Raw genomic sequence first — 56399 nt, 5'->3', positions numbered from 1 at the left:
GCGATCTGGACATCGTGCGCGCCAACGGAGCGGCGTTCGATTTCGATCAGTTCGAGCGGCTTTTCGGCTGCATGGGCGCCGAAGGCTTTGACAGTCATGAGTGACCCTTTCCGGATATGAGCGCGCGAGGGCGTGCGCGGAGGTGTCCGCCCTTATTCATGGCGCGACTGGGAGATAGGATGCTGGCGGGCCGGATCAACCATTGCGCCTAATATCGCTCCCCTGCCGGCCACCCATTGCCATCGCAGCCGCCACCGCTATCTGTTGGCCATGTCCTCCCCACAGTCCCCGGATCGCTTCAACGAAGACAAGGCCAGCTATACCGTCCGTGGACAGGGGGTGCCGGATATCGACGCCGGGGTCGCCGCGATCCGGACTACGCTGAATACCCTGCCGACCCGACCGGGCGTCTACCGCATGCAGGATGCGCGGGGTGACGTGCTATATGTCGGCAAGGCCCGCGCGCTGCGCAACAGGGTCGCTAACTATACGCAAGTCGATCGCTTGCCGCGACGGTTGCAGCGCATGGTCGCGCAAACCCGGTCGATGACGATCGTCACTACCAACAGCGAGGCGGAGGCGTTGCTGCTGGAAGCGCAATTGATCAAGCGATACCGGCCGCCCTATAATGTCCTGCTGCGCGACGATAAGAGCTTTCCCTTTATCCTGCTGCGCGAGGATCATGATTTCCCCCGCGTCCAGAAGCATCGCGGCGCGCGCAAGGCGAAGGGGCGCTATTACGGCCCGTTCGCCAGCGCCGGCTCGGTGACGCGGACGATCAACGCGCTTCAAAAGCTGTTCCTGCTGCGCAGTTGCACCGACAGCTTTTTCGCCAACCGGTCGCGGCCTTGCCTGCTGTACCAGATCAAGCGCTGCTCCGCGCCATGCGTCGGCCGGATTGATGATGTGGGTTATCGCGAACTGGTGCAGGATGCGCAGGATTTTCTGGGCGGCAAATCCACCAAAGTTCAGCAAAAGCTGGGCGCGGCGATGCAGGCGGCGTCGGACGCGATGGATTTCGAGCAGGCCGCCGTGGTCCGCGACCGGCTGAAGGCGCTGACCTTCATTCAGGGCAGCCAGGCGATCAACGCCGAAGGGCTGGGGGATGCCGACATTTTCGCGCTGGCAACGAAGAACGGGGCGATGTGCATCCAGGCTTTCTTCATCCGCGGCGGCCAAAATTGGGGCCATCGCAGCTTTTTCCCGGTTCACACTGCCGAAGTGGCTGAGGATGAAGTGCTCGCCAGTTTCATGGCGCAATTTTATGAAGAAGTGCCGCCGCCCAAGCTCGTGCTGACCGACCGCCACCCGGCCGAATGCGAGCTGATGGCGCTGGCCCTGACCGAGCGTATCGGCAGCCGGGTGAAGATCGAAGTGCCCCAACGAGGGGATCGCATTCGCCTGATAAAGCAGGCGCAACGCAATGCGGTGGAAGCGCTCGACCGCAGGCTGGCGGAAACGACGACGCAGGCGAAGGTGCTGGATGAAATGGTGGAGATTTTCGGGCTGGAGGGCGTTCCGGACCGGATCGAAATCTATGACAACAGCCATATCCAGGGTGCTCACGCATTGGGTGCGATGGTGGTGGCTGGCCCCGAGGGCTTTCGCAAAAGCGCCTACCGCAAATATAATATGAAAAATCCCGAAATATCGAACGACGATTTCGCGATGATGCGCGAGATGTTCGAGCGGCGGTTCGGGCGCGCTGCGCGAGAAGACCCGGATCGCGACGGCGGCGAATGGCCCGACCTCGTGCTGATCGACGGCGGCAAGGGCCAGCTTTCCGCGGCGCGTTCCATGCTGGAGGATCTTGGGATCGAGGATGTCTGCATGATCGGCGTCGCCAAAGGGCCGCATCATGGCCGTGAGGGGCGAGAGGTCTTTCACCTGATGGACGGGCGGGAGATTATTCTGCCGCTGAATCATCCCGTGTTGTTCTATATGCAGCGATTGCGAGACGAGGCGCATCGCTTTGCGATTGGCGCGCACCGAGCCAAGCGCAGCAAAGCGATCACGGTCAGCTCGCTCGACGAAGTGCCCGGCATCGGCCCGTCGCGCAAGAAGGCGCTGCTGATGCATTTCGGCACGGCGAAGGCGGTCAAGAGCGCCGCACTGGAGGACCTGCTGCGGGCGCCCGGTGTGTCGAGGGCGGTGGCGCAGCAGGTGTTTGATTATTTCAATGGATGAGGGTCAGCGATGAAGCGGTGGATGGCAGGCATGATTACAGTGGCAGCCGGTCTCAACGCCACAGGTGGATCGACCCAGTCGGCCAACAGCGTGCCCGCTCTCTCTGGTAGCCCGTTCCGTTTTATCCATCGACCAAGCCTGAAGGCGGCAGAGGGACCTCCCTTCACCGTTATTATTGAGGAGGATTTCAGCTATGGCTGGACGGGCCGGGTCGAGAATGACGTCCACCAGACAGCGATGTTCGGAAAGGTGAAATTTAAAACGCCAATCTTTCTGGCGGGCCAAGCCGTCTACGGAATTCCGATGAGCGTTGGAGATGCCGCGGCAAACGGCGCAAAGTTATTCTGGTGCGCGCCGATTTTAGGCAGGAGGGGCTGGGCGGCAAGCTGTTCATCCCCCGGCCAGAAGGTCACCTATTCCGCGTTCACTAACGGACTGGCCGTACAGAGCTTTCTGTCCAGCACTGCCGCGGGAAGCGAGGGCCTGTCTGTGAAACCGGGACCGGTCACCGGACTGCCTGCACTGCTCCATGTCGAACATCGTGTCGGAAAATGGCACAAGACGTCCGTGGATCTGACTACGATTATATCGGCCAACAGTCAGCAAGACGGCAACGGCTTTTATACCACGATCAGGAGAGATGCTGACGGCAGCGCGCGTTTTGCTGTCGGAGGAGGAATAGTGCGCCTGTCAGAGCGCCCAGACGGCGGGTTTTCGGCCAACATTCTGAAGAACTTTACAGCAGAAGGCAGCGCCTTGATTGCGCCCTAGAAACCCCCGGCGGGCGACGCAGCGGGCGCGACGGTCCCTCGCATTTGCAAAATGAGCGAAGAGCAGCTATAAGAGCGATGCTGACGTCATTCATGACGATCTATGACGCTTCCTCGCGGCGAAACTACGCCGGCGGAAGCCTTCTGCGAAGCGCTAGCTTCCCGTCGATCATGGCTCTCTTCCAAGACTGACCAGCGTCGCGCCGTCATCGGATGGTGCGTCTTACCAAAAGTCGCGGCACTGGCCGCAAGGATTACATGCAAATTTCAAATTCTTCTATTTCTCGACCTACTCTTTCCGCCAGCTTTGGCCGCGCGTTACGCGCCGGCGCGTCGCGCTCCTCCGCGAACGGGGCATCCGATGGCACATTGTCAAACGCTGAGTTGAAGCAGATCATCGCCGACATGCTCGGCTAAACATGTCCACGCCGGGCAGGGCATCAGCTCTGCCCGGCGCTTTATTTTCAAGCCCGAAGGAAGATGCCCCGATGAGCCGTGAGATCCTGAAGCCCTTTCTGATCAGCAAGGATGAAGAAGGCGGCTATCGCCTGACCGTGCGTGATACCCGCTATAATTCGCAGGGCTATCCCATCGTCACCGCGACCCTGCAGGATGAAAAGTTCACGACGATGGCAGCGGCGAAGGCGTTCGCTCGCCAGCATTGGAATGCCGAATCCGGTCAATATTCGACGAAATAGGCTGGTGAGAAACGGCTTCGCATAGCGGCGGGCGCTGTCTGCGACTAAAGCGAAGCATGGCTGCACTCATCACCTGCGCGATCATGTGCGCCCTTCGCCATCATGGCGAACATGGCGGCGTCGCGCGGTTGCTGACGCCTGATAAAGGATTGATGGCCGGCTATGTGCGAGGCGCGCGATCGCGTGCGCTCAGGCCGGTGCTACTGCCTGGCAATCTGGTCAAGGCGGAATTTCGAGTGCGCTCGGACGAGCAACTGGCCAGCCTGACGGTCGAGCTCGGCCATAGCCGCGCGCCATTGCTGGCCGAACCTTTGCCGGCGGCGGCGATCGACTGGGCCTGTGCGCTTACGGCGGCGACCCTGCCCGAATCGGTGCCCTGTCCGGCCCTGTACGAGGCGCTGGGTGGGCTTCTATCTGCGGTGGAGGCAGCGCCGGCGGCGCGTGGGTGGGCGGTTGCGCTCGTCCGTTACGAATTGCTCCTGCTCGCGGAGCTCGGATTTGGGCTCGATCTGGCGCGTTGCGTTGCGACAGGGGCGACGACGGATCTTGCTTTCGTCAGCCCGCGTAGCGCCGCGGCCGTGAGCCTTGCCGCCGCCACGGGGTACGAAACTCGACTGCTTCGATTGCCACCTTTCATGCTGACGGGCGAGCCGGCCGACTGGGACGATATCATCGATGGCTTGAGGCTGACCGGCTTCTTTCTGGAGCGTTCCGTCCTGACGGAGGGGCGCGCGGACGTGCTCGCTGCGCGCGAGAGGCTGGTCGAACGGCTGAAAAGAGCGGTTGCGTGATGGCTGGCAGCTTCATAAGGCGCGGCGACTGGATATTAGGAGTGCTGGCATGTTGATCGCCCTGTTGCCCGGAGACGGTATCGGTCCCGAGATCGTCGCGCAGGCCAAGCGCGTACTCGACGCGCTGGCGATCGAAGACCTTACTTATGAGGACGGACTGGTCGGCGGTGCGGCCTACAAGGCCACCGGGCATCCGTTGCCGCCCGAAACGCTGGAACTGGCCAAGCGCGCGGACGCGATCCTGTTCGGCGCCGTCGGCGATCCGAGCTGCGACGCGCTGGAGCGGCACTTGCGGCCGGAACAGGCGATCCTGGGTCTGCGCAAAGAACTCGGCCTGTTTTCCAATTTGCGCCCGGCGAAGGTTTTCCCCGAACTGGCGGGCGAGTCCGCGCTGAAGCCTGAAGTGGCGGGCGCGATCGACCTGCTGATCGTGCGCGAGACCAATGGTGACGTGTATTTCGGCGAAAAGGGCTTTCGCACCACCGTCGATGGCTTGCGCGAAGGCTATGACGTCATGTCCTACAACGAGGCGGAAGTCCGCCGGATCGCACATAGCGGCTTTCAGGCGGCGCAGGCGCGGCGGGGAAAGCTATGTTCGGTCGACAAGGCCAATGTGCTCGAAACCAGCCAGCTTTGGCGGGATGTGGTGATCGAGGTGTCTGCGGAATATCCCGATGTCGCGCTCAGCCACATGTATGTCGACAATGCCGCGATGCAGATGGTTCGCAATCCCGGCCAGTTCGACGTGATCGTCACCGGTAATATGTTCGGCGACATATTGTCCGATCAGGCCAGCATGTGCGTCGGCTCGATCGGCATGCTGGCGTCAGCCACACTCAACGGCAGCGGTCAGGGGCTGTACGAACCCATTCACGGGTCCGCGCCCGACATTGCGGGCCAAGGCAAGGCCAATCCGCTGGCAACGGTTCTGTCGGCGGCGATGATGCTGCGCTACTCGCTGGGCCTTGGGGCGCAGGCGGACCGGATCGAAGCAGCTGTGGGCAAGGCGCTCGCAAACGGTGCGCGCAGCGCCGATCTGGGCGGCAGCATGACAACGGTCGAGATGGGCGACGCTGTGCTGGCGGTACTCTGATAGGTGAAGCCTGACCGGGCAAATGATTTGAGGGCAAGATGAAGCGCAAGAGCGGGCAGAACCCCGACATCACGAAGAACTGGAAGCCGGCGACGCTGGCGATCCGGGGCGGCACTGCACGGAGCGAGTGGGGGGAGACGTCGGAGGCGCTGTTCCTGACGAGTGGTTACAGCTATGATCGGGCCGAAGATGCCGCAGCGCGCTTTGCTGGCGAGCAGCAGGGCATGACCTATTCGCGCCTGCAAAATCCGACGGTCGAGATGCTGGAGCAACGCATCGCCCTGCTGGAAGGCGCGGAAGCCTGCCGCGCCACCGCCACGGGCATGGCGGCGATGACGGCGGCGTTACTGTGTCAGTTGTCGGCGGGCGACCATGTCGTCGCGGCGAAGGCGGCGTTCGGCTCATGCCGGTGGCTGACCGATTCGCTGCTACCCAAATTCGGCATCGAAACGACGACAGTCGACGGCCGCGATGTCGGTGCCTGGGAATCGGCGATCCGGCCGAATACGAAAGTCTTCTTCTTCGAAACGCCGGCGAACCCGACCATGGATATCGTCGACCTGGCGGCGGTGTGCGGTCTGGCCAGGGCCCATGGCATTACCAGTGTGGTAGACAATGCGTTCGCGACGCCTTCTCTCCAGCGCCCCATGAATTTCGGCGCGGATGTCGTTGCCTATAGCGCCACCAAGATGATGGACGGGCAGGGGCGCGTGCTGGCCGGGGCCGTCTGTGGGACGGAAGAGTGGATCACTGGCACGCTGTTGCCTTTCCATCGCAATACCGGGCCGACGCTCGCGCCGTTCAACGCCTGGGTGGTGCTCAAGGGGCTGGAGACGCTCGACCTGCGCATCCGGCGGCAGAGCGAGAATGCACTGAAGGTCGCCGCGTTTCTGGAAGGTCGCGTCGCCAAGGTGCTGTATCCCGGCCTTGAAAGCCACCCCCAGCATGGCCTCGCCATGACGCAGATGGCGATGGCCGGGCCGATATTCTCGCTCTATGTCGGCGGTGGCAGGGCGGAAGCGCATGGGCTTTTGAACGGGCTGGAACTGGTCGACATCAGCAATAATATCGGCGATTCGCGATCGTTGATGACGCATCCGGCATCGACCACCCATTATGGGATGGCGGAGGAGGCCCGGCTGGAGATCGGCGTGACCGAGGACATGCTGCGGCTCAATGTCGGCCTTGAAGACCCGGACGATGTGATCGCCGATCTCGACAAGGCGCTGGCGTCGATAGGGCGTTGACGGATCGGCTCTGCCGGGCGCATCTCTGTTGTCCATGAACGCCCTGTTTCCTTTCCATGCGACGACGCATGACATCACGGTGCATGTCGCCGTCACCTTCCTGCCCGAACAGTCGGAGCCGGACAGAGGACGCTGGTTCTGGGCCTATCATATCCGCATCGAGAATATCGGACGTCAGCCGGTACAGTTGCTGACCCGCCATTGGGTCATCACCGACGGGCGCGGGGCGCAGCATCGGGTGGATGGCGACGGCGTGGTTGGCGAGCAGCCGGTGGTGCAGCCCGGCAAAAGCTATGATTATGTGTCCGGTTGCCCGCTCAACACGCCGACCGGGTCGATGAAGGGCCGCTATCATATGCTGGGCGCGGACGGGGCGACGTTCGATATCGCCATTCCGGGATTCGCGCTGATCGCACCGGCGGTGGCGGAATGAAGCGGACGCATTTGCCGCTGAACGGCCTGCGCGTGCTGGACGCGGCGGCGCGGCATCTGTCCTTCACGCGAGCGGCGGACGAACTGGCTGTTACACCGGCGGCGGTGGGTCAGCAGATCCGCGCGCTGGAGGATATGCTGGGCGTCGTCCTGTTCCGCCGGACGCCCAAGGGGCTGGAACTGACGCCGGAAACAGAGGCGGGGCTGGACGCGCTGCGGGCCGGTTTTCTGGAGTTCGAGGAAGCCGTGCGCGCGATGCAGGCGGGGCAAGCGAGTTTGGCGCTGACCATCGCCGCGCCGCGTGACATCACGGCGAAATGGCTCCAGGCGCGGCTCGCCGCCTATGCTTCGGGACAGCCCGACCTGCGGTTCCAGCTGATCGCGGCCGATGAGGCGCTCGATTTTACCGAGGCCAATCTGGACCTTGCCTTGCGTCTGGCCGATTCGGCCGGCGAGCATGAGGGCGTGCGGATCGGCGAGGCGGCGTTCGTGACCCTGGAGGCGGCGGCCGGTGGCCCCGCGCACCGGATCGAATGGCCAGGCTGCCCTCATGGCGACGAGCCGGTGACCATCCGGGTCGCGGATGCGGGATTGGCGATCGAGGCGGCGGCGAACGGTTTTGGCCGGGCCAGCGTGCCATCGCTGCTGGCGCAGGCGGATATCGCCTCGGGCCGGGTGCGCGTTGTTGGCGAGGCGTCGCCCTCCCCCTTGTCCTACTGGCTGATCGCGCCGATGCCGCAATGGCGGCAGAAGAAGGTCAAAGCGCTGGTCGAGGCGCTGACGGCGTAATTCCCACGACGTCGCCTGTGGGCGGCGGCTTGCCGCGATGGCGCATCTGTATAGGATTTGGGTGACACAAGTGACACGCAGCGCGCGTGAGTGCGGGCGCGAGTCATTCGGACATTTTCAAGGAGCGTTGCTATGCTGGCATGACCGTGAGCCGATAGGGCAGCGGCGAATGCGGAAGTTGAGAGAAATAGGATATTTTTCGGCGCTGGCCTGATGATTTGGCCACTGTTGTATGAGGCGGGTTTCAACCAAAAGTTGTCATTTGATCGACTTTGTGCCGCGCTCCGAAGCGGACCTGACGGACAACACCTGATTTTCAGTAAGTTGGAAAAAACTGGCATCAGCTTACAGCGCCCGTGGTTGCGGGCCAAGCTGATACCACTGTTGCGGCAGATGAATATTAAGTAGCCAACCGTAAATCTGCTGACTTAGCGCGACTGATGCCAGTGCAACCGCTACACCCGCCAAGAGGTCAACCATATAGTGCCCCCCACATATCAATGCCGATACGATCATAAATATATTCAAGATTAAAACAGGAATGCGCGCATATTTGAACGACCAGCAGGCCCAAATATTGAGCAGCGCTGTCACACAGTGGTGGCTCGGGAAAGCTACAATGCCTGATGCTCCAAGGATTAGTCTTCCTCCGCCATCTCGCAAGACATTTAGATCGTGTATCCAACCGCTACTGGAAAGAGGTAATTCGTCGCTAACAAATCTGGCTAATCTTTCTTGATTAAGATATGTCCATGCCGTAGTAGCAGGAAATAATAAGAAAATTATGGATGTTAATAATGAACCGATCAGCATGGCTATCGCAAATCTTTGAAATTTATCCTGCCGTTCGAAAAAACATAGCGCAATCGCTATTATAGGGGCTTGAGATATGTTGGTGCTGTAAGAAGATTTAAGAATTTTAATTAACCAAGGCCTTGACGAGCAAAATTCCGAAAATGATTTCCAATCATAATTAATAAACTGATCTATTATTAATAGCTGCCTATCTACCAGCGGCATATTAAATACTGAGGCTGAATAGACCGTCATTATTCCTATAAGACCTATGATAGAAAGTTGCGCAACACCTTCCGCTGCTGTTGTCAAATTATGCTTATCGGAATATTGATTCAACAAAAATGCAATTGTGGACCAAGCAGAGGGAACGCTTAGGCTCCATATAAGTATAAAAGGGCTGAGTTTAAACCCTATTACACTAAATGGAACGAAGGCAATTAGGAGGACAGTCAGCAGGGAAATCCACAGGCATGGCCGGTCAATCGCAAGATTTTGATGCGCCATTATGCCATTCCCCTTTGGCGTTAGCTATGGCATATTATAAAAACGAGGATAAGAATTCCTTAATTTCCGTTCCACATCGCTATGAAAGTCGAAGCTAGATGGAATAAATGTTCTGTCGATGACCGACATCTTTGGCCTTGAGGGGAACTACATGATCGTGGCATACCCTCTATAAGGCCTGATTTTCGGTCCGATTGCCCTATTTTCGATGAGAAACACCGTCAGACTGGATATATGAGCGACGACCCAAGTTCAGGGTTTTCCGTCAGGCTGCTATTGAACCGTACTTCATCCAAAGCCGACAGTCCGCCACCCACCCAAGTTAGCCGCATACCCGCGTCACTCCGACAGCAAGTTGAGTGCCCGCGTCATCAGCGCGACGAACTTTGCGTCGTCGACCCGCGCCGCCGGATCGTTCCAGATGCCGCTGACCGCATAATATCCGCCGTCTTTCGCTCGGGCGAGGGCGTTCATGGCGATGACGCCGGGTTCGCTGCCGCCCTTGTAGCCAAGATACGCCCAGCGTTTCGCATCGGCGGGGGCGATGCCGGGGTTGATGGCGAGGATCGCGAGTGCCTCGCCGTCCTGTCGGCGCAGATGGTCGAGCAGGCGGATCTCGTCCATCGGCGAGGCGAACCATTCGATCTGATCGATCGCGGTGGGGGTTTCGGCGATGCTGCCGATGTCGATCGCGGAGGGGGCGAGGCGCGCTGCATTGTCGCCCAGCAGGGCGCGGCGGGCGGCGGGCGAGGCTTCGGCATAGCGGGCACGCAAGGGCGCATTGACGGGCATTTTGAGGGCGAAGGCTTCCGCTGTGGTGAGCAGCGGTAGCGCCTTGTCCGGGCTGGCGTGGTCTGTCTCGGCGAGCACCGCATCCACCTTGTCGCGATCGAGCGCCCACAGCAGCGAATCCGCAGCGCTGTTGTCGCTCTCCGCGATCATCGCGGCGGCGAGGCTGTGCAGCGTCATCGGCGCATTGTCGGGGTAGGTCATCAGGCGGCCGGAGAAACTCTTATGCGCGAGGGGGAGGACATCGGACCAGTGTCGGTCCCCTGCCGCGACGGCGCGGGCCGCTTCGGCGAGGATATAGAGTTTGAAGGATGAGCCGGTCGCCATCTGCGCGTCTGGCGCGCGCGCGTGGAGCAGTTGCGGGCCGGCGTCGGTGAGCTTCGCGGCGGCGAAGGCGGTGTGGCCGGGGAGGGCGGCGAGTTCCGCCATGACCTTGTCCATGCTGTCATTGGCGCGGGCGACGCCGACGATGCGAAGGCCGATCACGCGATTGGGCGCGGCGGGGGCTACGACCAGTATGAAGCCGATGGTTGCATGTTCATAGCGGATTTCGACCTGGCCGGCGGTGGCGCCATCCTGCCTGACCGCGCCCAGCGCGAGCGGCTTCCCATTCTGCTGGCGCAGATCGGCGGCGACGGCGCGCCATTGTTCGGTGGGTACGGCCTTGAGGAAGAGGTCGGAGAAGAAGTCTGCCTCTTGACCGGGCGCGGACAGGATGCGGACGAGTTGCTGCGCGCGGGAGTGATAGGCGGGGGTGGGTTGCGCGAAGGCGGGGAGGGAGAAGAGGGCGAGCCATATCGCGAGCAGTGCTCCTGCGAAAGCAGGTGGCCAGGGCCGGGTGGGTGATCTGGCACCCTGGACTCCTGCTTTCGCAGGAGAACAGGTCGGAGGGGTTATCTGGGAGGACATGGCGATCACGCGCTCCTCATGCGTCGATCGCTTCCTCGTCCACGGCGGCGGCGTTTTCCTGGATGAAGGCGAAGCGGTGGGCGGGGTTGGTGCCCATCAGCCGGTCGACCAGATCGCGCACCCCGGCGCGTTCCTCGACATCGGCGGGCAGGGTGATGCGGATCATGCTGCGGGTTTTGGGGTCCATGGTGGTTTCGCGCAACTGCATCGGGTTCATTTCGCCAAGCCCCTTGAAGCGGCTGACCTCGACTTTCTTGCCCTTAAACTCCTTTTTCATCAGCGCCTCGCGATGGGCGTCGTCCTTGGCGTAGACGCTCTTGCCGCCCGACACGATGCGGTAGAGCGGCGGCTGGGCGAGATAGAGATGGCCGCGCCGGACCAACTCGGGCATTTCCTGAAAGAAGAAGGTCATCAGCAGTGTCGCGATATGCGCGCCGTCGACATCGGCGTCGGTCATGATGACGATGCGTTCGTAGCGGAGCTGATCGGGGTTGCAATCCTTGCGCGTGCCGCAGCCGAGCGCGAGGATCATGTCGGCAATTTCCTGATTTGCCAATATCTTGGCGTTGTTTGCTGAGGCGACGTTGAGGATCTTGCCGCGCAGTGGCAGGATCGCCTGCGTCTTGCGGTCGCGTGCCTGCTTGGCCGAACCGCCGGCCGAATCGCCCTCGACCAGAAAGATTTCGGTGCCTTCGGGATCGTCGGTGGAGCAGTCGGTCAGCTTGCCGGGCAGGCGCAGCTTGCGCGCGCTGGTCGCGGTCTTGCGCTTGACCTCCTTTTCCGCCTTGCGCTTGAGGCGCTCGTCCATGCGGTCGACAACATAGGCGAGCAGCGCCTTGCCGCGATCCATATGGTCGGTCAGATAATGGTCGAAATGGTCGCGCACGGCATTTTCGACTAGCCGCGCGGCGTCGGGGGAGGTTAGACGGTCCTTCGTCTGGCTCTGGAATTGCGGATCGCGGACGAACACCGACAGCATGATTTCCGATGACGTCATGATGTCGTCGGCGGTAATGTCCTTGCCTTTTTTCTGGCCGACAAGCTCGGCGAAGGCGCGGATGCCTTTGACCAGCGCGGCGCGAAGGCCCGCTTCATGGGTGCCGCCATCAGGCGTCGGGATGGTGTTGCAATACCAGCTATAGCTGCCGTCGGACCAGAGCGGCCAAGCCACCGCCCATTCGACGCGGCCGGCGGTGCCGGGGAAATCCTGGTTCCCCGAGAAAAAGGCGCTGGTCGCGCATTCGCGGCCGCCAACCTGTTCCTTCAGATGATCGGCAAGGCCACCGGGAAACTGGAACGCCGCTTCGGGCGGGGTATCGTCAGACAGAAGTTCGGGCGCGCATTTCCAGCGGATTTCGACGCCCGCGAACAAATAGGCTTTCGAGCGGGCAAGGCGGTAGAGCCGCGCCGGCTTGAATTTCTGTTCGCCGAAAATTTCCGTGTCGGGGATGAAGGTGACGGACGTGCCGCGCCGGTTAGGCGCGGCGCCGACCTTTTCCAGACCGCTGGTGGGCAGGCCCTGCGAAAAGCTCTGGCGAAACAGTTCCTTGTTACGGGCGACCTCGACGACGGTGACGATCGACAGCGCGTTGACGACGCTGATGCCGACGCCATGCAGACCGCCGGACGTCGCATAGGCCTTGTCGGTGAATTTACCGCCCGAATGGAGCGTGGTCATGATAACCTCCAGCGCTGATTTGCCCGGAAATTTGGGATGCGGATCGACCGGGATGCCACGACCATTATCGGTGATGGTCAGGCGATTGCCCGGTTCCAGCGTGATTTCTATCCGCGTGGCGTGGCCCGCGACGGCCTCGTCCATGCTGTTGTCGAGCACTTCCGATGCGAGGTGATGCAAGGCGCGCTCGTCAGTGCCGCCGATATACATGCCGGGGCGGCGGCGGACGGGTTCCAGCCCTTCGAGCACCTCGATCGAGGAGGCGTCATAGCCGGGGGAGGAGGTGGGTTGTTTGGCAAACAGATCATCGGACATGCGACGAGGTATAAGGGCGGGCGTGGCGGGCGCAAGCGGAGCGCGTCCCGGGCACCCAGCAATAAAATGTTACAGGCGCCATGGAAACTAAGGAAGGGGCAGGTCGTTAGGGCGGGCAGGGCATATCAACCCCTTGGGCAGGAGACATTTTCATGAAGTTTACTCGGATCGCGCCGCTTGGCGCCACGCTTGCGCTCGTTCTGGCGGCGACGCCCGCCATGGCGCAGAGCGATAGCGGCGGCGTCGACTGGACCGGCCCTTATGTCGGTGGATCGTTCGGCTATACCTTCCAGAAGAAGGACAATGCCGAGCATCTTCGGTTCGATACCAACGCCGACGGTAATTATAACGATGTTGTGCGGCTGAGCGGGTCGGGCGCGGACGCCTTTTCACGCGGGACGTGCGGTGGCGCGGCGCGTGGCCGTAATCCTGGCGATGGCTGTAATGGCGACAAGGACGCGATCAGCTGGATGGGACATGTCGGCTATGACATGCAGTTCGGCAGCTTGGTCGCCGGTGTGGTGGCCGAAGGCGGCAAAGCCTATATCAGCGACAGCGTGACCGAGTTTTCCACCACGCCGCATAGCTATACGATGACGCGCCGGATCGACTGGAACGGCAATCTGCGCGCGCGCGTCGGCTACACCACGTCGGGCGGCGTCATGCCCTATATCACCGGCGGCCTCGCTTATGCCAAGGTCAAGAACAGCTTTTCGACCACCAATACGGCCGCCAATACGGGCAACGCCTTCACTGAATCCAACCGCAAGGAAGACGCCTGGGGCTGGACCATGGGTGGCGGTGTCGAAGCCAAGGTCGCACCCAATTTCTCGATCGGTGCGCGCTATCTTTGGACCCGCTACAAGACCAATGATTATAATGTGAATGTCTCGCGGGGTACGGCCACGGCGACCAATCCCTTCATCATCACGCCGTCGGGCACCACCGAGATCGGCCGTGGCGACAAGTTCGATACGCAGAGCGTGATGGCGACCGCCAGCTTCCGCTTCTGAGCCAACGCACAGAAAAAGGGCCGGCTTCCCATGGGAGGCCGGCCCTTTTCAATGGCGATCGTTTCGGCCCCTCAGCGAACCCGCGGGCCACCGAATGGCAATGGCGGGGGCGGACGGCGGGTGCCGCGCGGCAATTGCGCCTGATAGGCGCGGCCGCAATGTTCGACGCAATAAGGGAAGCCGGGATTGACCTGCTCCCCGCAGAAATGGAAGTCGGGTTCGCCCGGATGCCCGAGCGGCCATTTGCAAATCCGCTCCGTCAGGTCGAGCAGGCTGGTTTTGCCGGCGATCTCGGCGCTTGGCTTGGCGGGGACGAGCCGGCGCGGCGGGGCGGGCGGAATGGGTGCCTGCTGGTCACCGGGGCCCTGACGCAGGAAACCACCGGGGCCCACCGAAACGATTCGCGGCTGGGGCGCGGCTGGCACCGGGGGTGAATCGACGGCTGGTTCGGGCGCGTCGGGATCGACCGGCGCGGCCGCGCGGACGGGCGCAGGTTCCGGTGCCGAAACCGGCGTCGCGGCCGGCCGCGGCGCTTCGGGCTCGGGCGTGGCGACAGCGGCCGGCTTGCGCGGTGGCACCGCCTTTTTTGGTGCTTCGTTCGCCTTCACCGGCGAGGGACGCGATTGCAGGCCAAGGCGATGCGCCTTGCCGATCACCGCGTTACGGCTAACGCCGCCAAGCTCTTCCGCGATCTGGCTGGCGGTCAGGCCCTTTTCCCACATCGCCTTGAGCTGGTCGATTCGCTCGTCGGTCCAGGACAATGAAAAACTCCTCAAAATCTCTTGATCGCTTCCTATATGGGAAGCGAAGGCGCGCTTGCAAAGCCGCGCACAACGCCCTTGCGGCGCTTAACGCCAGCCGATAGTCGATCCCATCATGAACAACCAGTCCAAAATTGCAGAGTCCCTGGCGATCCCCGCGCCGTTTCACGAACCGGGCGTCAAGGTGATCCGCAACGTCAACTGGCCCGGCACTTATGCGTTGTACAAAAAGGAAGTGCGCCGGTTCATGAAGGTGCAGCTTCAGACGATCTGGGCGCCCGCGATCCAGACGCTGCTGTTCCTGGTGATTTTCTCCATCGCGCTGGGCGGCGCGGGCCGGACGGTGCTCGGCGTTCCCTTCGCCGATTTCATCGCACCGGGCCTGATCGTGGGCACAGGCATGTTGCAGGCCGCCTTCCAGAACAGCAGCTTTTCGCTGCTTGTCGGCAAGATGCAGGGGACCATCATCGACTATCTGATGCCGCCGATTTCCGCTGGCGAAATGTTGTTTGCGCTGGTCGCGTCATCGGTAACGCGGGCCTGCGCGGTGGGCATCGCGCTATGGATCGCGATGGCGCTGTGGCCGGGTGTTCATGTGACGCCGATCCACCTTTGGGCAATCGCCTGGTTCGGCATCGGCGGGTCAATGCTGATCGCATTCGTCGGCCTGCTCACCGCGATCTGGGCGGACAAGTTCGATCATGCTGCGGCGATTTCCAATTTCGTGATCGCGCCGCTTTCGCTGCTGTCGGGTACATTCTATGCGATCGACCGGCTATCGCCCTTGTTCAGGACGCTGAGCCACGCCAACCCGTTTTTCTACATCATTTCGGGGTTCCGCTATGGTTTCCTGTCGCGCGCGGACAGCAATGTGCCGACCGGAGCGGTGGTCATTCTCGCGCTGAATCTGTTACTCGGCGCGGCATGCTATGTAGCATTGCGCAGGGGGTGGAAGATCAAGGCCTGAGCGCGCCGCCGTTCAGGCGAACGCGGCGATGACCGGCACGATCAGCATCAGCAGCGTCAGCAGAGCGAAGGCCAGCGCCCAATGACGGACGCGAGGGAAGCGCCGCTGCGCCTCAATGGGCCTGATCCTCATCCGCCGATGCGGGTCAGGGCGAAGCCGGCGTCGGTGACGTCGGCGGCGGGATAGATGTTGCGCAGGTCGACGAGAACGGGCGAGCGGACGGCGGCGGCGAGGCGCGGGAGATCGAGCGCGCGGAAGATGTCCCATTCGGTGACGAGGACGACGGCGTCGGCGCCTTGCGCGGCGGCATAGGCATCGCGCGCCATGGTGACGTTCGGCATCATCGGCGCGGCAACGTCCATCCCTTCGGGATCATAGGCGACGATGCGTGCGCCGGCATCCTCGAGCGCCTGCACGATGGCGAGGCTGGGCGCATCGCGCATGTCGTCGGTGTTGGGCTTGAAGGTGAGGCCGAGCAGCGCGACCGTCTTGCCGCGCGCGTCGCCGCCCAATGCCTTGACGATCTTGCGGCCCATCGCCCGCTTGCGCAGGTCGTTGACCTGCACCACCGTCTCGACGATGCGGATCGGCGTGTCGTAATCCTGGCCGGTCTTGACCAGCGCCAGCGTATCCTTGGGGAAGCAGGAGCCGCCATAGCCGGGCCCTGCATGCAGGAATTTGCTGCCGATGCGATTGTCGAGGCCGATGCCGCGCGACACGTCCTGCACGTCCGCGCCGACCGCCTCGCACAGGTCCGCCATCTCGTTGATGAAGGTGATCTTGGTCGCGAGGAAGGCGTTGGCGGCATATTTGATGAGTTCGGCGGTGCGCCGGCCAGTGAACATCAGCGGCGCCTTGTTGAGGCTGAGCGGGCGGTAGATCTGGCTCATCACGCCGATCGCGCGCTCGTCGCCGGTGGTGCCCACGACGACGCGGTCGGGCCGCTTGAAGTCGCCGATCGCCGCGCCTTCGCGCAGGAATTCGGGGTTGGAGACGACCGCGATGGCGAGATCGGGGCGCAGGTCGCGCGCGATCCGCTCGACTTCGTCGCCGGTGCCGACGGGCACGGTCGATTTGGTGACGATGACCGCCGGGCCGTCCAGTGCCTCGACGATCTCGCGCGCGGCGGCATAGACATAGGAAAGGTCGGCATGGCCATCGCCCCGGCGCGACGGCGTGCCGACCGCGATGAAGATCGCATCCGCGCCCCTGACGCCTTGGGCGAGGTCGGTAGTGAAGGTCAGCCGCCCGGCTGCCGCGTTGGAGCCGACCAGCGTGTCGAGGCCGGGTTCGAAGATCGGCATGCGCCCCGCCTCGATCGCCGCGATCTTCCCCGCATCCTTGTCCACGCAAACGACATCATGACCGAAATCGGCGAAACAGGCCCCCGACACCAAGCCCACATAACCCGTGCCGATCATCGCAATTTTCATGAGGATTCCGGCTCCGCCACATCAGTTTCCGGCCCGGCTCTAACATAGCCCGTCAGGATATCAATTCGTTGCGTTGCAACATCGATATTTGATCGCTGTTCAGCGGCTGTATACCATTGCCTGTCAAGGCCGACGATCGCGTGCATGAAGGAGTGATTGATGAAGGTTGCGCTGGTGTTCGGAACCCGGCCTGAGGCGATCAAGCTGTTCCCGGTGATCCATGCCCTGCGCGCCCGCGCCGATATCGAGACGCGCGTGATCGTGACGGCGCAGCATCGCGGATTGCTGGATCAGGTGCTGGAGATTGCGGGGGTGACGCCCGACATTGATCTGGACGTGATGACGCCGAACCAGACGCTCGACGGGCTGACCGCGACGCTGATCGTCGAACTGGGCAAGGCGTTCGACGTGGAGCGTCCGGATCGCGTTGTCGTGCATGGCGATACGCTGACGACGATGGTGGCGAGCCTTGCGGCCTATTATCGCAAGATCCCGGTCGCCCATGTCGAGGCGGGCTTGCGCAGCGGCGATATCCATCATCCCTGGCCCGAAGAGGTGAACCGCCGCGTGGTGGCGTGCATCGCCGACATGAATTTCGCGCCGACCCAGGCGGCGGCCGACGCGCTGCTGAAAGAAAATCGCGACGCGGCCGGCATATATGTGACGGGGAACACGGTGATCGACGCGCTGCTGGCGACGCGCGAGCGGGTTGTGGCCAATCCGGCGCTGGCGACCGGGCTGGACGAACTGGCGGCGCGGTTCGCGGGCAAGCGGATCATTGCCGTCACCAGCCATCGGCGCGAAAATTTCGGCGGCGGAATGGAGGCGATTGCGCGGTCCATCGCCGATATCGCGGCGCGGCCTGATGTCGCGGTGATCTTTCCTGTGCATCCCAATCCCAATGTCCGTCCGGTCATGGATACGGTGCTCGGCGGGCTGACCAATGTGGCGATGATCGAGCCACTCGACTATCCGCATTTCGTGCGATTGCTCGACATGAGCCATTTGGTGCTGACCGACAGCGGCGGGGTGCAGGAGGAAGCGCCGTCGCTGGGCAAGCCGGTGCTGGTGATGCGCGAGACGACCGAGCGGCCCGAAGGCGTGGAAGCGGGGACGGCGAAACTTGTGGGCACTGACCGCAATGTCATCGTGCGCGAAGTGCTGACATTGCTGGACGACGAAGACGCCTATGGCGCGATGGCGCGAGCACATAACCCGTTCGGTGACGGCAAGGCGGCGGAGCGAATCGCGGCGGTGATTGCGGCGGGATAGCTCGATCCGGTGCTTCGAAATTCTCGTGCAGGCAGGAGCCTATCTTGCCATCAGAGACCAATTTAGGGGTCGGAGATGGATCCCCGCCTTCGCGGGGATGACGAATGGGGGTCAGGTAATGGCGCTACCATTACCGAAATATTCAGCCTTTCCGGGCAGGACTGCGGATAACCCATCGCCGTAAAGGACTGCCGCTTCATGCCCGTCGACACCCATCAGAAGGTTTCCGTCATCGGCCTTGGCTATATCGGGCTGCCGACTGCGGCGCTGATCGCGCGGGGCGGGGCGCAGGTGGTGGGCGTCGATGTCAGCGCGCATGTGGTCGAGACCGTCAATTCGGGCCGCGTGCATATCGAGGAAGTCGATCTCGACGGGCTAGTGCAGGGTGTGGTCGCGCGCGGCAAGCTGCGTGCCAGCCTGGAAGTCGAGGAAAGCGATGTCTTCATCATCGCCGTGCCGACCCCGGTGTCGGAGGATCGTGCGCCGGATATCAATTATGTGCTGAAGGCCGCGCGGACCATTGCGCCGGTGCTGAAGGCGGGCGACACGGTGATCCTGGAGTCGACCTCTCCGGTGGGCACGACCGAGGCGATGCGCGATGTGATCGGTGCGATGCGCGCCGACCTCAAAATGCCGGGCAAGGGCGTGCAGGGCGACATCGCCATTGCCTATTGCCCCGAGCGCGTGTTGCCGGGGCGCATATTGGTGGAGCTGATCGACAATGACCGCTGCATCGGCGGCATCACGCCGCGATGCGCGCGCAAGGCGCTGGGCTTTTATCGCCAGTTCGTGCGCGGGGCGTGCATCACCACAACGGCGCGTGCGGCGGAGATGGTGAAGCTGGTGGAGAACAGCTTTCGCGACGTCAATATCGCCTTTGCCAATGAATTGTCGGTGATCGCGGAGAATATGGATATCGACGTGTGGGAGGTGATCCGGCTCGCCAACCGCCATCCGCGCGTCAATATCCTGTCGCCCGGCCCCGGCGTCGGCGGCCATTGCATTGCGGTCGACCCCTGGTTCATCGTCCATGGCGACCCCGAAAACGCCCGGATCATCCGCACCGCGCGGGAGGTGAATGACGGCAAGACGGACTATGTCGTGGCCAAGGCGTCGGACATGATCGACAGTTTCGCGGGCGAGGATGTCGCCTGCCTCGGCCTCGCCTTCAAGGCCAATATCGACGACTTCCGCGAGAGCCCGGCGGTCAAGGTCGCGGCGCGGCTCGCGCGGCGCTATGGTCGCAGGATCAGGATCGTCGAACCCTATGCGCAGGCCCTGCCAATGGAGTTTGCCGGCACGGGCGCGGAACTGATCGATCTCGATACGGCACTGGAACAATGCGGCGTTTTCGTCATTCTTGTCGATCATGACATGTTCAAATCGGTTCCCGTCGACGAGCGCGCCGGCAAGGCGGTCTATGATACGCGGGGAATCTGGCCCGATCAGCCGCGCCGCCTCGTGGCGCCGGAACCGAGCCGGGCCGCTCTCTGACCGGCTGCGCACCCGCGCATCCTGCCCGTCATGCGGTTGCCAAGCTTTGGCGGCATCGCTAGGCCCCGCGACTGAAGATGGCCTTGTCGGCCGTCATCCGCTCCGCGCGGGGAAGGGCCGGACATGACGGGCAGCGTCGGACGACATGGAGCGGGCATTGCGCTGCTGGTCGCACTGGGTGCCTGCTCGACCGTGGGCGAGGCGCCCAAAGGCGATGCCGCCTATGCGGTGATTCCGCCGGCTCAGCCGGTGGCCGCCGACTATCGCATTGGCCCCGACGACATTTTGCGGATCCAGATATATCATGAGCCCGGCCTGTCGCTGGAAGATGCGCGGGTGAGCGCTGCGGGGACAGTTCGCCTGCCGCTGGTCGGCGACGTCCCTGTCGCCGGCTTGTCCGCCGGCGAGGCGGCCGATGTGATCGCCGGGCGGCTGGGACAGCGCTATCTCGTGTCGCCGCAAGTGACGATCTTCGTGAAGACGGCGGTCGCGCGCAGGATCACGGTTGACGGCGAAGTGCGCGAGCCGGGGCTGTTTCCGATCGAGGGCCGGATCGGGCTGTTGCAGGCGGTGGCGCTGGCGAAAGGGCCGACGCGGCTCGCTAGGCTTGGTCAGATCGTGGTGGTTCGCGAGGGCGAGGCGGGGCGGCAGGCCGCGATGTTCGACCTGGCGGCGATCCGCAAGGGCGCCGCGCCCGACCCCGAAATCCTGCCCGGCGATGTGGTGATCGTGGGATTATCCCGCGCCAAGGCCATTCTGGGCGGCGCGTTGCTGGCGGTGCCGGCGCTGGCGACCGGGTTCATCGCACTGGACGGAAAGCATTGATGGGCGAGCGGGCATCGATTCCCCGGTCCGACCGCGCGGTCAGCGTCGCTGGCGGGCGGCTGGCGCATCTGGTGCAGGTTTCGCGCAATGCGGGGATCGTGGTGCGGCGCAACCGCATCATCCTGTTCGTCACCATGGCGCTGTGCGTTTTGGCGGGTGTCATCTACATCCTGCTGTCGACGCCCGACTATCTGGCCACCGCCTCGGTAGAAGTCGACGAGGTGCCGGCGGGCGCTGCGGGCGTGGCGCCGCGGCCGGATGAGGCGGCCGACGGCCAAGTGATCATGCAGACGCAGATGGACGTGTTGCGCAGCCGCACTATCGCCGAAGATGTCGCGCGCGACTTGGCGCTGGTGGGAAGTCAGCGCTTCTTCGAAAGCATGGACAGCGAGCGCCCCGAACAGGGCGTAGGCACGCTGAACCAGCGGCAGGTGGAAGCAGAACAGGTCGTGAAGCTATTGCGCGACGGGCTGACCGTCGAGCTGCCCGGCCAATCGCGGGTGATGCGGATCGGCTTTACCAGCGCCGATCCGGTGCTGTCGGCCCGCGTGGCGAACAGCTATGCCGACAGCCTGATCCGGGCGGACTTGAAGCGGGGTTTCGAATCCGGGGTGCAGGCGCGGCGATTCCTGCTGGGCGAGCTGGATGGCGCGCGGCGCGACCTGGAGCGGGCTGAGCGCGATCTGGCGAGCTATGCCGCACGGGTCGGCGCGACCGGGATTGTCGGCGGGGCCGGGACGCCCGCAGGCGCGAAGGGCGGGTCGGTCGCTTCGCGGCTGGACCAGCTGAACGGCTTCCGCGCGCAGGCGGCGGCAGAACGGATCGCGGCGCAGAAACGCTGGGAAAGCGCGCGGGCTTCGAACACTGATACGCTGCCCGAAATATTGGGCAATGGCGCGATGCAGCAGCTGATGACGCAGCGGGCCCAGGCGCGCGCGGACGTGGCGGAGGAGCGCCAGTTCCGCAAGGATGCCCACCCCGAAATGCGCGAGGCGCGAGCGCGGCTGAACGCGCTCGACGAGCAGGCGGACGCGATGGCGAACAATATCCGCGCCTCGATCCGCCAGCAATATGAGGTCGCCGTCCATAGCGAAAAAACGATCGCAGGCGAGATCGCCGGGCTGGAACGCGACGCGCTGGTCGAGCGTGGCCGCGACATGCAGATCGGCATCATGGAGCGGCAGGTCGACACCTATCGGCTGCTGCACGACAGCCTTCTCCAGCGCTATCGCGACATGGCGTCGCAGGCGGGGTTTCAGGCCGGGCATATTCAGCCGCTGGATCGAGCGGCGGTGCCGACGCGGCCCTCATCGCCGCATATCGGCGTGACGATGCTGCTGGCGTCGCTCGGCGGGCTGGCGTTCGGATTGCTGCTGGTCGCGGCGCGGCATATTTTCGACGACGCGGTAACATCGGCGGACACGCTGGCCGAACGAGTCGACCTGCCGCTGCTGGGGTCGATTCCGGCTACAGGCGACGGCGCGCTGCCCGGCGACATCATCGCACCGATCGCCGCGTCGCTGTTGCTGGGATCGGTTGACGGATTGCCGCGCTCGATCCTGTTCACCAGTGCGCAGGAGGGGGAAGGCAAGTCCGCCACGCTGCATGCGCTGGCGCTCGCGCTGGCCGGGCTGGGCAAGCGGGTTCTGGTCGTCGATTGCGATATGCGCCGGCCAAAACAGCATAGCCTGTTTCGCCTGACGCCGGGCAAGGGCATCAGCGAGGTGATGACGGGGCAAGCGAGGGCCGACGAGGCGATCGCCGACAGCGGCGTGCCGGGTCTGTCCGTGATGCCATGCGGGGCGATGCCGCCCAATCCCGCCGAACTTCTTTCGGCCTCGGCACTCGATGCGTTGCTGGGGGAATTGCAGGGACGCTATGATTCGGTGCTGATCGATGCGCCGCCGATCCTTGGCCTGTCGGATGCGCCCTTGCTGGCAGCGAAGGCGCAGGCGACCGTGCTAATCGTCGAATGGGGGCGCAATCATCATGGCGGCTTGCGCGTTGCGGTCGACCGGATGCGGAGCGCAGGGGGTGCGATACTGGGCGCGATCCTGACCAAACAGCATGCGCGCGCGCATGACTATGATTATCATCGAGGGGGGTAACGGCGGCGATCTTGACGGCATTGCTTGCGAGCCGCTGTCGCAGCCTTCGCTGACCCCGCGAAGGGGCGGATATATGCAATGAAATATTTGGTCGGGGAAAGAGGATTCGAACCTCCGGCCCCTGCCTCCCGAAGACAGTGCTCTACCAGGCTGAGCTATTCCCCGACCGATGCCGGAATCGCTGGTGGGCGATCCCGTAAGGCAGGCGGCGGTCTATAGTTGCGGGTTTCCGGGCTGGCAAGCGCCGCCTGTCGCTTTTTTCCAGAGCATGATGCCATCGGCTGGACAGCTTGCAACTGGCCCAATGCGGAAAGCAAAAGACAATCAGAGGAGGCCGGCGGCGCGGAAACTGAAATCGCCGTCCGCCGCCCTGATGACATGGTCGGCAAGCGTCATATCCATCGGCCGGAGGCGGCGGGCGAGGCTGCGCGTGAGGACGATGTCCGTCGCATCGGGTAATGGAGACGGGCGGTCGGAGCGATCCTGATCCAGCACCAGCCAGCGGCTGTCACGGCCGAGCAGCGTCTGCATGAGCAAGCGCCAGTCCGCAGGGCCCACCAGCCGCTCGACCGGGTGCCAGTCGGCATCGAGTATCACCACAGCGAGGTTATGCGTATCCAACATGGATCAACATCGTGCCTCAGAGACGTGGCCGCATCAGCCGCCACTTGGTCCATTCCGGGGGCGATGGACGGAAGTCTGATCCATATCGAAGGGCAGATTGGCGCTGGCGGGGCGCTGGGCTACATGCGGGATCGCAGCCAGAGTCGCTTCACAGGAAAACTCCGCCTTGACCCAGCCCCTCGCCCCGTCGGCCGTTCATTACGAGCAGCAATATCTCGATCTGATGCGGCGGATATGGACGCACGGGGACGAGCGCATCGACCGGACGGGCGTCGGCACGCGATCGCTGCTGGGGGCGACCATGCGCTTTTCGCTCGCCGATGATGCGGTGCCGTTGCTGACGACGAAGCGGGTCTACTGGAAGGTCGCGGCGCGGGAGATGCTGTGGTTCCTGACCGGCGACACCAACATCCGCGAACTGGTGCGGCAGGGCGTGCATATCTGGACCGACTGGCCGCTCGACGCCTATCGCCGCGCGACCGGCGAGGCGATCGATCGCAACGCGTTCGAGGCGCGTATCGTTGCCGACGATGCGTTCGCAGCACGCTGGGGGGATCTCGGGCCGGTTTACGGCGCGCAATGGGTGGACTGGCCGCGCTATGAGCCGGCCGGCGACGGGCTGTTCCGCCGCGCGGAGAAGGGGCATAACCAGATCGCCGATCTGGTCGCGGCGATCCGCGCGATGCCGGGATCGCGCCGCCTGCTATTCACCGGATGGAACGTGGCGGAGGTCGCCCAGATGGCGCTGCCGCCATGCCACATGACTTATCAGTTTCAAGTGGCGGACGGGCGGCTGAACGGGCTGTTGTTCCAGCGCAGTTGCGATCTGGGGCTTGGCTTTGCCTTCAATATTTTCGGCCTGGCGATGATCACGCGGATGCTGGCGCAGCAATGCGATCTGGAGCCGGGCGAGATCGTCTGGCAGGGCGGCGACGTGCACCTGTATCTCAACCACGCGCCGCTGGTGGAGGCGCAAATCGGGCGAACGCCATCGGGTGCGCCGAAACTGCGGATCAATCGGCGGCCTTCGAGCATTTTCGACTACAGGATCGAGGATTTCGAGGTCGTCGATTATACGCCGCAGGCCGCGATTTCGGCCCCTGTCGCCGTCTGAAAAGGGCGTCGGGGAGGAGAAACACGGAGGGCTTGCCACTTGCAGCGTTGAAATATAATATGTGTACAGAGCAATATTATTACGACGCATAAGAGGAGCCAGGATGACCGGATCGCCGCGATCGGACGCCGAGCAGGGCAGCAGCGAAGGCCGCAACCTTCCGCCGCTGCGGCTGCATGTGCCCGAGCCGCCCGCCCGGCCCGGCGAGCATGCCGACTTCAGCCATTTCGATATTCCCGCCGTGGATGCGGCGCAGCGACCCGACGAAACGGCCGCGCCCGCCGACATGCGCGATCTTGCCTATGGGCTGGTGCGGGTGCTGGACGAGGACGGGCGGGCGGGCGGCCAGTGGAACCCCGGCCTGTCGCCCGAGACGATGCTCAAGATGCTGCGCGCTATGGCGCTGACCCGCGCGTTCGACGCCCGCATGTTTCGCGCGCAGCGGCAGGGCAAGACCAGCTTCTACATGAAGTCCACCGGCGAGGAGGCGGTGTCGATCGGCGCAGCGACGGCACTGGCGCGCGACGACATGTGCTTCCCGAGCTATCGTCAGCAGGGCATATTGATCGCGCGCGACTGGCCGATCGTCGACATGATGAACCAGATTTATTCGAACCGGGGCGACCGGCTGAAAGGGCGACAACTGCCGATCATGTATTCGGCGCGGGAGGCGGGCTTTTTCTCCATCTCCGGCAACCTCACCACTCAATATCCGCAGGCGGTCGGCTGGGCGATGGCGAGCGCGGCGCGGGGCGACACGCGGATCGCGGCGACCTGGTGCGGGGAGGGATCGACAGCGGAGGGGGATTTCCATTCCGCCTGCACCTTTGCCAGTGTCTATCGCGCGCCCGTGATCCTCAATGTCGTCAACAATCAGTGGGCGATCAGCAGCTTTTCGGGTTTCGCAGGCGCCGAAGCGACGACGTTCGCCGCGCGCGCGGTCGGCTATGGCATTGCCGGGTTGCGCGTCGACGGCAATGACGCGCTGGCGGTCTATGCCGCGACGAAATGGGCGGCGGACCGGGCGCGGGCGAATGCCGGGCCGACGCTGATCGAGCATTTCACCTATCGAGTCGAGGGACACAGCACGTCGGATGATCCGGGCGTCTATCGCTCCGCCGAGGAGAGCAGCCAGTGGCCGCTGGGCGATCCGATCGCGCGGCTCAAGCAGCACTGCATTCTCCTTGGCATATGGGACGAGGAGCAGCACGCGGCGATGGACATGGCGCTGTCGCAAGAGGTGCGCGACGCGGCACGGGCGGCGGAGAAGAACGGGATATTGGGCAACGGCCTGCACCATCCGATGGAATCGCTGTTCGAGGATGTGTTCGAGGAGATGCCCTGGCATCTGCGCGAGCAGCAGCAGCAGATGCTGGACGAATGGAAGGCGGCGGGGCTGTGATGTCTATCCCAAATTTTCCGTTCGGGCTGAGCCTGTCGAAGCCGTCGACCGAGCGGAGCGAAGTGGCTTCGCCTGCGGCTCTGCTCAGCCCTTCGACTTCGCTCAGGGCGAACGGTTTCCATAGGTGGCACCATGTCTGAGCAACCGGCCGAGCCCGTTCAGATGAACATGATCCAGGCGATCAACAGCGCGCTGGACGTGATGATGGATCGCGATCCCGATGTCATCGTGATGGGCGAGGATGTCGGCTTTTTCGGTGGCGTGTTCCGCGCGACGGCGGGCTTGCAGCAGAAATATGGCAAGAACCGGGTGTTCGATACGCCGATCACCGAATGCGGCATCATCGGCGTGGCCGTCGGCATGGGGGCCTATGGGTTGCGGCCGGTGCCGGAAATCCAGTTCGCCGACTATATCTATCCCGCGCTCGACCAGCTGGTGTCCGAGGCCGCGCGGCTGCGCTACCGGTCAGCGGGCGAGTTCATCGCGCCGATGACGGTCCGTTCCCCCTTTGGCGGCGGCATATTCGGCGGCCAGACGCATAGTCAGTCGCCCGAAGGCATCTTCACCCATGTGTCGGGGATCAAGACGGTGATCCCCTCTACGCCCTATGACGCAAAGGGGCTGTTGATCGCGGCGATCGAGGATAATGATCCGACGATCTTCTTCGAACCCAAGCGCATCTATAACGGGCCGTTCGACGGTCATTATGATTCGCCCGCGACAAGCTGGGGCGGGCATGCCGACGCGCAGGTGCCGACGGGTTATTACAAGGTCGCGCTTGGCGAGGCGCGTGTGCGGCGGGCCGGAGAGGCGCTGACGATCCTTTGCTATGGCACGATGGTCCATGTCGTCGCCGATGTGGTGGGGGCGATCGATATCGATGCGGAGATCATCGACCTGCGTACGCTGGTGCCTCTCGATATCGAGGCGATCGAGCGATCGGTGAAAAAGACTGGCCGCTGCCTGATCGTGCATGAGGCGACTCGCACCAGCGGCTTTGGCGCGGAGCTGCTCAGCCAGGTGCAGGAGCGTTGCTTCTACCATCTCGAAGCGCCCATCGAGCGGGTCACGGGGTTCGACACGCCTTATCCGCACAGTCTGGAATGGGCCTATTTCCCCGGCCCCGTGCGCATCCGCGAAGCCATCGCCAAGATCATGAGGGACTAAAGGGTTATGGCTCTTTTCACGTTCAAGCTGCCCGACATCGGAGAAGGCATCGCGGAAGCGGAGATCGTCGGCTGGCACGTCAAGGTCGGCGACCGGGTCGAGGAGGACCAGCCGATCGCCGATATGATGACCGACAAGGCGACCGTCGAGATGGAAAGCCCAGTCGCGGGTATCGTGGCGCGCCTCGCCGGTGAGCCGGGCGCGATGATCGCGATCGGGGCGATGCTGGTCGAGATCGAGGTGGAGAGGGAGAGCGAAGTTGCCGCGCCTTCGGAGGAAGAGTCGATCGAGGAGGCTGAAAAGACCAGTGTTCCTGCGAAAGCAGGAACCCAGGGTTCAGATGTAGGGCCTGGCCACCCTGGGCCCCTGCTTTCGCAGGGGCACAAGTTGACGGAACAGCATGTTCTGGCTTCCCCGGCGGTGCGTGCCCGGGCGAAGGAACTGGGCATCGATCTGGCGCAGGTGAAGGCGGCGGGGGACCATATCCGTCATGCCGATCTCGATGCTTTCCTCCTTTATGGTCAGGGTCAGGGCTATCGACCGGCTGCTCGCGCCGCCGCGCGGCCGGATGAGACCGTCAGGGTGATCGGCCTGCGCCGCCGCATCGCCGAGAATATGGCCGCATCCAAACGGCATATCCCGCATTTCTCCTATGTCGAGGAAATCGACGTCACCGCGCTGGAGGCGATGCGGGCGCAGTTGAACGATCATCGGGGAGACCGGCCCAAGCTGACCATGCTGCCGCTGCTGATCGTGGCCTTGTGCAAGGCGCTGCCCGACTTTCCGATGCTGAACGCGCGCTATGACGATGAAGCGGGGGTGGTGACGCGGTTCGGCGCGGTGCATCTGGGGATCGCGACGCAAACCGAGGCCGGCCTGATGGTCCCCGTGATCCGGGACGCTCAGGACCGCAATGTCTGGCAGCTTGCGGGCGAAATCCGTCGCCTTGCGGACGCGGCGCGCTCTGGCAAGGCGAAGTCGGAGGAACTGAGCGGCTCCACTTTGACGCTCACATCGCTCGGGGCGCTTGGCGGGATCGCGACGACGCCGGTCATCAATCGGCCCGAAGTCGCGATCATCGGGCCCAACCGCATCGTCGAGCGGCCCGTCTTCAGGGGCAAGGAGGTCGTGCCGGCCAAACTGATGAACCTGTCGATCAGCTGCGATCACCGGGTGGTGGATGGCTGGGATGCGGCGAGCTTCGTGCACGCGGTCAGGACGCTGCTGGAAACCCCCGTGCTGCTATTCGAAAGCTGAGCGGATTATTTGGTCAGGACGACGATCGACCCAAGCGCCATGTCGGGTTTGAAGAACATGCGCCACGCCCGCCGGATTCGCAGGTAGCGCGCCTTGCTGAACAATGGCGGGGGCGGGCCGCGATCCCGGTAGAACAGACTGAACAGGTGGACCGGCATGGGCAGGACGCGCGCATGGCGAAAGCCGGCATCCAGACCGCGCTGGACGATCAGGCGTGGCGGCATGTCGCGTTCAGTCACGCCATAGCGGGCCATGGCTTCGAGCGAGGCGGGTTCGATCGAATGGCCCTCGCCGGGTTCATGGGTGATGAGCAGGCCGCCGGGCCGGAGCGATCGCCATGCCGATGCGATGGCCAGGCCCTCATCTTCGGCATGATGCAGGGAATCGAAGAAGATCGCGGCATCGAACTGGCCGTCCATCATGAGTGATTCAAAATCGCTGCATAGAAAGCTGAGCCGGGGGGCCAGGCCGTTCAGCGCCGCATTTTCGCGCGCCAGGTCGATCATATCGGGGGCGATATCCTGCCCAACGACATCATAGCCGGCACGCGCCAGAAATGTGCTCGTCCAGCCGCCGCCGCATCCCAGATCGAGAACCCGCGCCGGAGGGCGTGGCAGAAGCGCCATGATGAAACCGATCGACGCAAGCTGCATGCCGGCATCCGTGTCGGAAAACGGCTTTTGCAGGGAATGGCTTCGCCCAAGGTCACCCAACTGCGCGAGATAGGTCAGTTCGCCCTCTTTGGGCATGCGCATGTCTCCGGCGGCCTTCAATCGCCTCTACGAACAAGCCGCCATCGATTCAAGTTCCGCCGGTCGTCAACGCATGGTTGCCCGCCAGGTCAGACGGCCCGCCTGACCCGGCGGCACCGCGTCGGGCACCGACCAGCGGACATGGGTGATGTCGGCCGGCACGGCGCGGCGGACGCCGCCAAGCGCGGTCGGCAGCCAGAGCTGATCGAGCCGTCCCCAGTGCGCGCCACCATCCACCGAAAGCTGCATGGCAGGGTCTGACAGATCGGGAGCGATGCCCCGCGAGACCATATTGGTGACGGCGAAACCCCGGACCGGGTGGCGGCCCCGGTTGCTCCAGTGGATGACGAAGATCAACTGGTCGCCCGGCGCGATCCTGTCGGGACTTGCAAGCACGCGGCGGGCGCGGCCGTTGATATCGGTGGTGATTCGTTCGACGAAAATCTGTTGTTCAAGCCTGATGCCCGGCTCTGCCAGTGCCGCCGGCGCGGCAGCAATGCCAGCGAGCATGCACAGGCCCGGCAGATAATATCGCTTCATTGACCGCCCCGTTTCGTCACCGGCAACAGGTCATAGGGGCGGCGCGCCAAAATTTGGTTAAAGTGGCGTGGACGGGCGGTTTGCGGCCTCGCGGATTGCAAATTGACGAGGTGACGGGGCGGGTGCAGAGCATGGTTGCGGGCAAGGGGATCGACGCGGACGTGTCATTGAACGAACAGCAGGAAACCAACCGCAGGCGTGACCGGCTGCTCGCGTCGATCGCGTTGACGAGCGGCATCGGGCTGCTTCTCGCCCTGCCTTTTGCCTTGCGCGCGGGGGCGGAATTTTTCCTGCCGCTCACCGCCGCACTGGTCATCGCTATCGCGCTGGTGCCTTTTCTCGAATGGATGGAGCGGCGTGGCGTTCCTTCCGGGCCGGCCGCGCTGGTGGCGGTCGTGGCGTTCCTGGTGGTCGCGAACACGGCGCTGGTGCTGATCGTGGTGCCGGCGACCGACTGGTTTCGCATCCTGCCGCAACGCCTGCCCCAGATTCAGACGAATTTGGCTCCGGTCATCGATTTCTACTCGCAGCTTCAGCGCTTCGTCGATGACATCGTGCAGAAGCTGGCCAGTGGTCCGGTCGCGGCGGCGCAGACCGCAGCGGTGGATGCACCGCGATCGCTGTTGCAGTTCGCGGCGACGTCCGCCCCGTCGGCGATCATCCAGATGGTGTTCGCGCTGCTCATCATCTATTTTTTCCTTGCCGGATGGACGAGGCTGCGACGGCGCACGATCAACAGTCGCGGCAGTTTCGACGGCGCCATGGCGGTTGCCCGCGTCATCCAGAATGTGGTCGATGCGACGTCCGCCTATGTCATCACTATTGCGACGATCAATCTGTGCCTGGGCGGCGCGGTCGCCTTTGCACTGTGGCTGATCGGCATGCCGTCGCCCCTGATGTGGGGCGGCATCGTCGCACTGCTGAACTTCATCCCCTATTTCGGTCCGCTGTTGGCTGCTGCGCTGCTGGGGCTGGGCGGGCTGATGGTGTTCGACGATGTGTGGAAGGCGTTGTTGCCCGCCGCGCTCCAGATCGGTTTCCATCTGGTCGAAGCGAATGTCGTGACGCCGACCGTGCTGGGCCGGCGACTGACGATGAACCCGCTGCTGATCCTGGTGTCGCTGACCTTTTGGGCGTGGGTGTGGGGCACGCCCGGCGCATTGCTGGGCGTACCGCTGCTGATCATCATCCAGACGGTCATCTCGGCGGCGGGAATGCCCGACATCGCCGGTTTCCTGTTCGAGCGGGGCACGTTGACCGTGCCCATGCGCGAGGAAAATGACGATAAAGATAAAAGTGCCGGTTCGGACGGTTGACAGGTCGGACGCGCCAGCATATCTGGCCGCTCCACACCGAACGCGGGTGTAGCTCAGTTGGTTAGAGTGCCGGCCTGTCACGCCGGAGGTCGCGGGTTCGAGCCCCGTCACTCGCGCCATTTTCTGCAAGGGAAATGGCCATTTTGCAAGCGTTCGGATGTGGCCCGCAGGAGCGGGGCAATCAGATGATTTGAGCCCGTTGGACGATCGTTCAGCGCCGCCAGCGTCCTGTTTCCATCCAGGCGAGCAGCCGCCGCAGCGGCAATATCCAGATCCACACCAGCCCCAGAAACAGATAGGCCGGGACCTGTGCCCACATGGGCAGGCCGCCGATAAACGCCGACAGGCTGCCGACCAGCACCGCCCAGCCGAGGATCAGTCCCAGGATGACGAACATGCCCACGGGCTTGCGCCAGCTCGGTTCGTAAATATGGCGGGGGTCAATGCTCATGCGTCCAGTCCTTCGATCAGTTCGCTCTCGGTCAAAATGATGTTCAGCGGCAGGTCCCACAGGTCGGCAGGAACCACATCCAGTTCCTGCACCGACCAGGCGAGGCCGATGCGGAGCGCCTGCGGGTAGCGCGCGAACGCGCGGTCATAATAGCCGCCGCCTTGCCCCAGACGGTTCATCGACCGGTCGAAGGCGAGCAGCGGGGCGATGATGACGTCCGGGACCACCGCTCCGCCTCCCGGTTCGGGATGGCTGGTGCCAAACAGGCCCGGCAGCAGCTTGTCTTCGGGGTGCCAGGCGAGAAATTCCATGCTGCCAAGCCGGTCGATCGTGCGGGGCAATGCGATCGTCTTGCCCATCGTCGTCAACTGGCCTGCCAGTCGTTGGGCCGGTGCTTCATCGTTCAGCCCCATATAAAGCGCAACCGAGCGGGCGGAGTCGATCCGGCGCGCGAGCGGCGAGGGCAGGGCCTTGAAGGCGAGCCTGTGCGCAAGCGGATCGAGCGTGGCGACGAAATCGCGGCGGCGCTGTCGCGCGATGGCGCGAAGCCGGGTCTTGTCGGCGTCTGTGCTGTCGTTGGTCATGGTCGTCTCCTGCCCGGCGGGGCGGGTGACTGCAAGGTGGAGGAGGTGACGGGACCGCCTTGGCCGTGTGCTGGAAAATCCTCTGACGCCTCAACGTCAGGTGGGGACCATATAGATCGGGCCGGAGCCCGCCCAGGGACAGCCCCCTAGGATGTGATTATCGCCTCAGGGATGTTCGCTAAAGCTCGTACCAGGCAGTGCCCGTCGCCATCAATCTAGGCTGTCGGGGGCTCCGCGACAAGCCTTTGGTTCAGCTTTTCTATGCGCGCCGCAAGGGCCTCGATCGCCTGGGCGGCCGGGCCGTCATCGCTTTCGATCGGCGGCGGCGCCTGCACATGCTCGGCCACCTGACGCTTGAGGTCGGCGATCTCGTCAGCGAGGAACAGGGCCGCGAACAACAGGGTTCGGGTTTCGGTGAGGCCCTGGGCGGTCTGCTGCGCTGCCCGCGCCTTTTCCTCGATCAGGCTGGCAAGATGCGCAAGATGGGCTTCTTCGCCATCGCGGCAGCGCACGACATATTGGCGGCCGATTATGTGTAGAGTCGTTTCAGCCACGATTCGCATCCCCCGGTTCGGCGCTTCTGAGTTCGGCGATGAGATCGTCGAGTGATCGAAGCGCGGCGCGCGCCGCCTCGCGATCCATGAGCGGCGGCGGCGGGGCCGTCGCGGCGGCCGTGACCGCCTCCTCAAGAGTCGCCATATTGCGTTCGAGCTTGCTGATCGCGCGTTCGAGAGCGCCGATTGCCTGCATCATGCGGTCGCTTGCCATCCGACCTGCATAGCGAAACTTCGCAGCGCGCAACAGCAATCTGTCGCCTGTTCTCGCGAACGCGTGGGCCCGGCGTGGTTGACGCCTTGCACGCGAGGCGACAAAGGAGGCCCGATCGCGATTCGCAAGACCCTGGGGTCTTGCGACGCCTCTTGTTGCAGGAAAGACGCCCGACCTGATGACTGTTTCCGAAAAGTCGCTTGCGAACGCCATCCGCGCCCTTTCCATGGACGCCGTGCAGGCAGCCAATAGCGGCCATCCGGGAATGCCCATGGGCATGGCCGATGTCGCGACGGTGCTGTTCAAGGATTATCTGAAGTTCGATCCGTCGCAGCCCAAATGGGCCGATCGCGACCGCTTCGTCCTGTCGGCGGGGCATGGTTCGATGCTGATCTACAGCCTGTTGCACCTGACCGGCTATGCACGGCCGACGATGGACGACATTCGCAACTTCCGCCAGTTGCACAGCCCCTGCGCCGGGCACCCCGAGAATTTCGAGCTGGCTGGCGTCGAAGCGACAACCGGGCCGTTGGGGTCGGGCCTGGCCACTGCGGTCGGCATGGCGATCGCCGAGCGGCATCTGAATGCACAGTTCGGCGACGGTCTGGTGGATCACCGTACCTGGGTGATCGCCGGCGACGGCTGCCTGATGGAAGGCATTAATCACGAGGCGATCGGGCTTGCAGGGCATCTGAACCTTGGTCGCCTGATCGTGCTGTGGGACGACAACAAGATCACTATCGACGGCGCGGTCGACCTGTCGAGCAGCGAAGATGTTCGCGCGCGCTATGTCGCGACCGGGTGGCATGTCGTGTCGTGCGACGGTCATGACGTCGCCGATGTGCGCCGCGCGATCGATGAGGCGCTGGCCGATCCGCGCCCGTCGCTGATCGCCTGCGCGACCAAGATCGGTTATGGGTCGCCGAACAAGGCGGGCACGTCGGGCGTCCATGGCTCCGCGCTCGGTACGGATGAAGTTGCCGCCGCGCGCGAATTTCTGGGCTGGAGCGCCGAGCCGTTTGTCATTCCCGAGGATGTCGCGTCCGCCTGGAAGACGATCGGCGGCAAGGGCGCGTCGGTTCGTGCCGATTGGGAAGGACGTAGCGCAAGCGACAGTAATAGCGCGGAATTTGCCCGCCGCATGGCCGGTGAGCTGCCCGCTGACTTCTCGCTCGACGCCTATATCGACTCGCTGATCGCCAGCCCGCAGAAGGTCGCGACGCGCAAGGCGAGCGAACTGACGCTGGGCGCTATCAACGCGTTGTTGCCCGAAACGCTGGGCGGATCGGCGGACCTGACGGGTTCCAACAATACCAAGACGAAGCAGACCGGGCCGCTGACCCGCGACGATTATGCCGGTCGCTACGTCTATTATGGCATTCGCGAATTCGGCATGGCGTGCGCGATGAATGGCATGGCGCTGCATGGCGGGGTGATCCCCTACGGCGGCACGTTCCTCGTCTTTTCCGATTATATGCGGGGCGGCATCAGGCTGGCGGCGTTGCAGCAGCAGCGCGTCATCCATGTGCTGACGCATGACAGCATCGGGCTTGGCGAAGATGGCCCGACCCATCAGCCGATCGAGCATGTCATGTCGTTGCGCATGATCCCCAATCTTGACGTCTATCGTCCGGCGGACATCGTCGAGACGGCGGAATGCTGGGAACTGGCGCTCAGGGATGCGACCGGCCCATCGGTGCTGGCGCTGACCCGCCAGAATTTGCCGCAGCTTCGCACGGAAAAGAGCGAAAATCTGTCCGCCAGGGGGGGCTATCGCCTGCGTGCCGCTGCGGCCGAGCGCAAGGTCGTGCTGGTCGCCACTGGATCGGAAGTCGAAATCGCGGTGGATACCGCCAAGTTGCTCGAGGCGCAGGGCATCGGCGCGGATGTCGTGTCCATGCCGAGCTGGGCGCATTTCGAAGCGCAGCCGCAATCCTACAAGGACGATCTGCTGCCCCATCATGTGCTGCGCGCGTCGATCGAGGCGGGCACGACCTTCGGCTGGGAACGCTATACCGGCATTGCCGGCCTGCGTTTTGGCATCGACAGCTTCGGCGCGTCTGCCCCCGCCGAAGCGCTTTACGACCATTTCGGCCTGACGGCCGCCAAGATCGCGCCGCGCATCATCGCGGCGCTCAACGCCTGATCGATATCAACGGCTTACAGGGAGGCTTACGCAGTGGCAACGAAGGTAGCAATTAACGGATTCGGACGCATTGGCCGCCTGGTGGCGCGCGCGATCCTGTCGCGCACGGACCATGACCTCGAGCTGGTCAGCATCAACGATCTGGGCGATGCGCAGGCCAACGCCCTGCTGTTCAAGCGCGATTCGGTTCACGGCAACTGGAAGGGCGACGTCAGCGTCGATGGAAGCTTTCTCGTCATCGACGGCAAGCGCATCGCCGTGACCGCCGAGCGTGATCCCGCCAAGCTGCCGCATGCGGCGCAGGGCGTAGCAATCGCGCTGGAATGCACCGGTATCTTCACGACCAAGGACAAGGCGAGCGCGCATCTGACCGCGGGCGCCAAGCGCGTCATCATCTCCGCGCCCGGTACCAATGTCGATCGCACCGTCGTGTTCGGCGTCAACCATGACGCGCTGACCGCCGACGACATCGTCATTTCCAACGCCAGCTGCACCACCAACTGCCTGGCCCCGCTCGCCAAGGTGCTGAACGACGCCATCGGCATCGAAAGCGGCTTCATGACGACGATCCACAGCTACACCAACGACCAGAATACGCTGGACCAGCTGCACAGCGACATGCGCCGCGCCCGCGCCGCTGCGCTTTCCCAGATCCCGACCTCCACCGGGGCTGCCCGTGCGGTGGGCGAAGTTCTGCCTGAGCTGAAAGGCAAGCTCGACGGTTCGTCGATCCGCGTGCCCACGCCCAACGTCTCGGTTGTGGATCTCAAGTTCATTCCGGGCCGCCCCACCACGAAGGACGAGGTCAACGCCCTGCTGAAGGCCGCGTCGGAATCCGGACCGCTCAAGGGCGTGCTTGGCTATTCGGACGAGCCGCTGGTGTCGATCGACTATAATGGCGATCCGCGCAGCTCGACCGTCGATAGCCTGGAAACAGCGGTCGTCGACGGCAAGCTGGTGCGTGTGCTGAGCTGGTACGACAATGAATGGGGCTTCTCCAACCGCATGATCGACACGAGCGGCGTGGTGGCGAAGTTTCTGTAAGCATCCGCCGGAGGCAGTTACAAATACCCGTTCGTCCTGAGTAGCCACTGAGCTTGTCGAAGTGGCGTATCGAAGGATCGAGGTTGCGCATGATCCTTCGATATGGGTCTTCGACTTCGCTCAGCCCCTACTCAGGACGAACGGATACATATTCAACCGGGGTATCCACATGACCAAGCCGTTCAAGACGCTCGACGACATGGGTGACATCAGCGGCAAGGCCGTGCTGGTGCGCGAAGACCTGAACGTGCCGATGCAGGATGGTTCGGTCAGCGACGACACGAGGTTGCGGGCGGCGATGCCCACGGTGCTGGAACTGGCGGATCGAGGCGCGAAAGTGCTGATCCTCGCGCATTTCGGTCGCCCCAAGGGTCAGAAGAACCCCGAATATTCACTGAGCAAGATTACGCGTCCGCTTTCGGCCGTTCTTGGCCGCGAAGTGCAGTTCATTCCCGATTGTCAGGGACAGGCGGCGATCGACGGCATCGCCGTGATGCGGCCCGGCGATATCGCGATCCTCGAAAACACGCGTTTCCACGCTGGCGAGGAAGCCAATGATCCGGCGCTGGCGGATGCCATCGCCGCGATCGGCGACCTTTATGTAAACGACGCTTTTTCAGCCGCGCACCGCGCGCACGCTTCGACCGAAGGGCTGGCGCGCAAGCTGCCAGCCTTTGCCGGGCGCTCGATGGAAAAGGAGCTGGATGCGCTGACGGCGGCGCTCGGGCAGCCGGTGCATCCGGTCGCGGCGGTCGTTGGGGGTGCCAAGGTTTCGACCAAGCTCGATGTGCTCAACAACCTCGTCACCAAGGTCGATCATCTGATCATCGGCGGCGGCATGGCGAATACCTTCCTGCATGCGCGCGGCGTGGATGTTGGCAAGTCGCTGTGCGAGAAGGACCTGAGCGACACGGCCGACGCGATCTTCGACGCGGCGGAAGCGGCCGGCTGCATCATCCATCTGCCCTATGATGTGGTCGTGGCGAAGGAATTCGCCGCCAATCCGCCATCGGTGCGGACGTGTAATGTGCACGAGGTCGGCGCGGACGAGATGATCCTCGATGTCGGCCCGGCCGCCGTGGAAGCGTTGGGCGATGCGCTCAAAAATTGCCGGACGCTGGTGTGGAACGGGCCGCTCGGCGCGTTCGAAATGGCGCCCTTCGATGCGGCGACCGTGGCGTTGGCCAGGACGGCAGCCGCGCTGACGAAGGATGGCAGCCTCGTGTCGGTGGCCGGCGGCGGCGATACGGTCGCGGCCCTCAACCATGCGGGCGTGGCGGATGATTTCACCTTCGTGTCGACCGCAGGCGGCGCCTTCCTCGAATGGATGGAAGGCAAGGATCTGCCGGGCGTCAAGGCGCTGATGGGTTGATCCGGGCGCCGGTCACCCCGGCGCCTTTGCCTGCAGGAGCGGCACCAGCACCGCATTGAGACCATCCAGATCGAACGCGCCGGACTGTGCGTACCGCAGCACCCCGGCGCGATCGATGACGAAATTGGTGGGGACGCCGGTCAGCGGTCCATAGGGTCCCTTGATCCGGCGCGCGGACGGAATCGCCATGGCCGCGAATAGTTTCCTGAGCTGAAAGAGCGGAACCGACCCTTCGGTCGTGATCGCAAAGACCCTGAGGCCATGCGGCTTCTGAAGCGCATAATAGCCGTCCAGCGTCGGCAATTCCTTGCGGCACGGTACGCACCATGTCGCCCAAAAATTCAGTAGCACGACCTGCCCTTTGAGCGAGGCGAGCGAAACCTTGCTTCCGTCCATCAGCGTCAGTTCAAAATCGGGTGCTGCACTGCCGATCCGGGGCGGGGTCGCTGCTGTCGCCATATCGGCCAGCAGAAAGGCTGCCGCAGTAATGGCCCATCGTGCGAATAGTCCCCCTCCCACAAAACCCCCTTTATTATGCCCCGACCTGCTTGCGCCCGCGCCGTCCCCGGGCATTACTTATCACGGTTGAGAAACCTGCCCAAATCCGTTACTGGCCCCCGCAATCTTTCGCGGTGCAGCAACAGGGACCTCATCTCATGCAATTTCAGGATATGTCGAAGAAAATCGAGCAGGGCGACGGCTTTATCGCAGCGCTGGACCAGAGCGGCGGTTCTACGCCCAAGGCGCTGGCCGGCTACGGCATAGAAGAGGGCGCATGGGATAGCGAAGAGGCGATGTTCGGCCTGATCCACGACATGCGCAGCCGCATCATCTCGTCGCCGGTCTTTACCGGCCAGAAAGTGCTGGGCGCGATCCTGTTCGAACGGACGATGGACGGCCAGGTTGGCGGGGTATCGACCGTCAAGGCGCTGCTCGATCGCGGCGTCGTGCCTTTCATCAAGATCGACAAGGGGCTTGAGGATGAGGCCAACGGCGTTCAGCTGATGAAGCCCAATCCCACGCTCGATACGCTGTTGCACCGCGCCAAGGCGCTGGGCGTGTTCGGCACCAAGGAGCGCTCGGTCATCCACCTCGCCAATCGCGAAGGCATAGCCGCCGTGGTAAGGCAGCAGTTCGAAGTCGGTCAGCAGATCCTTGCCGCCGGTCTCGTGCCCATCATCGAGCCGGAAGTGAACATCAAATCGGCCGAGCGCGCGCAGGCCGACCAGATCCTGCTCGAAGAACTGCTCAAGGCGCTCGACGCGATGCCGGGCGATGACAAGGTGATGCTGAAGCTGTCCCTGCCGGTGCAGCCGGGCCTGTTCGACCCGCTGGTCGATCATCCCCGCGTGCTGCGCGTCGTGGCGCTTTCGGGCGGATTCGCGCGGCCCGAGGCCTGCGTCGAACTGGCCAAGAATCGCGGCATTATCGCCAGCTTCAGCCGGGCGCTGCTCAACGACCTGCGCTTTCAGATGAGCGATGACGAGTTCAACGCCTCGCTGGGCGGCGCGATCGACGAGATCCACGCCGCGTCGACCGCCAAGTCGCCGGTGGCTGCCTGATCGATCGATGAAGGGCCGGGCGCATGACCGCTCCGGCCCTTCACGGCCTTTCGCCCGGCGCCCGACTGCGGTAGGGCGCTTCGCATGACCGATTTCACCGATGATGAGCTGGCGCTCGATCCGCACTTCGCCGACCAGTTCGACCGAGGCTTTCGCCCCGCCTGCCAGCTCTATCTGATTTCGCCCCCCACGATCGACGATCTTTTCGTCGACCGGGTGGCCCGCGCGTTCGACGGTGGCAAGGTCGCCGCATTTCAGCTGCGGCTCAAGGGGCTCGACGATCATGCGATCGCGAAGGCCGCCGAACCGCTGCAACGGCTGTGTGCGGACCGGGAAGTGGCGTTCATCATCAATGACAGCATCGGCCTCGCCAAGCGGCTGGGCGCGGACGGCTTGCATCTGGGGCAGGAGGATGGCGATCCGCGCGAGGCGCGCAAAGCGCTAGGTCCCAAGGTGCAGATAGGCGTGACCTGTCACGACAGCCGGCATCTGGCGATGGAAGCGGGCGAAGCAGGCGCGGACTATGTCGCGTTCGGCGCTTTCTATCCGACGACGACGAAGGAAACGCATCATCGGCCCGAGCCGTCGATCCTCGGCTGGTGGACGACGCTGTTCGAGCTGCCCTGCGTGGCGATCGGCGGCATCACGCCGGCCAATGCCGCACCTTTGGTGGCGGCAGGCGCGGATTTCCTGGCGGTTAGCAGTGCAGTATGGGGCCATGAGGCCGGACCGCAAGCGGGGGTGGCGGCCTTTGCAGCGATAACGGGGTAGGGGGTGCGCCCCCTTGCCCTCGTGCGCGTCGGCATGTAGAGGCCCCGGCAGCCCGAAAAGGCCGGCTCTTTTCAACCACAGACATATAGGCAGGCTCTTCCCATGAAGATCAGCGGCGTAGACATTCGTCCCGGCAACAATATCGAATATGAGGGCGGCCTGTGGCGCGCCGTCAAGATCCAGCACACCCAGCCCGGCAAGGGCGGCGCCTATATGCAGGTTGAGCTGAAGAACCTGATCGACGGCCGCAAGAACAACGTCCGCTTCCGTTCCGCTGAAAGCGTCGAGCGCATCCGGCTCGACACCAAGGATTTCCAATATCTCTATGCCGAAGGCGACATGCTCGTCTTCATGGACCAGGAAACCTACGAGCAGATCAATCTGCCGCAGGAATTGCTGGGCGACGCCGCCGACTTCCTTCAGGACGGCATGGAAGTGACGCTGGAAATGTATGAGGAGCGGCCGATTTCGGTGCAACTGCCCGACACGATCGAGGCGACGGTGGTCGAAGCCGACGCGGTGGTCAAGGGGCAGACGGCCTCGGCCAGCTACAAGCCCGCGATCCTCGACAATGGCGTGCGCGTCATGGTGCCGCCGCACATCGTCAGCGGCACGCGCATCGTCGTCGACGTCTATGCCCGCGAATATGTGAAGCGCGCGGAGGGATGAAGGTGCGGCGGGCACTTGTGGCTGGCGGTCTGGCGCTCCTGCTTGCGCCGACAGCGCAACCTGTAACCGCGCCAGCTTCGGCCGCGCCAGTGCTCGCCACGCCGACCAAAGCCGATCTGGATGCCGCCGCCTTCAAGCTGCGCGTCATTATCAGCGCGCTACAGTCGCCATCGGTCGAAACGCCGTTGAAAAATATCCTGTTCGCCTGTCTGTATGAAAATGCGATGGGCCAGATCAACGCCGAGGCGGACAAGGTGATCGTGGCGAACAAGCTCGACCGCACAAGCACGAGCGATGTCCTGACCGTCGTCGCTGGTGTCTGTGGCTACCGCCCGCCAGCCGCCGCGGCAACCAAGCCCAGATAACTGTCCCGACAGACTCTTCCCCCCGGAAGATGGAGAATTACATGGTATCGCATTCCGGCCTCCTCACCGTCATGGAGCGCGCCGTTCGCAAGGCGGGCAGCAAGCTGCGCCGCGATTTCGGCGAGGTCGAACAACTTCAGGTGTCCCGGAAGGGGCCGGCCGACTTCGTGTCGATGGCCGACAAGAAGTGCGAGGAAACGCTGGTCGAAGAACTGCAGAGGGCGCGGCCCGACTGGGGATTTCTGCTGGAAGAAGGCGGCGTGATCGAAGGCGATCCGAACAAGCCGCGCTGGATCATCGATCCGCTCGACGGCACCACCAACTTCCTCCACGGCATCCCGCATTTCGCGATCTCGATCGCGGTGGAAGAGCCGATGTATGGCGGCAAGAAGGAGATCACCACCGGCCTCGTCTATCAGCCCGTCACCGACGAAAGCTATTGGGCGGAAAAGAACCGGGGCGCGTGGCGGCACGATCAACGGCTGCGCGTGTCGGCGCGGCGGGATATGGCCGATTGCGTGATCGCAACCGGCATCCCGTTCATGGGGCATGGCGATTTTGCGCAGTGGACGCGCATCTTCGGCGCGGTTGCTCCTTCGGTCGCCGGTCTTCGCCGTTTCGGCGCGGCGTCGCTCGATCTCGCCCATGTCGCGTCGGGCCGCTATGACGGCTATTGGGAAAGCGGCATCCAGCCGTGGGACATTGCGGCCGGCATCCTGCTGGTGCGCGAGGCCGGGGGGTTCGTCACCGATTTCCGCGGTGGCGACCAGTCGATCGAGCGTAAGGAAGTGATCGCGGGCAATGATGCGATCCACAGTAAATTGCACAAGCTGGTCGCCGGCGCGCTACGCTGAGAAACCATGGAGCAAAGCCTTTGCGCGGCTTGGATTTTTGCGAATCATTCTCAGTCCTGCCACCCCTTGCTTCGCATATGCAGCGGGCCTAAAGCGCCCGCATAGTCCTTTTCGCCCAGGGGATACCATTGGTCGATCTCGCTCAATATCTGCCGATTCTGCTCTTTCTGGGCGTTGCCCTGCTCCTGTCGGGGACGTTCGTTTTCCTGCCGATGCTCGTCGGCAGGCTGACGGGCGCACACAAGCCCGATCCGGCAAAACTCAGCGAATATGAATGCGGCTTTCCCGCGTTCGAGGAGCCGCGCAGCCAGTTCGACGTGCGCTTCTATCTCGTCGCTATCCTGTTCATCATCTTCGACCTGGAAGCCGCGTTCCTGTTCCCGTGGGCCGTGAGCCTGGACCAGATCGGCTGGGCCGGCTGGTCGACCATGATGATCTTCATAGCGGAGCTGGTGCTCGGCCTCGTCTATGCATGGAAGAAGGGAGCACTCGATTGGGAGTAGAACTCACGAGCCCCGCGCCCGGCACTTTGCCGCCGCAGGGGACGCAACCCGACCAGAGTTTCTTTGAATCGCTGAACGGCGAGGTCAATGACAAAGGCTTCCTTGTCACTTCGACCGAAGACCTGTTTCAATGGGCGCGCACCGGATCGCTGTGGTGGATGACGTTCGGCCTCGCCTGCTGCGCGGTCGAGATGATCCATGTCAACATGCCGCGATACGATATGGAGCGCTTCGGGGCCGCACCGCGCGCCAGTCCACGCCAGAGCGACGTGATGATCGTCGCGGGCACGCTGTGCAACAAGATGGCCCCGGCGCTGCGCAAGGTTTACGACCAGATGTCGGAACCCAAATATGTGATCTCCATGGGGTCCTGCGCCAATGGTGGCGGCTATTATCATTACAGCTACAGCGTCGTGCGCGGGTGCGACCGGATCGTGCCGGTCGACATCTATGTGCCCGGTTGCCCGCCGACTGCCGAAGCGCTGCTATATGGCGTGATGCAGTTGCAGCGGAAGATCCGCCGCATCGGCACGATCGAGCGCTAAGATGGGCCATTCCGCACCCCGGATCGCGACCATCGACGGTATCGCGCAGGAGCTTTCGGGCCTGCTCGGCTCGATGCTGATCGAGACGATCGAGCATGCCGACGAACTGAGCTTCGTCGTCGCGCGCGAGCGCATCGCGGACGCGCTGCGGCTGCTGCGCGACGAGGCGCAGTATCAGCAGCTGATGGAGATCGCTGGGGTCGACTATCCCGAGCGGCCCGAGCGGTTCGAGGTCGCCTATCATCTGCTGTCGGTCACGCGGAATCACCGCGTGCGCGTCAAAGTGTCGACCGACGAGAATATCCCGGTGCCGACCGTCACCCATATCTGGCCGGTCGCCGGCTGGCTCGAACGCGAAGTGTTCGACATGTATGGCGTGATCTTCGAGGGGAATACCGACCTTCGCCGCATCCTGACCGACTATGGGTTCAAGGGGCATCCGTTCCGCAAGGACTTCCCGCTGACCGGCTATGTCGAGATGTGGTATAGCGAGGAGGACAAACGCGTCGTCTATCGGCCGGTCAAGCTGGCCCAGGATTTCCGCAGCTTCGATTTCATGAGTCCCTGGGAAGGCGCGCAATATGTGCTGCCCGGCGACGAAAAGGCAGGGCAGGCGCCCGGCGCACCGACGCCTGCGCCCGCTGCTTCGTCACCGCCCGCCGCGCCGAAGGGTGCCGAGGCCGGGGCGACGCCCAAGGTGACGGAAAAGACCGAAGATACCGGCGCGGGCGAGCCCGCCAACAAGGAAGCCGCCAAGGCGACCGGGGAAAAGCCGGTGCAGGAAGGTGCGGCCACATCGTCCGGCGACGTCAAGGCAGAGCCTGGCCATAATGAAGGCGCGATCCAGGCCGGCAGGGATTATGGCGCGGGCAAGACGGAGGATAAGGCATGAGCTTGATGCTCGCCCGGTCCCCGTTCGCCCTGAGCATGTCGAAGGGCTTTGCGGAGCGAAGCGAGGTGCCTTCGCCGCGCTCAGGCGAGGGCTTCGACTTCGCTCAGCCCGAACGGACATTGGTATCTGGTCCGGAGGCCGATCATGGCTGATTATCTCGAAAAGCTCGATCACAGGATCGACGCGGACGACCCGTCGTTCGGCGATACGCAGATTCAGAATTACACGATCAATTTCGGTCCGCAGCACCCGGCCGCGCATGGAGTGCTGCGGCTCGTCATGGAGCTGGACGGCGAACTGGTCGAGCGGTGCGACCCGCATGTCGGTCTGCTCCATCGCGGCACCGAAAAGCTGATCGAGCACAAGACCTATTTGCAGGCGCTGCCCTATTTCGACCGGCTCGATTATTGCTCGCCCATGGGGATGGAGCATAGCTATGTGCTGGCGATCGAGAAGCTGCTAAACCTGGAAGTGCCGATCCGCGCGCAATATCTGCGCGTGTTCTTCGCCGAACTGACCCGCATCAAGAACCATATGCTCAACCTTGGTTCGCATGTGATGGATGTGGGTGCGATGACGCCGAACCTTTGGCTGTTCGAGCTGCGCGAAGATCTGATGAACTTTTATGAGCGGGCGGCTGGCGCGCGCATGCATGCGGCCTATTTCCGGCCAGGCGGGGTGCATCAGGATGTGCCGCTCAAACTGCTGGCCGACATCGCCGACTGGCTAGACACGCGATTGCCGCGCCTGTTCGAAGATGCGATTTCGTTGGTGGCGGACAACCGAATCTTCAAACAGCGCAATGTCGATATCGCCATCGTCAGCAAGGAAGACGCGCTGAAATGGGGCTTTTCCGGGCCGATGCTGCGCGGGTCGGGCATCGCCTGGGACTTGCGCAAGAGCCAGCCTTATGACGTCTATGAGCGGATGGAATTCGATATTCCGGTCGGCACCAATTATGACTGCTACGATCGCTTCATGGTGCGAGTCGAGGAGGTCCGCCAGTCGGCGCGGATCATGAAACAGTGCCTCAACGACATGCCGGAAGGGCCGGTGTCGAGCTTCGACCGCAAGGTCTCGCCCCCCAAGCGCGGCGAGATGAAACGGTCGATGGAGGCGCTGATCCATCACTTCAAGCTCTATACCGAGGGCTTCCACGTTCCGGCGGGCGAGGTCTATGTCGCGACCGAAAGCCCCAAGGGCGAATTCGGCGTGTTCCTCGTCGCGGACGGCAGCAACAAGCCCTATCGCTGCAAGATCCGGCCGACCGCGTTCAGCCATTTGCAGGCGATGGACTTCATGCTGAAAGGCCACATGCTCGCCGACACGACCGCCGTCCTGGGCGCGATGGATATCGTGTTCGGGGAGTGTGACCGGTGAAGGAAACCTCGATCTTCTTTGATGTCGTCATCCCAGCGAAGGCTGGGATCTCAGGCGGCTGCGCTCAACTTAATGAGACCCCAGCCTTCGCTGGGGTGACGGTGTTATAAATGGCTGACGCACCCCATATCCCCGACGAAGCCGAGACCCGCGCGCGCTGGGGCGCTTTTGTGTGGACGGCGGAAAATGCCGAGCAGGTCAAGACGATCATCGCCCGCTATCCCGCCGGCCGCCAGCAGTCCGCCGTGATGCCGCTGCTCGACCTCGCCCAGCGGCAGGTTGGGGCAGAGACGCAGACCCAAGGGTGGCTGCCCGTGCCGGTGATGGAATATATCGGCGACCAGCTCGATATGCCCTATATGCGCGTCTATGAGGTCGCGACCTTCTATACGATGTATAATCTCGCCCCGGTCGGCCGCTATCATGTGCAGGTGTGCGGCACGACGCCCTGCATGCTGCGCGGCTCCGACGATGTGTTCGCGGCCTGCAAGAACAAGGGGCTGGTGAAGGGTGCGACCACGCCCGACGGCCTGTTTACGCTCACCGAAGTCGAGTGTTTAGGCGCGTGCGCCAACGCGCCGATGGTGCAGGTGAACGACGATAATTATGAAGACCTGACCTATGACAGCATGAGCGCCGTGCTGGAGACTCTGGCCGCCGGTGGGCAACCCAGGATCGGGCCGCAGATCGAACGCCAGACCAGCGCGCCGGAGGGCGGGCCGACGACGCTCAAAGAGATGGTTACAGAGAATCATGATTATCGGGGGGCGTGGTCATGTTTTTGACCTCCACCCAAGCCCCGTTCGCCCTGAGCTTGTCGAAGGGTGGGTCTGAGCTTGTTGAAGGCACTTCGCCTTTGGCTCAGTGGAAGGCTTCGACTTCGCTCAGCCCGAACGGGTTTGGCCTGGCGAGGGCCGCCGCATGAGCGCCCTCGTTGCCATCATTCTTGGCCTCATCATCTTCGTGGTCGCGCTGAAGATCATCGGCGCGGTGCTGGGGCTCGTCATTGGCCTCGGCCTTGCGCTGGTGGCTTATTTCGTCGCAGAAAAACTGATCGGAAAGGGCCGCTGATGGCCGACGAGACCGCTCCTCCCGCGCCGCCGCCCTTCGTCGGGCCGCTGGCGGACAAGGACCGCATCTTCACCAACGTCCATGGCTATCAGGACTGGGGCATCGACGCGGCGATGAAGCGCGGCGACTGGGACAATACCAAGGCGCTGCTGGAGATCGGGCAGGACGCGATCGTCGAGCGGATGAAGGCGAGCGGCCTGCGCGGACGCGGCGGCGCGGGGTTCCCGACCGGCCTCAAATGGAGCTTCATGCCCAAGGAAAGCAAGGACGGCCGTCCAAGCTTCCTCGTCATCAACGCCGATGAATCCGAGCCGGGGTCTTGCAAGGACCGCGAGATCATCCGCCATGATCCGCACAAGCTGATCGAAGGCGCGCTGGTCGCGGGCTTCGCGATGCGGGCGCGCGCGGCGTACATCTATATTCGCGGCGAGTTCATCTATGAGGCGAAGGTCCTTTTCGCCGCCGTTGAGCAAGCTTATGCCAAGGGTTTCATCGGCAAGAATGCCTGCGGGTCTGGCTATGATTTCGACGTGTTCGTCCATCGTGGCGCGGGCGCTTATATCTGCGGCGAGGAAACCGCGCAGATCGAAAGCATCGAGGGCAAAAAGGGCCAGCCGCGCCTGAAACCCCCGTTCCCGGCGGGCGCGGGCCTCTATGGCTGTCCGACCACGGTCAACAATGTCGAGAGCATCGCGGTATCGCCGACGATCCTGCGGCGTGGGCCGGAATGGTTTTCGGCCATCGGCCGCCCCGGTAATGTCGGCACCAAGCTGTTCCAGATTTCGGGCCATGTGAACAAGCCCTGCGTCGTCGAAGAGGCGATGGGCATTCCGTTCCGCGAACTGATCGACCGGCATTGCGGCGGCATCCGTGGCGGCTGGGACAATCTGCTCGCGGTGATCCCCGGCGGATCTTCGGTGCCGCTGGTGCCCGCGCGCGAGATCATGGATGCGCCGATGGATTTCGACGGGCTGAAGGCGCTGGGATCGGGCCTCGGCACGGCGGCGGTCATCGTCATGGACAAGTCGACCGATATCGTCCGCGCGATCAGCCGCCTGTCCTATTTCTACAAGCATGAAAGCTGCGGCCAGTGCACGCCGTGCCGCGAAGGCACCGGCTGGATGTGGCGCGTGATGGAGCGGCTGCGCACCGGCGAGGCTGACATTGGCGAAATCGACATGTTGCAGGAAGTCACCAAGCAGGTCGAAGGCCACACGATCTGCGCGCTGGGCGATGCGGCAGCCTGGCCGATCCAGGGCCTGATCAAGCATTTCCGGCCGGAGATCGAACGGCGCATCAACGAGCGCGGCGCGCCGATGATGGAGGCAGCGGAGTAATCATGCTTAAAGTCACCGTAGACGGCATCGAACTCGAAGTTCCTGCGGGCGCGACCGTGCTCCAGGCGTGCGAGCTTGCCGGCAAGGAAATTCCGCGCTTCTGCTATCATGAGCGGCTGAGCATCGCCGGCAATTGTCGGATGTGCCTGGTCGAGGTTGCGCCGGGTCCGCCCAAGCCGCAGGCGAGTTGCGCGCTGCCCGCCGCTGACGGGCAGATGATCCGCACCGACAGCGCGATGGTGAAGAAGGCGCGTGAGGGGGTGATGGAGTTTCTGCTCATCAACCATCCGCTCGATTGCCCGATCTGCGATCAGGGCGGCGAATGCGATTTGCAGGACCAGTCGGTCGCCTATGGCCGGGGTCGCAGCCGCTTTGACGAGAACAAGCGCGCCGTCACCGAAAAATATATGGGTCCGATCGTCAAGACCGTGATGACCCGCTGCATTCAGTGCACCCGCTGCGTGCGCTTCGCCGAGGAAGTCGCGGGCGTGCCGGAGATCGGCGCGATCGGGCGTGGCGAGAATATGCAGATCACGACCTATCTCGAGCATGCCGCCAAGAGCGAGCTGTCGGGCAATGTGGTCGATTTGTGCCCAGTTGGTGCGCTGACGAGCAAGCCCTATGCGTTCGAGGCGCGACCATGGGAACTGAAGAAGATTTCGGCGATCGACGTGATGGACGCGATCGGCACCAACATTCGCATCGATGCGCGGGGCCGTCAGGTGCTGCGCGTGCTGCCGCGCATCAACGACGATGTGAACGAGGAATGGGCGTCGGACAAGACGCGGCATCATGTCGACGGGCTGGTGCGCAAGCGGCTGGACCGTCCCTATGTGCGGCGCGACGGCAAGCTGGTGTCCGCGACGTGGGACGAGGCATTCGCGGTGATCGCGGCGGTCCAGCATGGTGGGTCGGTCGCTGCGATCGCGGGCGACCTGCTCGATTGCGAGACGATGTTTGCGGGCAAGCTGCTGGTAGAAAAGCTGGGCGGGACGATGCTCGAAGGGCGTCAGACCGGGCTGCAATATGATGTGTCGAGCCTGTCGGCGGTGAATTTCAATTCGACGCTGAACGGCATCGAGACGGCGGACGTGATCCTGCTGGTGGGGACCAATTTGCGTTGGGAAGCGCCGCTGGTGAACACGCGCATCCGCAAGGCGGTGAAGAAGGGCGCTAAAGTCTTTGGCGTGGGGCCGGAGTTCGACCTGACCTATAAGGTCGAGTGGCTCGGCAACGATGCGTCGCTGCTGGGCAAGCTGCCTGACGCGGTGGTCGAGGCGTTTAGCAAGGCCGCGCGGCCCGCGATGATTGTGGGTGGTGGCGTGCTGGCCAAGGACGGGGCGCATGGCGATTCGCTGGCGCTGGTCGAGACGCTCGGGCTGATCAAGGATCAGTGGAACGGCTATAATGTGCTGCATTTCGCGGCGGCGCGTATGGGCGGGCTGATGCTTGGCTTTGCGACCGATGGCGGGATCAAGGCGATCGCGGCGGCTGCTCCGAAACTGCTGTTTGCGCTGGGCGCGGACGAGATGGATTATTCTGCGTTCGAGAGCAGCTTCAAGGTCTATATCGGCCATCATGGCGACAAGGGCGCGCATGGCGCGGACGTGATCCTGCCGGGCGCGAGTTATGCCGAAAAGGCGGGCACCTATGTCAATCTGGAAGGCCGGGTGCAGCGCGGCGAGAAGGCCGTGTTCGCGCCGGGGGATGCGCGCGAGGACTGGTCGATCCTGCGGGCGCTGTCCGATGTGATGGGCGCGACTTTGCCGTTCGACAGTTTTGACGCGTTGCGCGCGCAGATGGCGCAGGCGGTGCCGGCACTGGGTGTCGAGGGCCTGGCGACATATGGCTGGTCGGTCCCTTCGCTCGCAACCGGTGCGAGCGGTGAACTGGGTTCGCCGATCAAGGATTTCTACCTCACCAACGCCATCTGTCGCGCCAGCCCGACGATGCAGCAATGTTCGGCGGAACTGATCCACGGCGAGACTTTCGCGGAGGCGGCGGAGTGATGTGCAATGTTGGATTGGATATTCGATGCGCTTTTCTCAAGCCTGCCTTGGAGGGTCTGGCTGGGTATCATCATTCTGGCTGGGTTGCTTATAGCGCTGCTTGTAACAGCTGGCTGAACGGGGCAGCGAAATGACCGCTTTCTTCCAGGCGCATCTTGGCGCGTCCTACGACCTCGCATGGTTCCTTTCGACCATCATCGGCATCCTCGTGATCGCGCTGCCGGTCATGCTGGCGGTGGCGATGATCATCTATGCGGACCGCAAGATCTGGGCGGCGATGGCGCTACGCCGGGGGCCGAACGTGGTCGGGCCGTTCGGCTTGCTCCAGTCGTTCGCGGATGGCCTCAAGGTTTTCCTGCAGGAAACGATTATCCCGTCGGCGGCGAACCGCGCGCTGTTCTTGATCGCGCCGATCATCACCTTCACGGTGGCGCTGATCGCCTGGGCGGTGGTGCCGTTCCAGGCAGGCGTGGTGCTCGCCAACATCAATGTCGGCCTGCTCTATATCCTCGCCGTGTCGTCACTCGGTGTGTATGGGATCGTGCTGGCGGGCTGGGCGTCCAACTCCAAATATCCCTTCTATTCGGCGATTCGCGCCAGCGCGCAGATGATCAGCTATGAAGTCTCGATCGGCTTTATACTGATCTGCGTTGTTTTGTGGGCGGGCAGTTTCAACCTGACCGCGATCGTCGAGAGTCAGCGCGGCTATTACGGCTTCGTCAACGGTAACGGCTTCAATCCGCTGCTCTTTCCGATGTCGATCATGTTCCTGATCTCGTCCATGGCCGAAACCGCGCGCGCGCCCTTCGATTTGACCGAAGCGGAAAGCGAGCTGGTCGCGGGTTACCAGACCGAATATTCGTCGATGGCGTTCGCGCTCTACTGGCTGGGCGAATATGCCAACGTCATCCTGATGTGCGCGCTCAACGCCATTTTGTTCTGGGGTGGCTATCTGCCCCCCTTCGACTGGGCGCCGCTTTATTTGGTGCCGGGCATCCTCTGGCTGTTCGCCAAGATCCTGTTCTTCTTCTTCGTCTTCTCCTGGGTGAAGGCGACGGTGCCCCGCTACCGTTACGACCAGCTGATGCGGCTGGGCTGGAAGATCTTCCTGCCGACCTCGCTGTTCTTCGTCTTCCTGGTCTCGGGCTTCCTCATGCTGACGCGCTATGGAGGCGCACAATGAGCCTTGCTTATTATATCAAGAGCTTCACCCTCTGGGAGTTCGTGAAGGCGCACGCGCTGACCTTGAAATATTTCTTCAAGGCCAAGGCGACGATCAACTATCCCTATGAGAAGAACCCGATTTCGCCGCGGTTCCGGGGTGAACATGCGCTGCGTCGCTATCCCAATGGCGAGGAACGCTGCATCGCGTGCAAGCTGTGCGAGGCGGTGTGCCCGGCGCAGGCGATCACCATCGAGGCGCAGCCGCGTGACGATGGCAGCCGCCGCACCACCCGCTACGATATCGACATGACCAAGTGCATCTATTGCGGTTTCTGTCAGGAAGCCTGCCCGGTCGATGCGATCGTCGAAGGCCCGAATTTCGAGTTCGCGACCGAAACGCGCGAGGAGCTGGTGTACGATAAGGCCAAGCTTCTTGAAAATGGCGACAAATGGGAACGCGCGCTCGCCGCGAACCTTGCCGCCGATGCGCCCTATCGGTAATGGGCGCGATGTCTGATTCAAACCCGTTCGGGCCGAGCCTGTCGAAGCCCTTTACTGAGCGTAGCGAAGTGCTTCGCCTCCGCTCAGCAGTGCCCCTCGACTTCGCTCGGGGCGAACGGATGATGGGGGGGCTTCAGGGCCAATGATCCACGTCCTAGCCTTTTACCTGTTCGCCATCCTCGTGGTGAGCAGCGGCGCGCTCACTATCTTGTCGCGCAACCCGGTGCATTCGGTGCTGTGGCTGATCCTCGCCTTCTTCAACGCGGCGGGGCTGATGATCCTGCTCGGCGCGGAATTCATCGCGATGCTGCTGGTCATCGTCTATGTCGGCGCGGTCGCGGTGCTGTTCCTGTTCGTGGTCATGATGCTCGACATCGATTTCGCCGAGCTGCGCGCGGGCTTCGTGGACTATCTGCCGTTCGGCATATTGCTGTCGCTGGTGCTGCTGGCGGAGATTATCCTGGGTATCGGCATCTGGAGCGTCGGGCCGATCGAACTGGGCCAGCGCGTCGCGCCGACAGCGCCGGACGTGTCGAACATCCAGGCGATCGGGGTGTTGCTCTACACCCGCTACATCTTCCTGTTCGAAGCGGCGGGTATCGTCCTGCTGGTCGCGATGATCGGCGCGATCGTGCTGACGCACCGCGCTCGGGGCGGGGTGAAGGGCCAGAATATCGCCAAGCAGAACCGCCGTCGTCCGCAGGATGCCGTGCGCAACGTCAATCAGCCCTCAGGGCAGGGGGTGGAGCTGTGACGCAGTCCACAAACCCAACCCCGTTCGGGCTGAGCCTGTCAAAGCCTTCCACTGAGCGGAGTGAAGTGCCTTCACTTCGTTCAGGCGAACCCTTCGACTTCGCTCATGGCGAACAGATGATTTTTACGGGGGCAAGCGCATGATCGGCCTGCAACATTATCTGGTCGTCAGCGCGATCCTGTTCGTGATGGGGGTGCTCGGCATCTTCATCAACCGCAAGAATGTCATCATCATCCTGATGGCGATCGAGCTGATCCTGCTGAGCGTCAACATCAACCTGGTCGCGTTCAGCGCGTTTCTAGGCGATCTTGTCGGGCAGGTGTTCAGCATGTTCGTGCTGACCGTCGCGGCGGGGGAGGCGGCGATCGGCCTTGCCATCCTCGTCATCTATTTCCGTGGTCGGGGCACCATCGCCGTTGACGATGTCAACCGGATGAAGGGCTGATGCGAGCCAATAATATCCGTCATGCCAGCGCAGGCTGGCATCTCCCTTCTTTTGCCGTGGCAGAAGAAAAGTGGGATCCCAGCGTTCGCTGCGATGACGAAGGGGGTGTGACTCTGTGATCCAGCTTATCGTCCTTCTTCCGCTGCTTGCGGCGATCATTGCCGGGCTTGGCAATAAAGCGCTTGGGCGTTTGCCCGCCAAGATCGTGACTACCGGCGCCCTGTTCGTCAGTTGCGCGCTCAGTTGGCCGATTTTCATCGGTTTTCTCACCGGTCATAATGAAGCGACCGTCGCCCCCCTGTTCACCTGGATCCAGTCGGGCAGCTTCGACGCGCAATGGGCGCTTCGGGTCGACGCGATGACGGCGGTCATGCTGGTCGTCGTCACCAGCGTGTCGAGCCTCGTTCACCTGTATAGCTGGGGCTATATGGACGAGGATCCGGACCAGCCGCGTTTCTTCGCCTATCTCTCGCTCTTCACCTTCGCGATGCTGATGCTGGTGACAGCGAACAATCTGCTCCAGATGTTCTTCGGCTGGGAAGGGGTGGGTCTCGCCTCCTATCTGCTCATCGGCTTCTGGTTCAGAAAGCCGTCCGCCAATGCGGCCGCGATCAAGGCGTTCGTCGTCAACCGCGTCGGCGATCTCGGCTTCATGCTTGGTATTTTCGGCACCTATCTGGTGTTCAACACCATCTCGATCCCCGAAATTCTGGCCGCCGCGCCGTCCATGGCCGGATCGACCATCGGTTTCCTGGGCGCGCGCTTCGATACGATGACGGTGCTGTGCCTGCTGCTGTTTATCGGCGCATGCGGCAAGTCGGCGCAGCTTGGCCTGCACACCTGGCTGCCGGACGCGATGGAGGGCCCGACGCCTGTGTCGGCGCTGATCCACGCGGCGACGATGGTCACTGCCGGTGTTTTCATGGTGTGCCGCCTGTCGCCGATGTTCGAAACCTCGCCGACCGCGTTGCATGTCGTGACCTTCGTCGGCGCGGCGACCTGTCTGTTCGCGGCGACCGTCGGCACGGTACAGACCGACATCAAGCGTGTCATCGCCTATTCGACCTGTTCACAGCTTGGCTATATGTTCTTCGCGGCGGGCGTCGGCGCTTATGGGGCGGCGATGTTCCACCTGTTCACGCATGCCTTCTTCAAGGCGCTGCTGTTCCTGGGCGCAGGCTCGGTCATCCACGCGATGCACCATGAGCAGGACATGCGCTATTATGGCGCGCTGCGTAAGGAAATCCCGATCACCTTCTGGACGATGACGCTGGGCACGCTGGCTATCACCGGCGTCGGGTTGCCGCTCGTCGGCTATGGCTTTGCCGGCTTCTATTCGAAGGACGCGATTCTGGAGAGCGCCTTCGCCGCTGGCGGGGCCGGCACGGGCGCGTTCATCGTCGGCGTGCTGGCGGCGCTGCTCACCAGCTTCTACAGCTGGCGGCTCGTATTCCTGACTTTCTTCGGCAAGCCGCGCTGGGCGGCATCGGAGCATATCCAGCATGCGCTGCACGACGCGCACGGCCATGGGCATGACGATCATGCGACCCACGGCCATGGCGCGGAGGGGGATAATGCCCCGGCGCAGGAAAATGCGGGGCACGATCCACACGCGCATGGCGCCGATCCGCACCATCTGCCCACCGGCACCGGCGGCTATCATCCACATGAAAGCCCCTGGGCCATGCTGGTGCCGCTGATCGTTCTCAGCCTGGGGGCGGTATTTGCCGGCTTCCTGTTTCACGACCAGTTTATCGGTCCCGAAGGCGGCGAGGCCTTCTGGAAGGGTGCGCTCGCGTTCGACAGCCATCTGATGCATGCGAGCCATGAGGTCCCGACCTGGGTCAAGTTCGCGCCGTTCACGGTGATGCTGACCGGCTTCGCGATCGCGTGGGCCAGCTACATCAGGCATACCGACTGGCCGCAACGCTTCGTCGGGCAGTTCGGTGTCCTTTACGACTTCCTGCTGCACAAATGGTATTTCGACGAATTGTATAATGTGATTTTCGTCAAGCCCGCCTTCGCGATCGGTCGCTTCTTCTGGAAGTTCGGTGACATTGGCTTCATCGACCGCTTCGGCCCCAATGGCCTCGCCGCGCTGGTGGTGCAGGGGGGCAAGGTCACGCGCCGGCTGCAATCCGGCTATCTTTACACTTACGCGCTGGTGATGCTGATCGGGCTCGCGGCGGCCGCAACCTGGGCGATGACACGATAATGGACGGCTTCCCCATCCTTTCGCTGATGATGGCAGTGCCGATGGCGGGGGCCATCGCCTGTCTGTTCGTCGATCCGCCCAAGGCGCGCTGGATAGCCCTGCTGGCGACGCTGGCCGATCTGGTGCTGGGCGCGTTGCTCTGGGCCAGCTTCGATCAGGGGCCGGGCGCGGCGCAGTGGCAGTTCCACGAATTTGCGCCGCTGTTCGGGCGGTTCGCCTGGTCGGTCGGGATCGACGGCATCGCGCTGATGCTGATCGTGCTGACCGTATTCCTGATGCCGATCTGTATCGGCGCGAGCTGGAATGCGATTCAAAAGCGCGTCGGCGAATATATGGCGGCGTTCCTGTTCATGGAGGTGCTGATGATCGGCGTCTTTACGGCGCAGGATCTCTACCTCTTCTATGTGATGTTCGAAGCCGGGCTGATCCCGATGTACCTCATCATCGGCATCTGGGGCGGGGCGGACCGCATCTACGCCTCTTACAAATTCTTTCTCTACACGTTGCTTGGATCGGTGCTGATGCTGATCGCGATGATGTGGATGGTGCATGAGGCGGGCACGACCGATATTCCGACGCTGATGGCGTATAATTTCGATCCGAAGGCGCAGACGCTGCTGTTCCTTGCCTTCTTCGCCAGCTTTGCCGTCAAGATGCCGATGTGGCCGGTCCATACCTGGCTGCCGGATGCGCACGTCCAGGCGCCGACCGCTGGTTCCGTGATCCTGGCGGGCGTGCTGCTCAAGATGGGCGGCTATGGCTTCATCCGCTTCTCGCTGCCGATGTTCCCGGAAGCCTCGGCGCAGCTCGCCTGGCTGGTCTGGGGCCTGTCGATGGTGGCGGTCGTTTATACCAGCCTCGTCGCGCTGGTGCAGTCGGACATGAAAAAGCTGATCGCCTATTCATCGGTCGCGCATATGGCGATCGTGACGGTGGGTCTGTTCGCTTTCAATCAGGCGGGTATCGAAGGCGCGATGATGGTCATGCTGGGCCATGGCCTTGTCTCGGGCGCGCTGTTCCTGTGCGTCGGTGTCATCTATGACCGGCTGCATACGCGTGAGATAAGCCGCTATGGCGGCCTTGCCATCAACATGCCGCGTTATGCGACATTGTTCCTGCTGTTCACCATGGCGTCGGTCGGCCTGCCGGGCACGTCGAACTTCGTCGGCGAATTTCTGGCGCTGATGGGCATTTATCAGGCGTCGAGCTGGGTGGCGCTGGTCGCGACGACCGGCATCATCTTGGGCGCAGCCTATATGCTCTATCTCTATCGCCGTATTTGCTATGGCGAGCAGAAGAATGCCGACGCCGCCGCCATGCCGGATCTGGACGCGCGCGAAATTTGGCTGTTGGCGCCGATCGCCGCCGCCGTGCTGTGGATGGGCGTCTATCCCGAAAGCTTCCTTGCGCCGATGCGACCCGATATCCGGGCGCTCGAAGCGCGGCTCGCATCCGCTGCTCCGGCAGGGGATTCGCATATCAGGATGGGCGCGCCCCGTCTCGCCAGTGAGCCCGCCAGTGAGGCGCATCACGAAGCTTCTGCGCACGGGGAGGGGCATTGATGCTGATTTCTGTCCATCATCATCCCGACGGATGCCGAGATTTCCGTTCCTATCATGCGACCGACTCAAGAAAGCGGGATTCCAGCTTTCGCTGGAATGACGGGGTATAATTCCGATGATCGATTCCGCTTCCCTCCTTGCGGTACTGCCCGAACTTATATTGACCGCAGGCGGGCTGATCCTGATGCTGGTCGCCGCCTATGCCGGGGACACGAGCGCTCGCCTTGTCACCTGGCTGTCGGTGCTGACGCTGGTCGCCGCCGGACTCGCCTTGTCCTGCTCGCTCGCCCATGGGCCGGACGCGTTCGATGGGCTGGTGCGGGCTGACGCCTTTTCCGTCTATGCCAAGGCGCTGATATACGGCGCGGCGGCGGCGGCGATCCTGCTGGC

57 protein-coding genes, 2 tRNA genes and 1 other RNA gene (2 of these 60 running past the window's edge) are annotated in these 56399 nt (G+C 63.1%); 44 read left to right on the top strand and 16 right to left on the bottom strand.

The features are described 5' to 3' along the window. On the bottom strand, window positions 1–98 hold the 5' end (the start) of the coding sequence (locus WG907_RS13440; RefSeq protein ID WP_340233486.1) for an NAD(P)-dependent alcohol dehydrogenase. 958 nt of this gene lie to the left of the window's left edge; 98 of the gene's 1056 nt are visible here — the first part of the coding sequence; its start codon is at window positions 96–98; the stop codon falls past the left edge of the window. Between the two features lie 172 nt (window positions 99–270). On the opposite strand from WG907_RS13440, the gene uvrC reads away from it, so the two are divergent. From uvrC to WG907_RS13400, 8 genes are all read left to right on the top strand, one after another. After that, entirely contained in the window at window positions 271–2187 is a 1917-nt protein-coding gene (gene uvrC, locus WG907_RS13435) for an excinuclease ABC subunit UvrC (protein ID WP_340233485.1), read from the top strand. A 21-nt stretch (window positions 2188–2208) separates the two neighbouring features. After that, entirely contained in the window at window positions 2209–2958 is a 750-nt protein-coding gene (locus WG907_RS13430; protein WP_340233483.1) for a hypothetical protein, read from the top strand. A 487-nt stretch (window positions 2959–3445) separates the two neighbouring features. Beyond that, window positions 3446–3655, top strand: a complete 210-nt coding sequence (locus tag WG907_RS13425) for a hypothetical protein (protein WP_340233481.1) — start codon at window positions 3446–3448, stop codon at window positions 3653–3655. 56 nt (window positions 3656–3711) lie between these two features. Continuing rightward, on the top strand, window positions 3712–4446 hold the full coding sequence (gene recO, locus WG907_RS13420) for a DNA repair protein RecO (RefSeq protein WP_340233479.1): 735 nt from the start codon (window positions 3712–3714) through the stop codon (window positions 4444–4446). Window positions 4447–4495: 49 nt separating this feature from the next. Next, entirely contained in the window at window positions 4496–5539 is a 1044-nt protein-coding gene (leuB, locus tag WG907_RS13415; RefSeq protein WP_340233477.1) for a 3-isopropylmalate dehydrogenase, read from the top strand. A gap of 38 nt (window positions 5540–5577) precedes the next feature. Then, the gene (locus WG907_RS13410; protein WP_340233475.1) at window positions 5578–6786 is read left to right on the top strand and encodes a trans-sulfuration enzyme family protein; all 1209 of its coding nucleotides are present in this window, start codon (window positions 5578–5580) and stop codon (window positions 6784–6786) included. A 34-nt stretch (window positions 6787–6820) separates the two neighbouring features. Beyond that, window positions 6821–7219, top strand: coding sequence for a Co2+/Mg2+ efflux facilitator ApaG/CorD (apaG, locus tag WG907_RS13405; RefSeq protein ID WP_340233546.1), 399 nt, complete (start codon window positions 6821–6823; stop codon window positions 7217–7219). Continuing rightward, window positions 7216–8007: a LysR family transcriptional regulator gene (locus tag WG907_RS13400; protein WP_340233473.1), complete on the top strand. Its 792-nt coding sequence runs from the start codon at window positions 7216–7218 to the stop codon at window positions 8005–8007. Before apaG ends, WG907_RS13400 begins: the two co-directional genes overlap by 4 nt. A 345-nt stretch (window positions 8008–8352) precedes the next feature. Here WG907_RS13400 and WG907_RS13395 read toward each other — a convergent pair whose 3' ends face one another. The 3 genes from WG907_RS13395 to parE all read right to left on the bottom strand — a co-directional run bounded on the left by WG907_RS13395 (window position 8353) and on the right by parE (window position 13000). Further along, window positions 8353–9309, bottom strand: coding sequence for a phosphatase PAP2 family protein (locus WG907_RS13395; RefSeq protein WP_340233471.1), 957 nt, complete (start codon window positions 9307–9309; stop codon window positions 8353–8355). 339 nt (window positions 9310–9648) lie between these two features. Continuing rightward, window positions 9649–11007, bottom strand: coding sequence for a serine hydrolase (locus WG907_RS13390; protein ID WP_340233470.1), 1359 nt, complete (start codon window positions 11005–11007; stop codon window positions 9649–9651). A gap of 16 nt (window positions 11008–11023) precedes the next feature. Then, on the bottom strand, window positions 11024–13000 hold the full coding sequence (parE, locus tag WG907_RS13385) for a DNA topoisomerase IV subunit B (protein ID WP_340233469.1): 1977 nt from the start codon (window positions 12998–13000) through the stop codon (window positions 11024–11026). A 152-nt stretch (window positions 13001–13152) separates the two neighbouring features. Between parE and WG907_RS13380 the strand changes: the two genes are divergently transcribed. Further along, a complete protein-coding gene (locus WG907_RS13380; protein ID WP_340233468.1) occupies window positions 13153–14013 on the top strand; it encodes an outer membrane protein in 861 nt (286 codons plus the stop codon). Between the two features lie 71 nt (window positions 14014–14084). Here WG907_RS13380 and WG907_RS13375 read toward each other — a convergent pair whose 3' ends face one another. Then, window positions 14085–14774 (bottom strand): GcrA family cell cycle regulator, encoded by a 690-nt coding sequence (locus tag WG907_RS13375; protein ID WP_340233466.1) that lies wholly within the window; start codon window positions 14772–14774, stop codon window positions 14085–14087. Window positions 14775–14889: 115 nt separating this feature from the next. Between WG907_RS13375 and WG907_RS13370 the strand changes: the two genes are divergently transcribed. Continuing rightward, window positions 14890–15741, top strand: a complete 852-nt coding sequence (locus WG907_RS13370) for an ABC transporter permease (protein ID WP_340233465.1) — start codon at window positions 14890–14892, stop codon at window positions 15739–15741. A gap of 128 nt (window positions 15742–15869) precedes the next feature. Here the strand turns inward: WG907_RS13370 and WG907_RS13365 are convergent, their stop codons facing one another. After that, complete coding sequence (locus WG907_RS13365; protein WP_340233464.1) at window positions 15870–17174, bottom strand: UDP-glucose dehydrogenase family protein; 1305 nt, start codon at window positions 17172–17174, stop codon at window positions 15870–15872. 159 nt (window positions 17175–17333) lie between these two features. Between WG907_RS13365 and wecB the strand changes: the two genes are divergently transcribed. From wecB to WG907_RS13345, 4 genes are all read left to right on the top strand, one after another. Beyond that, on the top strand, window positions 17334–18446 hold the full coding sequence (gene wecB, locus WG907_RS13360; RefSeq protein WP_340233462.1) for a non-hydrolyzing UDP-N-acetylglucosamine 2-epimerase: 1113 nt from the start codon (window positions 17334–17336) through the stop codon (window positions 18444–18446). Between the two features lie 198 nt (window positions 18447–18644). Then, a complete protein-coding gene (gene wecC, locus WG907_RS13355) occupies window positions 18645–19940 on the top strand; it encodes a UDP-N-acetyl-D-mannosamine dehydrogenase (protein WP_340233460.1) in 1296 nt (431 codons plus the stop codon). A 123-nt stretch (window positions 19941–20063) separates the two neighbouring features. After that, the gene (locus tag WG907_RS13350; RefSeq protein ID WP_340233458.1) at window positions 20064–20765 is read left to right on the top strand and encodes a polysaccharide biosynthesis/export family protein; all 702 of its coding nucleotides are present in this window, start codon (window positions 20064–20066) and stop codon (window positions 20763–20765) included. Continuing rightward, on the top strand, window positions 20765–22873 hold the full coding sequence (locus WG907_RS13345; RefSeq protein WP_340233456.1) for a GumC family protein: 2109 nt from the start codon (window positions 20765–20767) through the stop codon (window positions 22871–22873). The genes WG907_RS13350 and WG907_RS13345 overlap by 1 nt, the downstream gene beginning before the upstream one ends. A gap of 88 nt (window positions 22874–22961) precedes the next feature. Here WG907_RS13345 and WG907_RS13340 read toward each other — a convergent pair. Together WG907_RS13340 and WG907_RS13335 are read right to left on the bottom strand one after the other, a co-directional pair. Further along, window positions 22962–23038 (bottom strand) — tRNA-Pro (locus WG907_RS13340). Window positions 23039–23197: 159 nt separating this feature from the next. Beyond that, window positions 23198–23497: a JAB domain-containing protein gene (locus WG907_RS13335; protein WP_340233454.1), complete on the bottom strand. Its 300-nt coding sequence runs from the start codon at window positions 23495–23497 to the stop codon at window positions 23198–23200. 166 nt (window positions 23498–23663) lie between these two features. Here WG907_RS13335 and thyA point away from each other — a divergent pair, with 166 nt between their 5' ends. The 4 genes from thyA to WG907_RS13315 all read left to right on the top strand — a co-directional run bounded on the left by thyA (window position 23664) and on the right by WG907_RS13315 (window position 28437). Next, entirely contained in the window at window positions 23664–24611 is a 948-nt protein-coding gene (gene thyA, locus WG907_RS13330; RefSeq protein ID WP_340233453.1) for a thymidylate synthase, read from the top strand. Window positions 24612–24714: 103 nt separating this feature from the next. Next, on the top strand, window positions 24715–26013 hold the full coding sequence (locus tag WG907_RS13325) for a 3-methyl-2-oxobutanoate dehydrogenase (2-methylpropanoyl-transferring) subunit alpha (RefSeq protein ID WP_340233451.1): 1299 nt from the start codon (window positions 24715–24717) through the stop codon (window positions 26011–26013). Between the two features lie 162 nt (window positions 26014–26175). Beyond that, window positions 26176–27180, top strand: coding sequence for an alpha-ketoacid dehydrogenase subunit beta (locus WG907_RS13320; protein WP_340233544.1), 1005 nt, complete (start codon window positions 26176–26178; stop codon window positions 27178–27180). Window positions 27181–27186: 6 nt separating this feature from the next. Continuing rightward, a complete protein-coding gene (locus tag WG907_RS13315) occupies window positions 27187–28437 on the top strand; it encodes a dihydrolipoamide acetyltransferase family protein (protein ID WP_340233449.1) in 1251 nt (416 codons plus the stop codon). Between the two features lie 5 nt (window positions 28438–28442). Here the strand turns inward: WG907_RS13315 and WG907_RS13310 are convergent, their stop codons facing one another. Then, a complete protein-coding gene (locus WG907_RS13310; protein WP_340233447.1) occupies window positions 28443–29192 on the bottom strand; it encodes a class I SAM-dependent methyltransferase in 750 nt (249 codons plus the stop codon). Window positions 29193–29255: 63 nt separating this feature from the next. After that, window positions 29256–29729: a hypothetical protein gene (locus WG907_RS13305; protein ID WP_340233445.1), complete on the bottom strand. Its 474-nt coding sequence runs from the start codon at window positions 29727–29729 to the stop codon at window positions 29256–29258. Between the two features lie 161 nt (window positions 29730–29890). Between WG907_RS13305 and WG907_RS13300 the strand changes: the two genes are divergently transcribed. Next, a complete protein-coding gene (locus tag WG907_RS13300) occupies window positions 29891–31045 on the top strand; it encodes an AI-2E family transporter (protein WP_340233543.1) in 1155 nt (384 codons plus the stop codon). A 42-nt stretch (window positions 31046–31087) separates the two neighbouring features. Continuing rightward, window positions 31088–31164, top strand: a tRNA-Asp gene (locus WG907_RS13295). 92 nt (window positions 31165–31256) lie between these two features. Here the strand turns inward: WG907_RS13295 and WG907_RS13290 are convergent. The 5 genes from WG907_RS13290 to WG907_RS13275 form a co-directional block, all read right to left on the bottom strand. After that, a complete protein-coding gene (locus WG907_RS13290; protein WP_340233443.1) occupies window positions 31257–31496 on the bottom strand; it encodes a DUF2842 domain-containing protein in 240 nt (79 codons plus the stop codon). Further along, window positions 31493–32080, bottom strand: a complete 588-nt coding sequence (locus WG907_RS13285) for a 5-formyltetrahydrofolate cyclo-ligase (protein ID WP_340233442.1) — start codon at window positions 32078–32080, stop codon at window positions 31493–31495. The genes WG907_RS13290 and WG907_RS13285 overlap by 4 nt, the downstream gene beginning before the upstream one ends. 47 nt (window positions 32081–32127) lie before the next feature. Then, a non-coding RNA gene (gene ssrS / locus WG907_RS18230) (6S RNA) lies at window positions 32128–32284 on the bottom strand. Between the two features lie 11 nt (window positions 32285–32295). After that, complete coding sequence (locus WG907_RS13280; RefSeq protein WP_340233440.1) at window positions 32296–32634, bottom strand: cell division protein ZapA; 339 nt, start codon at window positions 32632–32634, stop codon at window positions 32296–32298. After that, window positions 32627–32833: a hypothetical protein gene (locus WG907_RS13275; RefSeq protein ID WP_340233439.1), complete on the bottom strand. Its 207-nt coding sequence runs from the start codon at window positions 32831–32833 to the stop codon at window positions 32627–32629. Before WG907_RS13275 ends, WG907_RS13280 begins: the two co-directional genes overlap by 8 nt. 193 nt (window positions 32834–33026) lie before the next feature. On the opposite strand from WG907_RS13275, the gene tkt reads away from it, so the two are divergent. From tkt to WG907_RS13260, 3 genes are all read left to right on the top strand, one after another. Further along, a complete protein-coding gene (gene tkt / locus WG907_RS13270) occupies window positions 33027–34994 on the top strand; it encodes a transketolase (protein WP_340233438.1) in 1968 nt (655 codons plus the stop codon). A 33-nt stretch (window positions 34995–35027) separates the two neighbouring features. Continuing rightward, window positions 35028–36038, top strand: coding sequence for a type I glyceraldehyde-3-phosphate dehydrogenase (gene gap / locus WG907_RS13265; protein WP_340233436.1), 1011 nt, complete (start codon window positions 35028–35030; stop codon window positions 36036–36038). A gap of 169 nt (window positions 36039–36207) precedes the next feature. After that, window positions 36208–37410 (top strand): phosphoglycerate kinase, encoded by a 1203-nt coding sequence (locus tag WG907_RS13260; protein WP_340233434.1) that lies wholly within the window; start codon window positions 36208–36210, stop codon window positions 37408–37410. Window positions 37411–37422: 12 nt separating this feature from the next. Here WG907_RS13260 and WG907_RS13255 read toward each other — a convergent pair whose 3' ends face one another. Next, entirely contained in the window at window positions 37423–37869 is a 447-nt protein-coding gene (locus tag WG907_RS13255) for a TlpA family protein disulfide reductase (protein ID WP_340233541.1), read from the bottom strand. Between the two features lie 197 nt (window positions 37870–38066). On the opposite strand from WG907_RS13255, the gene WG907_RS13250 reads away from it, so the two are divergent. The 21 genes from WG907_RS13250 to nuoN form a co-directional block, all read left to right on the top strand. Continuing rightward, window positions 38067–38972 carry a fructose bisphosphate aldolase gene (locus WG907_RS13250; protein WP_340233433.1) on the top strand — a complete coding sequence of 302 codons (906 nt, stop codon included), beginning with the start codon at window positions 38067–38069 and terminating at the stop codon, window positions 38970–38972. An 84-nt stretch (window positions 38973–39056) separates the two neighbouring features. Continuing rightward, window positions 39057–39743, top strand: a complete 687-nt coding sequence (gene thiE / locus WG907_RS13245) for a thiamine phosphate synthase (RefSeq protein WP_340233431.1) — start codon at window positions 39057–39059, stop codon at window positions 39741–39743. A 102-nt stretch (window positions 39744–39845) separates the two neighbouring features. Beyond that, window positions 39846–40412 carry an elongation factor P gene (gene efp, locus WG907_RS13240; RefSeq protein ID WP_340233429.1) on the top strand — a complete coding sequence of 189 codons (567 nt, stop codon included), beginning with the start codon at window positions 39846–39848 and terminating at the stop codon, window positions 40410–40412. A 2-nt stretch (window positions 40413–40414) separates the two neighbouring features. Beyond that, window positions 40415–40777 carry a hypothetical protein gene (locus WG907_RS13235; RefSeq protein ID WP_340233428.1) on the top strand — a complete coding sequence of 121 codons (363 nt, stop codon included), beginning with the start codon at window positions 40415–40417 and terminating at the stop codon, window positions 40775–40777. Window positions 40778–40818: 41 nt separating this feature from the next. Beyond that, entirely contained in the window at window positions 40819–41631 is an 813-nt protein-coding gene (locus WG907_RS13230) for an inositol monophosphatase family protein (protein WP_340233426.1), read from the top strand. 128 nt (window positions 41632–41759) lie between these two features. Then, a complete protein-coding gene (gene ndhC / locus WG907_RS13225; RefSeq protein WP_340233424.1) occupies window positions 41760–42134 on the top strand; it encodes an NADH-quinone oxidoreductase subunit A in 375 nt (124 codons plus the stop codon). Then, complete coding sequence (locus WG907_RS13220; protein WP_340233422.1) at window positions 42125–42679, top strand: NuoB/complex I 20 kDa subunit family protein; 555 nt, start codon at window positions 42125–42127, stop codon at window positions 42677–42679. Before ndhC ends, WG907_RS13220 begins: the two co-directional genes overlap by 10 nt. Window position 42680: 1 nt before the next feature. Further along, window positions 42681–43571 (top strand): NADH-quinone oxidoreductase subunit C, encoded by an 891-nt coding sequence (locus tag WG907_RS13215; protein WP_340233420.1) that lies wholly within the window; start codon window positions 42681–42683, stop codon window positions 43569–43571. Then, window positions 43568–43723: a hypothetical protein gene (locus WG907_RS13210; protein WP_340233418.1), complete on the top strand. Its 156-nt coding sequence runs from the start codon at window positions 43568–43570 to the stop codon at window positions 43721–43723. The genes WG907_RS13215 and WG907_RS13210 overlap by 4 nt, the downstream gene beginning before the upstream one ends. Further along, window positions 43716–44951: an NADH-quinone oxidoreductase subunit D gene (locus WG907_RS13205; protein WP_340233416.1), complete on the top strand. Its 1236-nt coding sequence runs from the start codon at window positions 43716–43718 to the stop codon at window positions 44949–44951. The genes WG907_RS13210 and WG907_RS13205 overlap by 8 nt, the downstream gene beginning before the upstream one ends. A 110-nt stretch (window positions 44952–45061) precedes the next feature. Continuing rightward, complete coding sequence (locus WG907_RS13200; RefSeq protein ID WP_340233414.1) at window positions 45062–45736, top strand: complex I 24 kDa subunit family protein; 675 nt, start codon at window positions 45062–45064, stop codon at window positions 45734–45736. A 136-nt stretch (window positions 45737–45872) separates the two neighbouring features. Then, window positions 45873–46022, top strand: a complete 150-nt coding sequence (locus WG907_RS13195) for a hypothetical protein (protein WP_340233412.1) — start codon at window positions 45873–45875, stop codon at window positions 46020–46022. Next, a complete protein-coding gene (nuoF, locus tag WG907_RS13190; protein WP_340233411.1) occupies window positions 46022–47359 on the top strand; it encodes an NADH-quinone oxidoreductase subunit NuoF in 1338 nt (445 codons plus the stop codon). The genes WG907_RS13195 and nuoF overlap by 1 nt, the downstream gene beginning before the upstream one ends. A 2-nt stretch (window positions 47360–47361) precedes the next feature. After that, window positions 47362–49368: an NADH-quinone oxidoreductase subunit NuoG gene (gene nuoG, locus WG907_RS13185; protein ID WP_340233410.1), complete on the top strand. Its 2007-nt coding sequence runs from the start codon at window positions 47362–47364 to the stop codon at window positions 49366–49368. Between the two features lie 130 nt (window positions 49369–49498). Further along, window positions 49499–50551: an NADH-quinone oxidoreductase subunit NuoH gene (gene nuoH / locus WG907_RS13180; protein ID WP_340233408.1), complete on the top strand. Its 1053-nt coding sequence runs from the start codon at window positions 49499–49501 to the stop codon at window positions 50549–50551. Next, window positions 50548–51033, top strand: a complete 486-nt coding sequence (nuoI, locus tag WG907_RS13175) for an NADH-quinone oxidoreductase subunit NuoI (RefSeq protein ID WP_340233407.1) — start codon at window positions 50548–50550, stop codon at window positions 51031–51033. Before nuoH ends, nuoI begins: the two co-directional genes overlap by 4 nt. 142 nt (window positions 51034–51175) lie before the next feature. Further along, on the top strand, window positions 51176–51787 hold the full coding sequence (locus WG907_RS13170) for an NADH-quinone oxidoreductase subunit J (RefSeq protein WP_340233405.1): 612 nt from the start codon (window positions 51176–51178) through the stop codon (window positions 51785–51787). Between the two features lie 139 nt (window positions 51788–51926). Continuing rightward, window positions 51927–52232, top strand: coding sequence for an NADH-quinone oxidoreductase subunit NuoK (gene nuoK, locus WG907_RS13165; protein WP_037463269.1), 306 nt, complete (start codon window positions 51927–51929; stop codon window positions 52230–52232). A 115-nt stretch (window positions 52233–52347) separates the two neighbouring features. Beyond that, window positions 52348–54447 carry an NADH-quinone oxidoreductase subunit L gene (gene nuoL, locus WG907_RS13160; protein ID WP_340233403.1) on the top strand — a complete coding sequence of 700 codons (2100 nt, stop codon included), beginning with the start codon at window positions 52348–52350 and terminating at the stop codon, window positions 54445–54447. Then, window positions 54447–56009 (top strand): NADH-quinone oxidoreductase subunit M, encoded by a 1563-nt coding sequence (locus tag WG907_RS13155; RefSeq protein WP_340233402.1) that lies wholly within the window; start codon window positions 54447–54449, stop codon window positions 56007–56009. Before nuoL ends, WG907_RS13155 begins: the two co-directional genes overlap by 1 nt. Window positions 56010–56124: 115 nt before the next feature. Beyond that, a protein-coding gene (nuoN, locus tag WG907_RS13150) for an NADH-quinone oxidoreductase subunit NuoN (RefSeq protein WP_340233401.1) crosses the window boundary here: on the top strand, window positions 56125–56399 show its 5' portion. The gene runs 1162 nt beyond the window's last position; the window shows 275 of its 1437 coding nt (coding positions 1–275); it begins with the start codon at window positions 56125–56127; its stop codon lies beyond the right edge, outside the window.

This window comes from Sphingobium fluminis (assembly GCF_037723805.1).
GTDB lineage: Bacteria > Pseudomonadota > Alphaproteobacteria > Sphingomonadales > Sphingomonadaceae > Sphingobium.
This window is presented reverse-complemented; position numbering and strand designations above follow the sequence as displayed.

Bases quoted from the DNA above. Each gene is read 5' to 3' on its own strand.
- WG907_RS13250 (WP_340233433.1), top strand. From the start codon at position 38,067: ATGCAATTTCAGGATATGTCGAAGAAAATCGAGCAGGGCGACGGCTTT.
- WG907_RS13350 (WP_340233458.1), top strand. From the start codon at position 20,064: ATGACGGGCAGCGTCGGACGACATGGAGCGGGCATTGCGCTGCTGGTC.
- WG907_RS13345 (WP_340233456.1), top strand. From the start codon at position 20,765: ATGGGCGAGCGGGCATCGATTCCCCGGTCCGACCGCGCGGTCAGCGTC.
- WG907_RS13425 (WP_340233481.1), top strand. From the start codon at position 3,446: ATGAGCCGTGAGATCCTGAAGCCCTTTCTGATCAGCAAGGATGAAGAA.
- nuoH (WP_340233408.1), top strand. From the start codon at position 49,499: ATGACCGCTTTCTTCCAGGCGCATCTTGGCGCGTCCTACGACCTCGCA.
- WG907_RS13260 (WP_340233434.1), top strand. From the start codon at position 36,208: ATGACCAAGCCGTTCAAGACGCTCGACGACATGGGTGACATCAGCGGC.
- WG907_RS13395 (WP_340233471.1), bottom strand. From the start codon at position 9,309: ATGGCGCATCAAAATCTTGCGATTGACCGGCCATGCCTGTGGATTTCC.
- WG907_RS13155 (WP_340233402.1), top strand. From the start codon at position 54,447: ATGGACGGCTTCCCCATCCTTTCGCTGATGATGGCAGTGCCGATGGCG.
- WG907_RS13255 (WP_340233541.1), bottom strand. From the start codon at position 37,869: ATGGCGACAGCAGCGACCCCGCCCCGGATCGGCAGTGCAGCACCCGAT.
- wecB (WP_340233462.1), top strand. From the start codon at position 17,334: ATGAAGGTTGCGCTGGTGTTCGGAACCCGGCCTGAGGCGATCAAGCTG.
- apaG (WP_340233546.1), top strand. From the start codon at position 6,821: ATGAACGCCCTGTTTCCTTTCCATGCGACGACGCATGACATCACGGTG.
- WG907_RS13230 (WP_340233426.1), top strand. From the start codon at position 40,819: ATGGTATCGCATTCCGGCCTCCTCACCGTCATGGAGCGCGCCGTTCGC.
- WG907_RS13205 (WP_340233416.1), top strand. From the start codon at position 43,716: ATGGCTGATTATCTCGAAAAGCTCGATCACAGGATCGACGCGGACGAC.
- WG907_RS13200 (WP_340233414.1), top strand. From the start codon at position 45,062: ATGGCTGACGCACCCCATATCCCCGACGAAGCCGAGACCCGCGCGCGC.
- WG907_RS13170 (WP_340233405.1), top strand. From the start codon at position 51,176: ATGATCCACGTCCTAGCCTTTTACCTGTTCGCCATCCTCGTGGTGAGC.
- WG907_RS13310 (WP_340233447.1), bottom strand. From the start codon at position 29,192: ATGCGCATGCCCAAAGAGGGCGAACTGACCTATCTCGCGCAGTTGGGT.
- WG907_RS13325 (WP_340233451.1), top strand. From the start codon at position 24,715: ATGACCGGATCGCCGCGATCGGACGCCGAGCAGGGCAGCAGCGAAGGC.
- WG907_RS13370 (WP_340233465.1), top strand. From the start codon at position 14,890: ATGAACAACCAGTCCAAAATTGCAGAGTCCCTGGCGATCCCCGCGCCG.
- recO (WP_340233479.1), top strand. From the start codon at position 3,712: ATGGCTGCACTCATCACCTGCGCGATCATGTGCGCCCTTCGCCATCAT.
- WG907_RS13410 (WP_340233475.1), top strand. From the start codon at position 5,578: ATGAAGCGCAAGAGCGGGCAGAACCCCGACATCACGAAGAACTGGAAG.
- thiE (WP_340233431.1), top strand. From the start codon at position 39,057: ATGACCGATTTCACCGATGATGAGCTGGCGCTCGATCCGCACTTCGCC.
- WG907_RS13315 (WP_340233449.1), top strand. From the start codon at position 27,187: ATGGCTCTTTTCACGTTCAAGCTGCCCGACATCGGAGAAGGCATCGCG.
- nuoG (WP_340233410.1), top strand. From the start codon at position 47,362: ATGCTTAAAGTCACCGTAGACGGCATCGAACTCGAAGTTCCTGCGGGC.
- nuoF (WP_340233411.1), top strand. From the start codon at position 46,022: ATGGCCGACGAGACCGCTCCTCCCGCGCCGCCGCCCTTCGTCGGGCCG.
- parE (WP_340233469.1), bottom strand. From the start codon at position 13,000: ATGTCCGATGATCTGTTTGCCAAACAACCCACCTCCTCCCCCGGCTAT.
- nuoK (WP_037463269.1), top strand. From the start codon at position 51,927: ATGATCGGCCTGCAACATTATCTGGTCGTCAGCGCGATCCTGTTCGTG.
- WG907_RS13365 (WP_340233464.1), bottom strand. From the start codon at position 17,174: ATGAAAATTGCGATGATCGGCACGGGTTATGTGGGCTTGGTGTCGGGG.
- WG907_RS13400 (WP_340233473.1), top strand. From the start codon at position 7,216: ATGAAGCGGACGCATTTGCCGCTGAACGGCCTGCGCGTGCTGGACGCG.
- WG907_RS13285 (WP_340233442.1), bottom strand. From the start codon at position 32,080: ATGACCAACGACAGCACAGACGCCGACAAGACCCGGCTTCGCGCCATC.
- WG907_RS13320 (WP_340233544.1), top strand. From the start codon at position 26,176: ATGAACATGATCCAGGCGATCAACAGCGCGCTGGACGTGATGATGGAT.
- efp (WP_340233429.1), top strand. From the start codon at position 39,846: ATGAAGATCAGCGGCGTAGACATTCGTCCCGGCAACAATATCGAATAT.
- WG907_RS13195 (WP_340233412.1), top strand. From the start codon at position 45,873: ATGAGCGCCCTCGTTGCCATCATTCTTGGCCTCATCATCTTCGTGGTC.
- WG907_RS13215 (WP_340233420.1), top strand. From the start codon at position 42,681: ATGGGCCATTCCGCACCCCGGATCGCGACCATCGACGGTATCGCGCAG.
- leuB (WP_340233477.1), top strand. From the start codon at position 4,496: ATGTTGATCGCCCTGTTGCCCGGAGACGGTATCGGTCCCGAGATCGTC.
- WG907_RS13290 (WP_340233443.1), bottom strand. From the start codon at position 31,496: ATGAGCATTGACCCCCGCCATATTTACGAACCGAGCTGGCGCAAGCCC.
- WG907_RS13210 (WP_340233418.1), top strand. From the start codon at position 43,568: ATGAGCTTGATGCTCGCCCGGTCCCCGTTCGCCCTGAGCATGTCGAAG.
- uvrC (WP_340233485.1), top strand. From the start codon at position 271: ATGTCCTCCCCACAGTCCCCGGATCGCTTCAACGAAGACAAGGCCAGC.
- WG907_RS13390 (WP_340233470.1), bottom strand. From the start codon at position 11,007: ATGTCCTCCCAGATAACCCCTCCGACCTGTTCTCCTGCGAAAGCAGGA.
- tkt (WP_340233438.1), top strand. From the start codon at position 33,027: ATGACTGTTTCCGAAAAGTCGCTTGCGAACGCCATCCGCGCCCTTTCC.
- WG907_RS13305 (WP_340233445.1), bottom strand. From the start codon at position 29,729: ATGAAGCGATATTATCTGCCGGGCCTGTGCATGCTCGCTGGCATTGCT.
- wecC (WP_340233460.1), top strand. From the start codon at position 18,645: ATGCCCGTCGACACCCATCAGAAGGTTTCCGTCATCGGCCTTGGCTAT.
- nuoI (WP_340233407.1), top strand. From the start codon at position 50,548: ATGAGCCTTGCTTATTATATCAAGAGCTTCACCCTCTGGGAGTTCGTG.
- WG907_RS13430 (WP_340233483.1), top strand. From the start codon at position 2,209: ATGGCAGGCATGATTACAGTGGCAGCCGGTCTCAACGCCACAGGTGGA.
- WG907_RS13335 (WP_340233454.1), bottom strand. From the start codon at position 23,497: ATGTTGGATACGCATAACCTCGCTGTGGTGATACTCGATGCCGACTGG.
- WG907_RS13380 (WP_340233468.1), top strand. From the start codon at position 13,153: ATGAAGTTTACTCGGATCGCGCCGCTTGGCGCCACGCTTGCGCTCGTT.
- WG907_RS13275 (WP_340233439.1), bottom strand. From the start codon at position 32,833: ATGATGCAGGCAATCGGCGCTCTCGAACGCGCGATCAGCAAGCTCGAA.